This window comes from Cellulomonas sp. ACRRI, assembly GCF_022346185.1.
Lineage (GTDB): Bacteria > Actinomycetota > Actinomycetes > Actinomycetales > Cellulomonadaceae > Cellulomonas.
Map to the genome: position 1 here is coordinate 55,094 of NZ_JAKRMS010000002.1, position 55,610 is coordinate 110,703.

A 55,610-nucleotide genomic window follows, 5' to 3' on the forward strand; every position below is an offset into this window, starting at 1 on the left:
CCGGTCGCACTCCGCGAGGTGCCGCCGCTCCGCCGGGGTCGCGGGCTCGCCGACCGCGTGCAGGGCGAGGGCGTCAGACCCGAGGTGCGGCACCGTCCCTCACCTCCTCCAGCCGGTCGCGCAGCCGCAGCAGGCTACGTCGGATGTGGCTCTTCACGGTGCCGAGCGGCAGGTCGAGCCGCCGGGCGATCTCGTCGTGCGTGAGGTCCCCGTAGAAGGCGAGGGCCAGGATCGTGCGCTGGGGCTCGCCCAGCTGCTCGAGCTCGTCGACGACCGTCACCCGCTCGGCGACCGACGCGACGTCCGGGACCTCCGCCCGCTCCGCGCGCTGCGCGAGCGCGTGCAGGTCGCGGACGTCGCGGCTGCGCCGGGAGAGCGCGTCCGTGACCGCGTGGCGGGTGATGCCGGTGAGCCAGCCGCGCAGCGCCCCCCGGTCCGCGCGGTAGCCGGAGCGCCCGCGCCACGCCGAGACGAAGACCTGCTGGGTGACGTCCTCGGCGTCGGCCGCGGATCCCAGCGTGCGCAGGGCCAGCGTGTGCACGTAGGCCGCCCACCGGCGGTACGCCTCCGCGAGGGCGTGCTCGTCGCCGGCCTCGAAGGCGCGCGCGAGCGCCTCGTCGTCCCACTCGGGCGGTGGGCGCAGGTGCGCCACGGTCCTGGGCAGGGCGGTCCTCCTCGTCGGGCGGGGCGGCAGCCGTGGCGGCTGCGCCGCGATCTGCGGCGCGGTCATCCCGCGTCCGCGGGGGTGGCGGTGACCAGCACGTTGTCGCGGTAGTGCCGGGTGGCGCGGTCGAAGGTGCCGCCGCAGGTCACGAGCGCCAGCCGGGGCGGGCCGTCGCGGGTGAACACGTCGGGCCAGCGCGCCTCGCTCTTGGGGAACCGGGTCACCGCGTCCACGACGTACGCGCGCGTGCTGCCGTCGGCCAGCACGACCTGGACCTCGTCGCCGGGGACGACGTCGACGAGCCGGACGAACGGCCCGGTCCCGGCCGAGGCGACGGAGTCCACGTGGGCCGCGACCACGGTGGTGCCGGCGGCGTCGCCCGGGTCGGCCCCGAACCGGTACCACCCGCCGCGCTCCGCCAGCGGGGGGATCTCCATCTGCCCGTCCTCGGCCACCCCCACCGGATCCACCGGCACGTCGATCGACCGGGCGGGCACGACGACCCGCACCGGCGCGGTGCGGGTCTCCACCGGCGGCGGCGGGGTCGCCGGCACCACGGGGACCGCGGGCGGGGCCGGCGCGGCCGGGCCCGTGGTCGCCGGGGCCGAGGTCGGGGCGCCGTCCGGGGACGGCACGCCGGTCGGGGCCGGCGTGCAGGCCGCGAGGACGGCGACCAGGACGGCGAGCGGCCCGGCCACGCCGAGGGGGGCGCGACGTGGCCGGGGGTCGTGGTGCGTCACGGGGGGCTCCAGTGGTCCGGGGCGCGGCCGGCCTCTGCTCGACCGGCCGCGCCCCCGGGTCCAGGGGTCAGCGCCGCTGGGCGGCCGTCCGACGGGTGGTCAGAGCGACGGCACCGAGTGCGCCGACGAGCGCCGCCGCCGCGATCCACGGTGCCGGCGAGCCACCCTCGTCGGCCAGGCCGAGCTCGCCGGAGGGCACACCGCCCGGCGCCGAGTGCAGCCCGTCGATCGTCTGCACCGCCAGCTGCAGGTTGCCGGCCTCGAGGGAGCCCCAGGCGTACACGATCGTGTCCGCGCCCTCCGCGATCGTGAGGTCGGTCGGGCCGATCACCGGGTCGGTCGTCCCGGTCGCGGCGACGGCCGCCGAGACGGTGCCGGCCGGGACGGTCAGCGTCTGCTCGTCCGGGTTCGACAGGTTCGTGACCACGGCGCTGCCGTTGGCCAGCACGTCGACCGCCGGAGCAGCCGCGGTGTGCCGCACCGTCAGCCGGCCCTGCCCCGCCGGGACCTCCGACAGGTCGTTGGTGAAGAGGGTCGCCGTCGGGCTGCCGGCCGCGTCCAGGTGGGCGACGGCCGTGTAGCTCGCCCCGGCGTCCAGGGTGAGGTCGACCGGGCCGATGGCCGGCTGGCTCGCGTCGGCGGCGTCGGCCGCGGTGATCGCGACCGTGTGCGCGCCGGCGGGCAGGTCCAGCGGGCCCGCGAGGGTGCCGGGCGCGAAGTCGTCCAGCGTGCGCTGGCCGTCGACCCACACGTCGACGGTCAGGTCGGGCACACCGTGCAGCACGGACAGGGACGCGGTCCCGGACGTGGCGGCGGTGGCGGGCATCGCGGTCGCGAGGGCGACCAGGGCCGCGGCGGCGACGCCGGCCGACCCGATGACGAACGGACGGTGCTGCATGCGAACTCCTCTGTCCGGTCCCCCCGGAGGGGGCAGGTGCACTGACACCCCCACTACGACCTGGACAGGCCGCACGGATGCAGCGGCGCACAAGAAGTTCTCAGGCGTCCACCTCCCGGGTGAACCCGAGCACCGCCGCCGCGAGCTCCTCCGGCGCCTCGAGGGCGACGTGGTGCCCGACGCCGTCGAGCAGGACCGAGGCCACCCGACCCCGCACGACGTGCCCCAGGGTCGCGGCCGTGAACGGCCCCCCCGACCCGCCGACCGCCAGGGCGGGCACCGTGAGCGGGTGGGCCGCCGCCAGCTCCCGGAGCTCCTCGCCCTCCGTGAGCACCGACCGGTACAGGCCGGCGGCGCCGCGCCAGCCGCCGGGTCGAGCGTAGGTGCGGGCCAGCTCGTCGACGTCCTGCCCGGTGACGGCGCCGGGCACCGCGGTCATCGTCGGGAACGCCCAGGTGCCCAGGAGCTCGCGCTCCCGCCCGGCGAGCAGCAGCTCCGGGATCCCCGGGGCCGCGAGCGCGCCCAGGTGCCAGGACCCGCCGCGGGTCACGTCGGCGAACGCCTCGAGCCCGAACCCGGCGAGGCCCATCTCCACGGCGACGAGGCTCGCCACGTCCTCCGGGTGGCCCGTGGCCAGCCGCAGCACCGTGCCGCCCGCGACGTCCTGCCCCAGCAGGTGCACCGGCCCGAGGCCGAGGTGCGCGACGAGCGCGTGCAGGTCCTCGGCGGCGACCGCGCTGCCGAAGTCGTCTTCGGCGACCGCGGAGTCGCCGAAGCCCCGCAGGTCCACCGCGATCACCCGGTGCTCCGCCGCGAGCAGCGGGATGACCCGGTGGAACGCCCACCAGGACTCCGGGAAGCCGTGCACGAGCAGGACCGGCGACCCCCCGGCACCGGCGGTGACGTAGTGCAGCGTCGTGCCGTTGACGTCGGCGCGGTGGTGCCGGACCCCGGCGACGTCGGCGGGCGCGGTGGGTGCGGTGGGTGCGGTGGTGTCGGACATGGCGACCTCCTGGTTGACAACGTGGTTGTCAGACTGCAACTGCGCAACCCGGTTGTCAAGGTGCCGTCCCCGGCCTACGCTGGTGGCCGTGCCCCAACCGACACCCGGAGTCCGGCTCGCCCGGCTGCTGCTCGGGGCGTTCGAGGAGATGGTCGACGACGTCGTCGGGCACCTCGCGGCGCACGGGCACCCCGGCGTGACCGCGAACCTCGAGTTCGCGCTCGCCGCCGTCGCGGGGGGGGCGGACAGCGCCTCCGCCCTCGGCCGCGCCCTGGGGACCACCCGCCAGGCGGCGGCGAAGACGGTCGCGACGCTCGAGCAGCTCGGCTACGTCGAGCGGGCGGACGACCCGGACGACGCGCGGCTCAAGCGCCTGCGGGTGACCCCGCGCGGCGAGGAGATGTCCGCGATCGGCGCCGCGCGGTTCGACGCGCTGCGGGACCGGTGGGCCGCGCGGCTGGAGCCGGGGGCGGCCGAGGCCGCCGAGGTGGCGTTGGGGCTGCTCGTGCCCCCGCGGCCCGACCCGGGCACCCGCACGCCCTGACCGCCGCGGCGGTCCGGGCGCGGAACGGTCACGCGACCACCGCGCGGCGGCTGCAGGGGTCGTGCGTCGGCGTGAGGATGACGAGATGCACTCAACTTGAGAAATCCGAGCCGAAAGTGAGAATCGGCGCTCAGGCCGGGCGTGGAGCAACGGCGGGGCGTGGGTCCACCATGCACCGCCGCGCGCGGAGGTCGTATGACCAGGAGATGCCCGGAGGCGGTCAGTCGGCGGCTTCCTTCGTCGAGGTCCAGATCCAGCGCGTGACCGCTTCGCGCAGCGATGCACGCACGTCGGCGGGTTGGGCCGTGCCGTCCTCCACCGCTCGCCAGGTGCCGATGGCCGAGGTGCTCGAAGGCCAGCAGCACGCCCTGGACGACGCCGGCTGGACCGACTTCCAAGAGATGGGTTCACACCTCGTCGCTCGCGCCTACGAGGGAGATTTCGTCGGCCAGCGCATTCCTGACGATCTGCGACCCAAGCAGCGCCGAGGGTGGAGGGCGGTGTGGACCGCAGAGCTCGCTTTCGGACCGGTCCCGGTCGTGATCAGCCAACTGCACCTGATCGTGACGGCGGTCGCCGACATCGGTTCGCTGCTGCCCTGGTGAACGCGCATCGGTCGGTCCATTCGACGGGCTCGCCTCGAACGGTTCGGGGACAGCGCTACCTCATCAACCGATCGGCGTCGCTGCGGCCGAAGCTCCCTCGGCGCCAGGCGCGGTGTTCGCGATCCCGTACGGCACGAGCACGCTCGCGACAACGCTGCGTGCCGGCTCCAGGTGGGTCATCTGGTCGTCGAAGTAGATGTGCGGTCGCAAGACCGCTAGGACGTCGGCCTTGCGGACGTTGCCGAGGAAGAACGCGTCGTTGACCTGGACGTCCCACGACCTGAGCGTCTCCACCGCGCGCTCATGAGCCGGCGCCTGCCGGGCCGTCACCAAGGCGAGTCGGACTCGCGGCTTATAGCCGGCCGCCTGCTCGTGGCGGGCGAGCTCCGCCTTCTGGATCCGGCCGAGCGCGGGTGTGGCCTCGTCGCGCGACCCGCGGATTTCTCACGAAACGGTCTGAAATCTCACGCTCGGCCGATCGCCACAGAGCGCGCCCTCAGGCCCCCTCGGCCCGCCCCGCCCGCCAGTACCCCATGAACGCCACGGCCTTGCGGTCCACCCCGCACGTCCCGACGAGGTGCCGCCGCAGCGTCTTGATCGCCCCGGCCTCCCCCGCGAGCCACGCGTAGAGCGCGGCGGACTGGCGCAGGGGCTCGCCGGTCGCGTGGTCGACGGGGACCTCCCACAGGATGCCGTCGTCGATGTCGACGTCCTCGAGCTCCATGCCCTCGGGCAGCGGCGCGTCGTGCGGCATGAGCCGCTTGCACGCGGCCTGCACCGCGGGGACGAGGAGCGAGCCGTGCGCGGCGCCGTCGCGCGGCAGCCAGCGCACGGTCACGCCGGCCGGGGCGTCGACGGGGATCGCGTCGCCGGTGACCGGGACCTCGATCAGCGCCTCGCCGCGGGCGTCGCGGGGCAGCCGCTCGAGGATGCCGGCGATGGCGGGCGCCGCGGTCTCGTCGCCCGCGAGGAGCAGGCGGTCGGCGTGCGCCGGCGGGACGAAGTCGACGCCGCCCGACGGGCCCGCGTGCTCGCGGTTCGGGCCGAGGACGACCAGCGGGTCGCCGACCTGCGCGCAGCCGGCCCACGCGGACGCCGGGCCGGCGTCGCCGTGCAGGACCATGTCGACGTCGAGCTCGCGGACGTCGTTGCGGGCCGTCCGCGCCGTGTAGGTGCGGATCGGGTGCCGGAGCTCGTCCGGCAGGTCGCGCCACTGCAGGTACCAGGACTCGCCGGTCGGGACCGTGTCGTAGCCGCAGGGCAGCGGGAGCAGCAGCTTGATGCGCTGGTCGAAGCCGTTGTCGGCGAACTGGTCCAGGTCCTCACCGGTGAAGGTGAACCGGCGGAAGGAGGGGCTGAGGTCCACGATCCGCGACACCCGGACGTCGAAGAACCGGAACGGCGTGGTGACGGCCGGCGCGGCGGTGGACGCTGTCATGCCGCCACCGTAACCCGAAGGGAAGGCTTACCTCACCCCCTGTGTGACACATCCCACACGGTGGACGCGTCAGGCCGCCGACGTGCCGAACGCGAGGCCCAGCAGGTACGTCGCCGCGGCCGCCCCGAAGCCGATCGCCAGCTGCCGCAGCGCGCGCTTGGCGGGCGACGACCCCGACAGCACGCCGACGGTCGCACCGGTCCCGAGCAGCGCGACGCCGACCAGGCCGGAGGCCAGCGCCACGGCGCTCCAGCCCTCCATGCCGAGCAGGTACGGCAACACGGGCACGACCGCCCCGGCCGCGAAGAAGCAGAAGCTCGCGAGCGCGGCGCCGACGGCGCTGCCGACGGTCTCGTGCTCGTCCACCTGCTCGCCGGCGACCTCGCCCTCGTGCGGGGGCAGCGCCGCCGACGCCCCGCCGACGGCGGACAGGTCGGCGAGCACCGTGGCCGCGCGCGCCTGCGCCTCGTCGGCGCCCATCCCCCGGGCGCGGTAGACGAGGGCGAGCTCGTTCGCGTCGATGTCGAGGTGCGGCAGCGCGTCCCGGGCCTGCGCGCTGGGCCGCGACGCCTCGAGGAGCTCGCGCTGGGAGCGCACGGACACGTACTCGCCCGCGCCCATCGACAGCGCGCCGGCGAGCAGGCCCGCCAGACCGGTCAGCAGGACCGTCGACGTGGCGACACCGCTCGCGCCGATGCCGAGCACCAGCGCCAGGTTGCTGACCAGCCCGTCGTTGGCGCCGAACACCGCGGCGCGGAACGTGCCGGACATCCGGCTGCGCCCGCGCATCGCCAGGCTGCGGACGACCTCCTCGTGGATCCGCTCGTCGGCGGCCATCGTGGGCGTCGCGTCGACGTCGTCACCGTAGGCGGACCGCGCCTCGGCGCGCTGGGCGAGCGCCAGGACGAACACGCCGCCGAACCGCCGGGCGAGCGCGCCGAGCACGCGGGAGCGCACGTCGCCGGGCAGCGGCCGACCCACCCGGTCGCCGAGCAGGTCGAGCCAGTGCTGCTCGTGGCGCTTCTCGGCGTCGGCGAGCGCGAGCAGGATGGCGCGCTCCTCGCCCGTGCGCCGGGACGCGAGGTCGCGGTAGGCGGCGGCCTCGGCTCGCTCGTAGGCGAGGTAGCGCCGCCAGCGGCGGATCTGGCGGGCGGTGGGCGCGACGGCGGGGGCCCCGGGGGCCCGGTCGGTGGGTGGCACGGTGCTCCATGGTGGGCGCCCCACGGGCCCGAGTCACGCGATCCGCGCCGATTCGGGCGCCCGAATCGGGGCGTCCGCAGGGCCGTCGCGCGGCCGTGCGGGCGCCCCGTCCGCCGCTCAGTCCTCCCAGGGCGGGGTGTCGTCGAGCTTCGCGTAGTACTTCGCCAGGTGGCTCTTGACCCGGTCGACGTCCTTCGCGGGCAGGTCGACGCCACCGCGGGAGCCCTGCATCACGGCCGCGGCGGCGAACACGCCGCGCGGCACGGCGACGAGCTCCCCCCCGACCACGTCGGCGATCAGGAGCTTGTAGGCGGTGAAGTTCTGCTTCGCGTCGGCGTCGTACCAGACGTGCGCATCGCGGTACTTCTCGTTCGGCTCGTCCTGCGCGCCGGCCCACGCGCGGACGCGCTTCTCGGCGGCGGCACCGTCCCACTCGCGGTCGCGGTCGGCCAGGGGCAGGTCCCGGAACGCGGTGACGGCCATCGGCCGCACCTCCCTCTCAACTCGGCGGGTTCACAACCTCAAGGTTGCGCAAGGCGGTGGTTCAGGACGACGGGGCGGCGGCGCGCAGCTTGTCCAGCAGCGGGCCGGCGACCTCGTCGAGGAACCGCTGCTGCGCCTGGTCGCCGACCTGCACCAGGGCGATGTCGGTGAACCCGGCCTCCCAGTACGGCCGCACCCGCTCGACGATCGCGTCCAGGTCCGGCCCGCACGGGATCGTCTCGGCGACGTCGTCCGGCCGCACGAACTGGCTGGCGGCGTCGAACGCCTCCGTCGTCGGCAGGTCGGCGTTCACGTGCCAGCCGCCGGCGAACCAGCGGAACTGCTCGTGCGCGCGCTGCTTCGCCGCGGCCAGGTCAGGATCCCACGAGATCGGGATCTGGCCGATCTTGCGCGACGGGCGCGGCTCCTCGCCGCCGATCGCCTGCGCGGCCTGCGCGCGGGCCTCGTCCCAGGAGGCCAGCAGGTCCGCCTCCGGGTCCGTCGCGACCAGGTGGTCGGCCAGCGGGGCGAACCGCGACACGGACTGCGCGCCGGACACCGCGACGCCGATCTCGACCGGCGTGTCCGGGAGGTCCCAGAGCTGGGCGGAGTCGGTGCGGAAGTGCACGCCGTCGAAGGTGAGCCGGTCGCCGTCGAGCAGGGACCGGATGATCTCGACGGCCTCCTCGAGCATGTCGTGCCGCTCGCCGACCGCGGGCCACCGCTCGCCGACCACGTGCTCGTTGAGGTTCTCGCCGGCGCCGAGGCCCAGCGTGAACCGGCCGTCGGACAGCACGCCGAGGGTGGCGGCCTTCTGCGCGACCACGGCCGGGTGGTACCGGACGGTCGGGCAGGTCACGTACGTCATCAGCCCGACGCGGGACGTCACCTGGGAGACCGCGCCGAGCAACGCCCACGCGTACGGCGCGTGCCCCTGCTCGTCGACCCAGGGGAAGTAGTGGTCGGAGGAGACGAGGAAGTCGAAGCCGCGCTCCTCCGCGTCGGCCGCGTACCCCACGAGCTGCCTCGGACCGGACTGCTCGGTCATGAGGGTGTACCCGAATCGCGTCATGCGACCGAGCCTCACACCGACCGGCCGCCGCGGCATCCGGAGCGCTCCCCCGCGGCCATCACTCGCCGAGATAGGGCCTGCGCGCCGAGATAGGACCGTCGCGGGTCCTATCTCGGCGGGGCGGCCCTATCTCGGCGAGGAGAGCGGAGCGGCCGGCCGGGCGCGTCAGGCCTCGGCGAGCGCGGCGCGGAGGGCGTCGGCCAGCGGGGTGGTCGGGCGGCCGATCAGGCGGGACAGGTCGCCGGACGTCTCGGCCAGCAGGCCGTCGCGGGTGTTCTCCTCGAGGGCGAGGACGAAGCCGACCGTCCCCTCGTCCAGCCCGGCGGCGGCCAGGTCGGCGGCGCGCTGCTCGGGGGACACCGCGCGGTACGCCACCGGGCGGCCCAGCACCTCCGACGCGGCGGCGGCGAGCTCGTCGAAGCCCCACGCCTTGTCGCCGGACAGCTCGTACACGGCGTCGTCGTGGCCCGCGGTGCGCAGCACGACCGCGGCCGCGGCGGCGAAGTCGTCGCGCGGCGCGGAGGCCACCCGGCCGTCGCCGTACGAGCCGACGATCTCGCCGGTCCCGCGGGCCTGGAGCACGTCACCGAGGTAGTTCTCGGTGTACCAGCCGTTGCGCAGGATCGTGAAGGTCAGGCCGGAGGCGCGGAGGATCTCCTCGGTGGCCTTGTGCTCGGGCGCGAGCACCAGCGGCGAGGTGTCGGCCTTCGGCGCGGACGTGTAGACGAGGCGACCCACGCCGGCGGCCTTCGCCGCCTCGATGACGGCGCGGTGCTGGTCGACCCGCTGCCCGACCTCGCTGCCCGACACCAGGAGCACCGTCTCGGCACCCTCCAGCGCGGCGCTGATCGTCTCCGGCTGCCCGTAGTCCAGGGTCGCGACGCGCACGCCGCGCTCCACGAGGTCCGCGAGGGTCTCGGTGCGGCGGCCCGCGGCGACGATGCTGTCGGCCGGGACCCCGTCGGCGAGCAGGTGGGTGACGACGAGGCGGCCGAGGTGGCCGGTGGCTCCGGTGACGACGATCGACATGGTGAAACTCCTCCGGGTGGGACGTGGCCGGGCGCCTGACGCGTCCGGCACCAGCCCCAACGGCGCCCCGCCGTCCACCCTTCCCGGTCGCCGGTACCCACTTTCGAGTAAGGTACTGGCATGGCGGTAAGCATCGAGGACAAGGCCCCGACGGCTCCGGGATCCGTGCTGGGTGACCTGCTCACGGACGGCATGCTCGCGTCCGCGTGCCCGAGCCGCGTGGTCCTGGACCACGTGACCAGCAAGTGGGGCGTCCTGGTCCTGGTCGCGCTCTCGGAGCGGACGCTGCGCTGGGGGGAGCTGCGGCGGCTCGTCGAGGGCATCAGCGAGAAGATGCTCGCCTCCACGCTCCGCACCCTGGAGGCCGACGGCCTGGTGCTCCGCGAGGCCACGCCGTCCATCCCGCCCCGGGTCGACTACTCGCTCACGCCGCTCGGCCGCGAGCTCGCCGACCACCTCCTGCCGCTGATGGGCTGGATCGTGCGGCACGCGGACGCGATGCTCGCCCGCCCCTGAGCCGCCGTCCCCGGCCACCGGGCCCGGGGACGTCACAGCGGGGGCGCCTACGATGGCCCACCGCAACCCCCGCACCCGATCGAAGGACGAGCACGTGCGCCGAACGGCAGCCACCCTCCTCGCCGCCTCCCTGCTGCTGCTCGCCGCGTGCAGCGACGGGGGCTCGGACGACTCCGCCTCCCCCAGCACCTCCCCGTCGGCCACGGCCGCCGCGACGGCGTCCGCCGAGGACGTCGCCGCCCTCGAGGCCGTGACCCTGACGGCCGAGGCCGGCCAGGAGCCGACGTTCGACTTCGAGCAGCCGTTCACCGTCTCGGCCCCGGTCGCGCGGGTCGTCACCCCCGGCAGCGGCGCCGCCGTCGCCGAGGGCGACCTGGTGACCGTCGACATCGCCGCCGTGAGCGGCGAGGACGGCAGCACCCTCGGCGGCACCTACGGCGCCGAGCCGCAGCAGTACCTCGCGACCAGCGACAACCTGCCCCCGGTGCTGCTCGACGAGCTCGTCGGCCAGCAGGTCGGCGCCCGCATCCTGTTCGCGAACCCGGCGTCGGACGCCACGTCGCTGCTCGCCGTCGAGGTCGTCTCCACGGAGGCCGTCCCCGACCGCGCCGAGGGCACCGCGGTGACCCCGCTGCCCGAGGGCCTGCCGACCGTCACCCTGGCCGAGGACGGCACCCCGTCCATCGAGCCGCTCGAGACCGACCCGCCGACCGAGCTGGTCGTGCAGCCGCTGATCCAGGGCGCCGGCGCCCCGGTCGAGGCCGGCCAGACCCTCACCGTGCAGTACAGCGGCTGGCTGTGGGACGGCACCCCGTTCGACTCGTCCTGGGAGCGGGGCTCGGCCACGACCTTCCCGCTGAGCAACGTCATCCAGGGCTGGCAGCAGGGCCTGGTGGGCCAGACCGTCGGCAGCCAGGTGCTGCTGGTCATCCCGCCGGCGCTCGGCTACGGCGACCAGGAGTCGGGCAGCATCCCCGCCAACTCGACGCTGATCTTCGTGGTGGACATCCTCGCCGCGTCCTGACGCCCGCCCGCGGGGCACGCAGCACAGGGACCTCGGTCGCACCAGCGGCCGAGGTCCCTGTCTTTCCCGCGACCCACGTGGTTAGCCTGGCCGTCCCGGCACCGATCCCGAAGGACGTGCGATGGACGCGGCAACGAGGCCGACGGTCCGCAACGTGGCCCTCGTCGGCCACGCCGGATCCGGCAAGACGACGCTCGCCGAGGCCCTGCTGCTGCGCGCGGGGGCCGTCCCCCGCGCCGGGCGGGTCGAGGACGGCTCGACGGTCTGCGACCACGAGCCCGAGGAGGTGGCGCGCGGCTCCTCCGTGGCGCTCGGGGTGGCCGACCTCGACTGGACGTGCAGCCAGGGCAGCGCGCACCGGATCACCCTCCTGGACGCCCCGGGGTCGCCCGACTTCGCCGGGGCGGTGGACGCGGCGCTCGCGGTCGCGGACCTCGCGGTGGTGGTGGTGAGCGCCGTCGACGGGGTCCAGTCCGGGACGGAGGCGGCGTGGCGGCGGTGCGACGAGGCGGGGACACCCCGCCTCGTCGTCGTCTCCCAGGAGGACCGCGCCCGCGCCGACTTCCACCGGGTGCTGGACCAGGTGCGCGACCTGGCCGCGCGCACCGGCCACGACCCCGCCGCGGTGCTGCCGCTGGAGCTGCCGCTCGGCGAGGAGCAGGCGCTGCACGGCGTCGCCGACGTGCTGTCCGACCGGGGCCTCGACTACGGCGCGGACGGCCGGCACCGGGACTGCGACCTGCCCGCCGACGTGGCGGACGAGGAGCACCGGCTGCACGGCGAGGTGACGGAGGAGATCGTCGCGCACGACGACGACCAGCTGGAGCAGTACCTGTCCGGGGAGGAGCCCGGCCCGGCGGACCTCGAGCGGACCCTGGCCCGCGAGGTCGCGTCCGGCGGTGCGGTGCCCCTGCTGGTCGCGTCCGCGGCCACCGGCGTCGGGATCGACCGGCTCGCGGACCTGGTGTGCGAGATCGGCCCCGCCCCGACCGACCGGCCGGCCCGGCTGCGGGTCGGGGGCGGGGGGCCCGAGGACGGCGCGGAGACCGACCTGCCCGCCGACCCGGACGCCGAGACGGTGCTGCACGTGTTCCGGACGGTCGCCGACCCGTTCGTCGGGCAGGTGTCCGTGTTCAAGGTGCTGTCCGGCACCGTGCGGTCCGGCGACCGGCTGGTGACCGCGACCGGTGCCGAGGAGCGGCTGCACGGCCTGTTCCGGCTGCGCGGCCGCGAGCACCTGCCGGTCGACGCGGTCGCCGCGGGCGGGATCGCGGCCGTCGCCAAGCTCGGCTCCGCCCCGACGGGCAGCCTGCTCGCGTCGCGGGCGCAGCCCGTCCGGCCGGCCGGCCTGCCCCCGCGGCGGCCGGTGCTCGGCGTCGCGCTCGTCCCGGTGAGCCAGGCCGACGACGACAAGCTGTCCGGCGCGCTCACCCGGCTCGCGGCGGAGGACCCCACCCTGGTGGTCGAGCGCACCGCGCACCAGGCCGTCCTGCGCGGGCTCGGGGACGCCCACCTCGCCGTGGCGGTCGAGCGGCTGGCGCGGGTGTTCGGCGTCCACGTGACCACCGAGCCCGTGCGGATCGCCTACCGCGAGACGCTGGCCCGGTCCGCGGAGGCCGAGGGCCGGCTGAAGAAGCAGTCCGGCGGCCACGGGCAGTTCGCGGTGGTGCAGCTGCGGCTCAGCCCGCTGCCGCCCGGGTCGGGGTTCGCCTTCGTGGACTCGGTGGTCGGCGGCGCGGTGCCCCGGTCGTACCTGCCCGCCGTCGAGCGGGGCGCGGCCGAGGCGCTGGCCGCCGGCGGGCCGCTCAGGCACCCGGTGGTCGACGTGCAGGTCGAGGTCTACGACGGCAAGGCGCACGCCGTCGACTCCTCCGACATGGCGTTCCGCACCGCGGCCGCGGCGGGCGTCCGGGCGGCGCTCGCCGCGGCCGGCACCGTGCTGCTGGAGCCGACGGTGCGGGTCACGGTCGTCGTGCCGCCCGAGGCGCAGGGCGACGTGCTCGGCGACCTGTCGGGGCGGCGCGGCCGGATCAGCGCGAGCAGCACGACCGACGACGGCCGGGTCCGGATCGAGGCGGTCGTCCCCGAGGCCGAGGTGGTCCGGTACGCGCTCGACCTGCGGGCGCTCACCGGCGGGCGGGGCGAGGTGCTGCTGGAACCCGGGGACTACGACGTGCGGCCGGGGCACCTCGCGCCGGTGTGAGGCCCGGCCCGGGGCGGCGGGGCGTCAGCCCGCCGCCGCCTCCGGCACCGGCAGCCCCGACCCGAGCCGCCCCGCGTAGACGTCGATCTTCCTCTCGATCGCCGCGAGGTGGTCCTGGACCTCCGCCAGCTGCGCCCGCACCGCGTCGCGGTGCGCCTGGAGCAGCGCCATCCGCTCCGGCTCGGTGCCCTCGCCCTGCCGGACCAGGTCCGCGTACTCCCGGATCTCCCGGATCGGCATGCCGGTCGCCCGGAGCCGGGTCAGCAGGTGGATCCAGCCGAGGTCGCGCTCGGTGTACCGGCGGTGCCCGGACGAGGCCCGCTCCACGGCGTCCAGCAGCAGCCCGTCGCGCTCGTAGTACCGGAGCGTGTGCGGGGTCAGCCCGGTCGCCGCGGCGGCCTCGGCGATGGTGAGGGTGCGGCTCTCCTCGGTCACGCCCCTCAGCATGCGCCGCTCACCGCCCGATGGTCGACATGTCGGGGTACCGGTCGCCGACGACGGCCTGCGGCGGCACGGCGTCCGCGAGCGCCGCGAGGTCCTCGGCGGTGAGCCGGACGTCGGCGGCCGCGACGTTCTGCTCCAGGTAGCGGACCCGGCGGGTGCCGGGGATCGGCACCACGTCCTCGCCCTGGGCGAGCACCCACGCGAGCGCCAGCTGGGCCGCGGTGACGCCCCGCTCGGCCGCGAGCGCCTGGACCCGCTCCACCAGCGCCCGGTTGGCGTCGAACGCCTCGCCGGCGAACCGGGGGTTGGCGCGCCGGAAGTCGTCGGGCGCGAGGTCGCCGGGCGCCGCGATCGCCCCGGTGAGCATCCCGCGGCCGAGCGGCGAGTACGGCACCAGGCCGATGCCGAGCTCGCGCAGGGTCGGCAGCACCTCGGCCTCGACGTCCCGCGTCCACAGGGAGTACTCGGTCTGCACGGCGGTGATCGGGTGCACGGCGTGCGCCCGGCGGATCGTCGCCGGCCCCGCCTCCGACAGCCCGATGTGCCGCACCTTGCCCGCCTGGACGGCCTCGGCGAGCGCCCCCACCGTGTCTTCGACGGGCACCTTCGGGTCCATCCGGTGCATGTAGTACAGGTCCACGTGGTCGACGCCGAGCCGCTGCAGGCTGGCGTCCAGGCCGGCGCGCACGTACTCCGGCCGGCCGTCCACGCCGCGGCTCGTCACGGCCGGGTCGGGGTCGCGGACGATGCCGAACTTCGTGGCGAGCACGACCTCGTCCCGGCGCCCGGCGATCGCGCGGCCGACCAGGCGCTCGTTGGTGTGCGGGCCGTAGATGTCGGCGGTGTCCAGCAGGGTGACGCCGAGGTCCAGGGCGCGGTGGATCGTCGCGACCGACTCGCGCTCCTGGTCGGAGCCGGGCGCCGAGGTCGCCCCGTAGAACTCGGACATGCCCATGCAGCCGAGCCCGAGGGCGGAGACGGTGAGGGCGGTGCCGTGCGCGGCGCTGCCGAGGGTGCGGGTGGTGAGGCTCATGGGTGAGGACGCTCCTCCTTGGAGCGCGCTCGAAGTCAAGGCGTCGCGCTGCGGGTCGCGCCGGGCGGTCGTAGCGTCGGGTGGACACCCCACCCTCGAGGAGGACGCGTGAAGCTCCGTCACCTGCCGCTGCGCCTGGGCGCCGGCGCCTACATCCTGAACTCCGGCCTCGACAAGCTCGGCGCCGACGAGGAGACCGCGAAGGGCCTGCACGGCACCGCGGCCGGCGCGTACCCGTTCCTGTCCGGCGTGGACCCGAAGACGTTCACGACGGCGCTGGCCGCCACCGAGGTCGGGCTCGGGGCGGCGCTGCTGGTGCCCGTGCTGCCGCGCGTCGCCGTCGCCACCGGGTTCACCGCGTTCTCCGCGGCGCTCGTCGGCATGTACCTGCGCACCCCCGCGCTGCACCGCGGCGAGGGCGACCCGCGTCCGAACCCCGACGGGGTGGGCGTCGCCAAGGACGTCGTCATGCTCGGTGCCGCGGCGTCGTACCTGATCGACACCCTGACGTCGTCGGCGAAGAAGGCCGGCGTGAAGGCGGCGACGAAGGCGCGGAAGGCCGTCCACCACTAAGAGACGTCGGCGCGGCCGGGAGGCGGAGGCGGCGCGGGCCCTAGGCTCGGTGCCGCCCGCGTCCGCCGCCGTCCGAAGGAGCGCCATGCGCCAGCCGACCCGCTGGGAGCAGATCGGCCAGCAGAACCCCGACCGGTCCACCAGGTACGTCGAGCGGTTCCGCACGATGGCCGCCGAGGGCGCCGACCTGGCCGGCGAGGCGCGGATGGTCGACGCGATGGTGCCCCGCGGGTCCCGCGTGCTCGACGCCGGCTGCGGCCCGGGCCGGGTCGGCGGCGGGCTCGCGCGCCGCGGGCACACGGTCGTCGGCGTCGACGTCGACCCGGTGCTCGTCGAGGCCGCGCGCGCCGACCACCCCGCGGGCGACTGGCACGTCGGCGACCTCGCCGAGCTCGACCTGCCCGCCGCGGGCGTCGCCGAGCCGTTCGACGTCGCGGTGATGGCCGGCAACGTGCTGACGTTCGTCGCGCCCGGCACCGAGGCGGAGGTGCTGCGCCGGATCCGCGCGCACCTCGCGCCCGGGGGCCGGCTGGTCGTCGGGTTCGGCGCGGGCCGCGGGTACGCGTTCGACGCGCTCGACCTCGACGCCCGGGAGGCGGGGTTCGGCGTGCAGCACCGGTTCGCGACCTGGGACCTGCGGCCGTTCGGGCCGGACGCGGACTTCCTGGTGGCGGTCCTCGGCTGAGCACGTCGGGGTGGTCGGCGCGCGGGCGTCGTGCCACCCTCGACGGCATGGCCCGGTTCTTCGACGTCCACCCGCACGACCCCCAGGCCCGGTCGATCGGCCAGGTCGTGCAGCTGCTGCGCGACGACGCGCTGATCGCCTACCCCACCGACTCCGGGTACGCGCTCGGCTGCCGGATGGAGAGCCACACCGGCGCCGACCGGATCCGCGCGATCCGGCACCTGACCGACAAGCACCACTTCACCCTGATGTGCACCGACTTCGCGCAGCTCGGCCAGCTGGTGCGGCTGGACAACGCGCCGTTCCGGGCCATCAAGGCCGCGACGCCGGGGCCGTACACGTTCATCCTCCCGGCCACCAAGGAGGTGCCGCGGCGGCTCGCGCACCCCAAGAAGAAGACCGTGGGCGTGCGCATCCCCGACTCCCCCGTGGTGCAGGCGATCCTGCGCGAGCTCGGCGAGCCGCTGCTCTCCTCGACGCTCATCCTGCCGGGCGACACCGAGCCGCAGACCGACGGCTGGACGGTGAAGGAGGAGCTCGACCACGTGGTCGACGCGGTGATCGAGGCCGGCGAGGTGTCCGCGGAGCCCACGACCGTCGTCGACTGGTCGGAGGGCTACCCCGAGGTGGTCCGCGAGGGTGCGGGCGACCCCGACCGGTTCGCCTGACGGTGCCGTGCCGAATGTCAGACACGCGTAGTACGTTGAGGGCGTGGAGACGGTCACCAAGCGCGAGCTGAACCAGCACACCGCCGCCGTCCTGGCGCGCGCCGGTGACGGCGTCGAGATCGTCGTCACCGAGCGCGGGCGGCCCCGGTGGCGCGTGTCGGGCTACTCCGCACCGTCCGGCGGCCTGGACCGGCTGCAGCGCGAGGGCCGGTACACGCCGCCGAGCACCGACGCGCTCCCGTGGCCCGCGGACGGCGCCGGCGCGCCGCTGACGAGCGGCCGCCTCGACGACCTCCTCGACGAGTCGCGCGGCGACCACTGACGATGACGACGTACTACCTCGACTCGTCGGTCGCCCTGCGCGCCGTGCTGGCGGTCCCCGAGCGTCCGGACGTCCTGGCGTGGATCGACGCGCACGCCGGTCGGCTCGTGTCCTCGCGCCTGCTCCGCACGGAGGTCGTCCGCGTCCTGCGTCGCGAGCAGCTGCCCGTGTCGAGCGCGAGCCCCCTGCTGTCCCGCGTGGGGCTCATCTCGTTGTCGGACGAGGTCGCGTCCGTGGCCGAGTCCATCGAGCGGCACGTGAAGACGCTCGACGCCCTGCACCTCGCCACCGCCCTGGTGATCGGCGACCCCGTGGTCGTCGCGACGCACGACGCGGGGATGGCGGCGGTGGCAGCGCACCTCGGGCTCGACGTCGAGGACCCGGTGCTGTGACTGTCCCCGACCTGCCCGCCCCGCCCGACCTGCCCGCCCCGCCCGACGATCCCGGGTTCCCCGCCGCGACCGCGCCCGGCGCGCGCGACCTCGCCGAGCTCGACGGCGCCGTGGTCGAGTGCCGCGCCTGCCCGCGGCTCGTCGCCTGGCGCGAGCACGTCGCGACCGTGAAGCGCGCCGCCTACCGCGACCAGGAGTACTGGGCCCGCCCGGCGCCCGGCTTCGGCGACCCCGACGCCGCGGTCCTCGTCGTCGGCCTCGCCCCCGCCGCGCACGGCGCCAACCGCACGGGCCGGATGTTCACGGGTGACCGGTCGGGCGACTTCCTGTTCGCCGCCATGCACCGCGTGGGGATGGCGTCGCAGCCGACGTCCGTGCACGCCGGCGACGGGCTCACGCTCACGGGCGTGCGGATCACGGCCCCGGTGCACTGCGCACCGCCGGACAACAAGCCGCTGCCCGAGGAGCGGCGCCGCTGCGGGCCGTGGCTGGCGCGGGAGCTGGAGATCGTGCGCCCGCGGGTCGCCCTGGTGCTCGGGGCGTTCGGCTGGGACGCGCTGCTCCGCACGCTCGGCGAGCAGGGCTGGGCGGTCCCCCGCCCGCGCCCGCGGTTCGGCCACGGCGCCGAGGTCGTCCTGGACCGCCCGGGCACCGGCGAGCGCCTGACCCTGCTGGGCTGCTTCCACGTCAGCCAGCAGAACACCTTCACCGGCCGCCTGACCGAGGACATGCTCGACGCGGTCCTGCTCCGCGCCCGCGCCCTCGCCGCCTGACGCCGAGGTCGAGGGTTCCGCGGCGCCGGCCGGTCCGAGACCCTCGACCTCGACGGAGACGCTCGACCTCGGCGGACCGGGGTCAGGCCAGCGTGCGGCCGCCCGTGACGCCGATGCGCTCGCCGGTGATGTAGCTGCTCTCCTGGCTCGCGAAGAACACGTACGCCGGGGCGAGCTCCGCCGGCTGGCCGGCGCGGCCCAGCGGGGTGTCCGCGCCGAACTCCTTCACCTTCTCCGCCGGCATCGTCGCGGGGATCAGCGGGGTCCAGATCGGCCCGGGCGCCACGGCGTTGACCCGGATGCCCTGCTCGGCGACCTGCTGCGCCAGCGCCTTCGTGAAGTTGAGGATGCCGGCCTTGGTGGTCGCGTAGTCGATGAGCTGCGGGCTGGGCTCGTAGGCCTGGACCGACGTCGTGTTGATGACGCTCGAGCCGGGACGCAGGTGCGGGAGCGCGGCCTTGGTGATCCAGAACATCGCGTACAGGTTCGTCTTGAACGTGCGGTCCAGCTGCTCGGTCGTGAGGTCGAGCAGGCCGTTCTCCTGGGACATCTGGAACGCCGCGTTGTTGACGAGCACGTCCAGCCCGCCCAGCTCGGACACGGTGCGCTCGACGATCTCGGAGCAGAACGCCTCGTCGCGGATGTCGCCCGGCAGCGTGAGCGCGCGGCGGCCGGCGTCCTCGATCAGCCGCACCGTCTCCTGCGCGTCCTCCTCCTCGTCCGGGAGGTAGGAGATCGCGACGTCCGCGCCCTCGCGGGCGAACGCCAGGGCGACGGCGCGGCCGATGCCGGAGTCGCCGCCGGTGATCAGGGCGCGCTTGCCCTCGAGCCGGCCGGAGCCGACGTACGACTCCTCGCCGTGGTCCGGCTGCTGCTGCATGTCGTCCGTGAGACCGGGGTGCGGGATGTTCTGCGCCGGCTGCTCCGGCTCGGGGTGCTGGGTCTGCGGGTCCTGGGGCGTCGTCTGGTCGCTCATGCTCATCCATCGTCCGCGCCGCACGCCCGCGCGCCACCGGAGCGGGTGAACCGTCGGCGTGTCGCGCCCCGGCGCGTCGCCCCGAGTTGCCGCGCCGGGCCGCGTCCCCCCACAGTGGCCGTCGGCCACCCGCGCTCCGACCCGGACGTCCACGTCGCGCGCACGACCGCCGCACAGCCTCCCCTCAGGGGAGGTCCTAGGGTGGCGGTCCGGACCTGAGGAGGAACGTGAGCGAAGCCGACGAGCAGTACGTCGAGATCTGGGGCGACCGCGTGTCGATGGGCGACCTCGTCCTCGCGCTCGCGGTGACCGCCGCGGCGACCGTCGCGGCCGTCGTGATCGGGCGCGCGCTCGGGTCGTCCGAGTTCTTCTGGGGCCTCGGCGGCGCCGTGGTCGGGTTCGGCGCGTCGGTCGCGCTGGTCACGCCGAAGCGGGACGTACGGATCGTCGCCGACGACGACGCCGAGGCGGGGCCGCCACCGGCCTGACGCCGGCTCCTCCGCGCCAGCCGCCACGACGCGCCCATCCGGACGGGCGCCCCGCACCGAAAGACCTTTGTGGACCTCTCCCTGCTGCTGCCGATGGTCGCCGCCGCGCTCGCGGCCGTCGCGCTGTACACGCTGATCGGGTTCATCCCGGGCACCGACGAGACGTCGGTGCTGCTGCCCGTGACGCTCGCCCTCGTGCTCGCGGGCGCCGACCCGCAGGTGGTGCTGGCGTTCTTCATCGCCGCCGTGGTCACGCTCAACCTGACCAACTCCATCCCCACGGCGCTGGTCGGCCTGCCCGGCGGCGTGCTGTCCGCCCCGATGATCGACCACGCGCTGCTGCTCAAGCGGGAGGGCCGGGCGGCGGAGACGATCCGGAAGATGGCGGCCGGCTCGGTGGTCGGCACGCTGATCTCGGTGCCGCTGGCCCTGCTCATCGCGCGCGCCATCACCCCGTTCGCGGACCAGCTCCGGGAGTACGGGTCGCTGCTGTTCGTCGGCGGAGCCGTGGTCCTGGCGCTGATCGGGAAGAACAAGCTGCTCTCGCTGCTGGCGATCATCCCGCTCGGTCTGCTGTTCCAGGGCGTGCAGGCGCTGTACCGGCAGACCGGCGTGCTGCCCGAGGACGGCACGATCACGGTGTCGTTCTTCCTGTCGATCACCGCCGGCCCGCTGCTGCTCAGCCTGGCGACGCTGCTCAACCCGACGCTGCGCGGCGCGCTCCCCCGGGCGGGCCGCACGCCGGTCGTCATCACGCGCTCGGAGCTGGCGGGCGCGTCGCTCAGCCCGCGCCGCCTGCTGACCCGCGCCGAGCTCGGCGCCTCGGCCACGGTCTCCGCCGCGTCCACGCCGCTGTTCTTCCTGAGCCCGGTCGCGCTGACGCTGCTCATGGGCGAGGCGTCCGGGGCCCGCGCCCAGCAGCCCGTCGAGCGGTCGTCCCGGGCGATCACCTCGATGGCCGCGCTGGCGCACTCGACGTACCTGGCGGGCGTGATCATCCCGCTGCTGGCGGTGGGGCTGCCGCTGTCCCCGGTCGCCGTCGGCCCCGCGAACGCGCTGTTCAACGCGCCGCCGGTGCTGACGCTCGACGACAACCTGCACCACATGCTGTCGACGTCGCAGTTCGTGGTCGCGGTCGTGGTCGGCGGGGCCCTCGCCCTGGTGCTGTCCTACGTGCTGGCGGTCCGGTACTCGTTCCGGCTCACCGCGCTGGTCACCCGCCACGTGCCGCACGAGGCGGTGCTGGCGCTGTTCGTCGTGTTCGTCCTGCTCCTCGCCTACCTGGACGCAGGGCTCGTCAACGTCTTCGCCGTGCTGCTGGTCGGGCTGACCTGCGGCACGCTGAACCGGTTGGGCGTCAACTTCGGGGTGCAGTTCATGTCGCTGTACGCGGCCCCGTGGTTCGTGGCGCACCTGATGTGAGGAGTCGGACCATCTCCAGCTCGAACCCGCGCAGCACCGGCCCGGGCGCCCCGCGCGCCACCGGGACGGGTCACACCCGCGCGAAGGCGATCCTGGTCGGGGAGCACGCCGTCGTGTACGGCGAGCCCGCGATCGCGCTGCCGCTCGCCAGCCTGCCGATGCGGGCCGTCGCCCGGCGCGAGGAGGGCCCGCTGGCACTCGAGTCCGTCCTGTACTCGGGCGCGCTGTCCGACGCCCCCGAGCAGCTCGCCGCGCCGGTCGCCGCCGTGGAGGCGACGCTCGACCACCTCGGCCTGCCGCACCGCGACATCGTGCTGTCCACCGAGTCCACGATCCCCGCCGCGCGCGGCCTCGGGTCCAGCGCCGCCACCGCCGGCGCGCTCGCGCTGGCGCTGGCCGACCTCGCCGGGCGAACCCTGACCGCGCAGGAGCACTTCGACCTGGTCCAGGTCGGCGAGCGGGTGGCGCACGGCAACCCCAGCGGCCTGGACGCCCGCACCACCGCCTCCACGGAGCCGGTGTGGTTCCAGGCCGGCGAGATCCGGCCGCTCGACCTCGCGCTCCGCGCGCACCTCGTCGTCGCCGACACGGGCGTGCACGGGCGGACCCGGGTCGCGGTCGCCGACGTGCGGTCGTTCCGGGACCGGCACCCGGCCCGCGGGGCGGAGCTGATCGCGGAGCTCGGCGCCATCACCCGCGACGTCGTCGACGACCTGGCCCTCGACCGCCCCGCGGAGCTCGGCGCCCGGATGACCCGCGCGCACGGCGCCCTCGCGGAGCTCGGCGTCTCCTCCCCCGAGCTGGACCGCCTGGTCGGCGCGGCCCTCGCGGCCGGCGCCCTCGGCGCCAAGCTCACCGGCGGTGGCCAGGGCGGATGCATGCTGGCGCTCGCGGCCGACGCGGCGTCCGCTGGTACGATCGCCGCTGCCCTGCGCCGCGCAGGCGCGGCGCGCACCTGGCTGCACCGGACCGACGCGCGGCGTCCCGCCGCTCCCTCCGCCCAGGTGTCCCTCGGATGACGAACTCCGCGACCGCCGTCGCGCACGCGAACATCGCCCTCGCCAAGTACTGGGGCAAGCGCGACGAGGCCCTGGCGCTCCCCGCGACCTCCAGCCTGTCGCTGACGCTCGACGCGTTCCACGCCACGACCACGGTGACCCTCGACCCGGGGGCCGCCGAGGACGCCGGCACGCTGGACGGCCGGCCGATGTCCGAGGGCGAGGTGACCCGGGTCCGGCGGTTCCTCGACCTGGTGCGCTCGCTCGCCGGGTCGTCCGTGCACGCCGCGGTCACCTCGGTGTCGACCGTGCCGACCGGCGCGGGCCTGGCCTCGTCGGCGAGCGGGTTCGCCGCGCTCGCCGGTGCCGCGGCGGCCGCCTACGGGCTCGACCTCGACCCCCGCGCGCTGTCCCGCCTCGCGCGCCGCGGGTCCGGCTCGGCGGCGCGCTCGGTGTTCGGCGGCCTGGTGGTCTGGCACGCGGGCACCGACGACGCCACGTCGTTCGCCGAGCCGGTGCCTGGTGGCGAGGCCGGCGGCGCGCTCGACCCGGCGATGGCCGTCGTCGTGCTGGACGCCGGCCCCAAGGCGATCTCGTCCCGCGAGGCGATGCGCCGCACCGTCGAGACCTCCCCGTACTTCCCGGCGTGGACGCAGGCCACCGAGGCCGACGTGGCGCTGATGCTGGACGCCGTCGCCGCCGGCGACCTGCCTACGCTCGGCGCTCTGGCGGAGTCCAACGCCCTGCGGATGCACGCGACGATGCTCGGCGCGCGACCGCCGGTCCGGTACTGGACCGCGCACACCGTCGGGGTGCTGGACCAGGTGCAGGCGCTGCGCGCCGACGGCCTGCCGTGCTGGGCGACCATCGACGCCGGCCCGAACGTCAAGGTGCTGTGCGCGGGCCGCGACCTGCCCGCCGTCGCCGCGGCCCTGTCCGAGGGCGGCACCCGCCGCGTCGTGACCGCACGCCCCGGCCCGGACCTGCGGGTCGCCGCGGGGGGTGCCGCGTGACCGCGCCCGCCGCCGGGACCTCCGTGCCCGCCGAGGCCCCGATCGAGGTCAGCGCCCCCGGCAAGCTGTTCGTCGCCGGCGAGTACGCCGTGGTCGAGGCCGGGTACCCCGCGGTGCTCGTCGCCGTCGACCGGCACGTCACCGTGCGCCTCGCGCGCGCCGAGGGCGCCGGCTCCATCGCGTCCGACCAGTACGGCCGGCTCCCGGTGGTGTGGCGGCGCGACGGCGGCCGCGTGGTGCTCGACCACGACAGCCGCCCGTTCGACTACGTGCTCGCCGCGATCGACGTGGTGGAGCGGTTCGCCGCGGAGCAGGGCCGGTCGCTCGGCTTCTACGACATCACGATCACCTCCGAGCTCGACGACCAGTCGGGCCGGAAGTTCGGGCTCGGCTCGTCGGCCGCCGTCACCGCGGCGACCGTGCGGGCGCTGGACCGGTTCTACGACCTCGACCTGCCCACCGAGCGGCTGCTGCGCCTGGCGCTCCTCGCCACCGTCGCGGTGAACCCGATGGGCTCGGGCGGCGACGTCGCCGCGAGCCTGTACGGCGGGTGGATCCGGTACGCGGCGCTCGACCGCGACTGGCTGCGGACGGCGCAGGCCGCCGCCGAGGCCTCGGGCGCCCTGCGGCCGCTGTCGGCCCTCCTCGACGCCGACTGGCCCGGCCTGTCCGTGCGCCGGCTGCCGACCCCGCGGACCATGCGGCTGGTGGTCGGGTGGACCGGAGTCCCGGCGTCGACCACCCGCCTGGTCGAGCGGATGCAGTCCCGCAAGGGCGCGGCCGAGGCGCACTACCCCGACTTCCTCGCCGCCTCCCGGGAGTGCGTGGACGCGCTGGCGGACGCCATCGAGCGCGACGACGCCCCGGCGGCGAAGGCGCAGATCCACCGCGCGCGCGGCCTGCTCACCTCGCTCGCGCGCGCCGCCGGCGTCGACATCGAGACCCCCGCGCTGCGCACGCTGTGCGAGACCGCCGAGGGCGTCGGCGCGGCGGCCAAGTCCTCGGGCGCGGGGGGCGGCGACTGCGGCATCGTGCTGGTGGACGCCGACACGGACCTCGAGCCGATGCTCCGGGACTGGGCGCTGTCCGACGTGCGGCACCTGTCCCTGCGGGTCCAGCAGCCGTGCGACGCCGAGGACACCCCGTGACCCCCGACGACGCCCACCTGTCCGGCCAGGACCAGCCGACCGCCGACCCCGCGGCCGCCGCCGGGGCGACGCCCGCCGAGCAGGACGCGCGCCGCAAGGACGACCACGTGCGCCTGGCCGTCGCCCAGCACGCGGAGCCGGGGCCGAGCGACTTCGACCACGTCCGCCCGATGAACCACCCGCTCCGGGCCGGCGACCGCGCGCAGGTGTCGCTGCGCACCGCCGGCCGGGTGCTCGACTGGCCGGTGCCGCTGTACATCAACGGCATGACCGGGGGCACCGCGCACACCGGGACGATCAACCGGGCCCTGGCGATCGCCGCCCGGGAGACGGGGGTCCCGATCGCCTCCGGCTCGACAGGCATCCTGCACCGCGAGCCCGCCGCGATCCCGTCGTTCCGGGTGCTGCGCGACCTCAACCCCGACGGCTTCGTGCTGGCGAACGTCAACGCCAACCTCACGCCCGCCCAGGCCCGGCGCTCGGTGGAGATCCTGGGGGCCGACGGCCTGCAGGTGCACGTGAACCCGGCGCAGGAGATCGTCATGCCCGAGGGCGACCGCGACTTCACGCGCTGGGCCGAGAACATCGCCGCGATCGTCGACGGCGTGGACGTCCCCGTCGTCGTCAAGGAGGTCGGCGCCGGCATGAGCCGCGGCACCGTCGAGCGCCTGCGTGACCTCGGCGTCGCGGCCGTCGACGTCTCCGGGCGCGGCGGCACCGACTTCACCGCCATCGAGTCCGCCCGGCGCACCGACGGCGGCATGGACTACCTCGCGGCGTGGGGGCAGTCGGCGGTCGAGGGCCTGCTGGACGCGTCGTCGGTCGAGGGCGTGGACCTCCTGGCGTCCGGCGGCGTCCGGCACCCCCTCGACGTCGTGCGCGCGCTCGCGCTCGGCGCCACGGCCGTCGGCGTCGCCGGCGGCTTCCTGCGCACCCTGCTGACCGACGGCGAGGCGGCCCTCGTCGCCCGCATCGAGACCTGGCTGACCCAGGTCGGGGACATCATGACGCTGCTCGGCGCGCGCACCGTCGCCGACCTGCGCCGGACCGACCTGCTGCTCACGGGCCCGGTGCGCGAGTTCTGCGACCTGCGCGGCGTCGACGCCCGCGCGTACGCCCGCCGCAGCGGCCTCTGACGGCGGACGGCCCGCGGTCCCGCGGGTCCGTCCGCGGCGTGATCGGGCGGCGCGGACGTCCGTGCTGGGCGCGCGTGCACCGCGTGGCCCGGCGGCACCGGCGGTAACCCGAGCGTGCGTCCACCGCGTCACGTGGCCGCATGAGGGGTGCCGTCCCGACGGGTCGACGGCTCGCGGCGAGGGCGCGAGGTGGCGGGACCTCCGTCCTCGAGGAATACCCCCAGGGGGTATAGCGTTGGGGGCTGTGACGGGGCGCGCTCGCGCACCGCACGGAAGGGAGCGCGACGTGCACGGCTACAGCGGCGACAAGGACGACTACCTCAAGCGCCTCAAGCGCATCGAGGGGCAGGTGCGCGGGATCGCGCGCATGGTCGACGAGGACGTCTACTGCATCGACGTCCTGACCCAGGTCGCCGCCGTGACCAAGGCGCTGCAGGCCGTGAGCATCGGCCTGGTCGAGGACCACCTGGGCCACTGCGTCGTCGACGCCGCCCGGCAGTCCGAGGAGGCCGGCGCCGAGAAGGTGCGCGAGGCCTCGGAGGCCATCGCCCGCCTCGTCCGCTCCTGAACCCCGCACCCGAGAGGAACACCACCGTGAGCCAGACCACCACGTTCTCCGTCGACGGCATGACCTGCGGCAACTGCGTCCGCCACGTCACCGAGGAGCTCACCGCCCTGCCGGGGGTCACCGACGTGCGGGTCGACCTGGTCGCCGGCGGGTCGTCGCCCGTCACCGTCACCTCGGACGCGCCGCTCGCCGACGAGGCGATCGCCGCCGCCGTCGACGAGGCCGGCTACGCCGTCACGCCGCGGAAGTCGCTGCTGTGACAGCCGACGACCCGCGCACCGCCGACCTGCCCGTGGCGCCGGTCGGGACCGTCGACCTGGCCGTCGAGGGCATGACCTGCGCGTCGTGCGTCGCGCGCGTCGAGAAGCGGCTCAACCGCGTGCCCGGCGCCCGGGCGACGGTGAACCTCGCGCTCGAGAGCGCGCACGTCGAGGTGGCGCCGACCGAGGACGGCAGCACGCCGGACGTGGACGCGCTGGTCGCCGCGGTGCGCGCCGCCGGGTACGACGCGACGGTCACCGGCCGGCGCGACCTCGCCGCGCCCGCCACCGCCGACGGACCCGCCACGGCGGTGGCGGCCGACGCCCCCGCCGCGCCGCAGCACCACGCGCCGCAGCACGCCGGCCACGACATGGCCGGCATGGACCCGACCGAGCACGCGCTGTCCGGCCACAGCATGGCCCCCGGCCACGACATGGACCCCGACGAGGACACCTCGGCCCCGACCGACGCGCGCGGCACCGACCTGCGCCGCCGGCTGCGGGTCGCCGCCGTCCTGACCGTCCCCGTCCTGCTGCTGTCGATGGTGCCCGCGTGGCAGTTCCGCGGCTGGCAGTGGCTCGTCGCCGTCCTCGCGCTCCCGGTCGCCACCTGGGCGGCGTGGCCGTTCCACCGCGCGGCGGTCCGCGCGGCCCGGCACGGGGCCTCGACGATGGACACCCTGGTGTCGATCGGCATCGTCGCGGCGACCGGCTGGTCGCTGTGGGCGCTGCTGCTCGGCGGCGCGGGCACGCTCGGCATGACGATGACGCCGACGCTGTGGCCCGCGGCGGACGACGGCATGGGCACGCACATGCCCGAGCTGTACTTCGAGGTCGCCGCCGTCGTCACGACGTTCCTGCTCGCCGGCCGGTACGCCGAGCACCGCTCGCGCCGCCGGGCCGGGGACGCGCTGCGGTCCCTGCTGGACCTCGGCGCGAAGGACGTCGCGCTCCTCGTGACCGGCCCGGACGGCCGGCGCACCGAGCAGCGCGTCCCGGTGGCCCGCCTCGGGGTGGGCGACGAGTTCGCGGTGCGCCCGGGCGAGAAGGTCGCCACGGACGGCGTCGTCGTCTCCGGCACCAGCGCCGTCGACACCAGCCTGCTCACCGGCGAGCCGGTGCCCGTCGACGTCGGGCCGGGCGACGAGGTCACCGGGGCCACGATCAACACCGGCGGTCACCTGGTCGTCCGCGCGACCCGCGTCGGCGAGGACACCCGGCTGGCGCAGATCGGCCGGCTCGTGGCGGCCGCGCAGACCGGCAAGGCGCCGGTGCAGCGGCTCGCCGACCGGATCTCGGCCGTGTTCGTCCCGGTCGTGCTCGTGCTGGCGGCCGGCACCCTGGCGGTCTGGCTGCTGTCGGGCGCCTCCGCGCAGGCGGCGTTCACCGCCGCGGTCGCGGTGCTGATCATCGCCTGCCCCTGCGCCCTCGGGCTCGCCACGCCCACGGCCCTGCTGGTCGGGACCGGGCGCGGCGCCCAGCTCGGCGTGCTCATCAAGGGCCCGGAGATCCTCGAGCAGACCCGCACCGTCGACACCGTCGTGCTCGACAAGACCGGCACGGTCACCGAGGGGCGCATGGCGCTCGTCGGGGTGCTGGCGGCCGGGGACGGGCCGGACGCCGGGGACCCCGGCGCGGGCGCGGCCGAGGACGCCGCGGACGGCGCGGGTCCGGCCCGCACCGACGCCCAGCGCGAGGTGCTCCGGTTCGCCGGTGCCGTCGAGGCGCTGGCGGAGCACCCGATCGCCCGCGCGGTCGCCGAGGCCGCGGCCGGGCTCGCCCCGGAGGCGGCGGGCACCGGCGGGGACGGCGTCGGGATCGGCACGGACCAGGTGCACGAGTTCCGGGCCGAGGCCGGGCGGGGCGTCAGCGGCGTGGTCCGCGCGGCGCACGCCGGCGTCGGGCTGTGCCGGCGGGTGCTCGTGGGCCGGCCCGCGTGGCTCGCCGAGCAGGGCGTGCCCGCCGACGCCGACCTCGGGGCGCGGTTCGCCGCCGCCGAGGCCGACGGGGCCACCGCCGTGCTGGTCGCCTGGGACGGCGCCGCGCGCGGCGTGCTCGTGCTGCGCGACCCGGTCAAGGACGGCTCGCGGAGCGCGGTGGCGGACCTGCGGGCCCTCGGCCTGCGTCCGGTCCTGCTGACCGGCGACAACGCGGGCGCCGCCCGGGCGGTGGCCCGGGCCGTCGGGATCGCCGAGGCCGACGTGGTGGCCGAGGTGCTGCCCGCCGACAAGGTGGACGTCGTCCGGCGGCTGCAGGGCGAGGGCCGGCGGGTCGCGATGGTCGGCGACGGCGTGAACGACGCCGCGGCGCTCGCCACCGCGGACCTCGGGCTCGCGATGGGCACCGGCACGGACGTCGCGATCGAGGCGGCCGACGTGACGCTCGTCCGCGGCGACCTCCGCTCGGCGCCGCAGGCGGTGCGGCTGGCACGCCGCACGCTGCGGGTCATCAAGCAGAACCTGTTCTGGGCGTTCGCCTACAACGTCGCGGCCATCCCGCTGGCGGCGCTCGGCCTGCTCAACCCGATGATCGCGGGCGCGGCGATGGCGTTCTCCTCGGTGCTGGTGGTGGCGAACTCGCTCCGCCTGCGCCGGTTCGCCTGACGCGTCCACCCACCCACGCCCCGGGGCGTCCGCACGGACGTCCCGGGGCGTGGCGCGCCGAGGCGCTACGGTCAGCACCGACCCCCCGCCCCTTGGAGGAGCCGTGCCCGCGTCCCGTCCCGTCCTCGAGATCGCCGTCCAGGACCTGGCGGGCTACCGCGTGGCGGCCGACGCCGGTGCGGCGCGCACCGAGGTGTGCGCCGCGCTCGCCGCGACGGGCGGGCTGACCCCCGGCGCCGGCCTGCTCGCCGCCCTCGTGGCCGAGCGCGACGCGCGGTCCGCGGCCGGGGACGCGGCCCCCGGGGTGCACGTCCTGGTGCGCCCGCGGCCGGGGTCGTTCGTCTACGACGCGGACGAGCTCGACGTGCAGGTCCGCGAGGTGCGCGCCGCCGTCGGCCTGGGCGTCGACGGCGTGGTGGTCGGGCCGCTCACCGCGGGCGGACGGGTCGACGACCGCGCGCTGGCCGCCCTGGTCCGCGCCGCGGACGGCCGCGAGGTGACGTTCCACCGGGCCGTCGACTCCGTGGCGGACCCGCTCGCGGTCCTGGACGCGCTGGCCGGCGCCGGGGTCACCCGCGTGCTGTCCTCGGGCGGCGAGGCCCGCAGCATCGACGGCGTGCGCCGGCTCGCCGCGATGGTCGAGCACACCGCCGGCGCCGTCCAGGTGATGGCCGGCGGCGGCGTGCGGCCGGTCGACATCGGCGCGCTCATCGCGGCCGGCGTGGACGCCGTGCACCTGTCCGCGAGCCGCGCGGTCGACGGGGACGGCGGCCCGGGCGGCGGCGGCTCCGGCGGCGGCTGGACGGTCACGGACCCCGACGTCGTGGCCCAGGCGGCCGCGGCGCTCGCGCGCGCCTGACGGCTGGGGCGAGGCGCGACCCGCCGGGCGCGCGGCGGGCACGCGCGGGATCGGCCGGCACAGCCGGGGTCCAGGCGACGCCCAGACGCGCGCCCTACGCTGCAGGACGTGACCGCCCTCGACCCGAGCGCCCCCGGCGCCCCGCCCGTCTCGGAGCGCGCCCGGCGCCGCCGCCTCACGGCCGAGGTCTGGATCGTCCTCGGCCTGTCCCTCGGCCAGTCCGCCGTGTACGCGCTGGTCACCATCGCCGCGCGCCTCACCGCGGGCACCCCGCTGGCGTCGCAGAGCGCCACGCTGAACGCCAGCCGGTCCCCCCGGCCCTACCTGGACCTGACGTACCAGCTGCTGTCGATCGGGTTCGCGCTGGTCCCGGTCGCGCTCGCCCTGTACCTGCTCTCGGCGAACGGGCGCAGCGCCACCCGCCGGATCGGCCTGGACGGCTCCCGCCCCGGCCGCGACCTGGGTGTCGGGTTCGGGCTCGCCGCGCTCATCGGGCTGCCCGGCCTCGCGCTGTACGTCGTCGGGCGCGCGGTGGGGATCACCGTCGAGGTGCAGGCGTCCGCGCTGGACGCCACGTGGTGGGCGGTCCCGGTGCTGATCCTCTCGGCGCTGCAGAACGCGCTGCTGGAGGAGGTGATCGTCGTGGGCTACCTGATGGAGCGGCTGCGGGAGCTGCGGTGGCGGACCCCGGCGATCCTGGTCACCTCGGCGGTCCTGCGCGGCTCGTACCACCTGTACCAGGGCATCGGCCCGTTCCTGGGCAACGTCGTCATGGGCCTGGTGTTCGCCGAGTACTACCGGCGCCGACGGCGGACCATGCCGCTCGTCGTCGCGCACACCGTGCTCGACGTCGTGGCGTTCGTCGGCTACGCCCTGCTGCCGGTGGCGTGGCGCGAGGCGCTCGGCATCCGCTGACGCCGGCGCACCTCAGGCCGCGCTCGACCGCGCGGCGCGCCCGTCCGCCGCGAGCTGGCGGCTGAGCGAGCGGGTCGCGAACCCCGACACGAGCATCACCACGCCCGCCACGAACGCGAACAGCCCGTACACGGTGAGGATGACGTCGACCGTGCCCTGGGGCTTGATCGCCAGCAGCAGCCCGAACAGGAACGAGATCAGCCCGAAGACGAGCGTCCCGGACCACGCCAGGTCCCGCGCCCGGTACTGCGCGACGGCGACGATCACGGCGGTGACGCCGAGCACCAGCACCCACAGCGCCAGCAGGTAGAACAGCGCCAGCGCGGTCACGTCCGGCCACAGCATGATGAGCGCGCCGAACCCGATGCTGACCAGGCCCTCGGCGATGAGCCAGCCGAACCCGGGCCGGCCGCGCGCGAGCAGCGCCTGCAGCAGCACCACGGCGCCGTCGACGACCGCGAACACGCCGAACACCCACACGAGCGCGACGAGCGTCCCCAGCGGCTCGACCAGCAGCAGCAGGCCCAGCACGATCATCAGCACGCCGCGGAGCACCGGCAGCCACCAGACCGACCGCAGCACCGCCGCGACCCTGCCCTGCACGTCCTGAGCCACGCGTACCTCCGGGTGCTCCGTGGGGCGGCCCGCCGACCGGCCGGCGGCGTCCCCGCCGGTCACGCTAGCCCCCGGGGGTCATCCTCGCGACGGAGACGCCGCCCGGACGCCGTCATCCTCCGGGACGGAATCGGTGCGTAGGGCGTGCAGGAGCCCCCTGGGGGGAGCGTCGCTGCCTAGACTCGCCACCATGCCCGACGCCTCGACCAGCGCGCCCGCGGCGCCCGGCCGACCCGACGAGCCCGCCGCGGGCGAGCGCAGCCGGCCCCCGCGCGACGGGCTCGGCCGGCCCCAGGTGCTGGACACCCCCGCGGTGCGGGTGCACCACCCGAGCGACCTGCTCGGCGTCGTGCTCAGCCTGGTCGGCGCGGTCGCCGTCATGGCGCTGGCGACCTACGCGCACAACACCACGTCGGGCGTCGCGGAGGACGTGCAGGGGTTCGCCTCGCTGCTCCGCCAGATCCTCGTGGTGCCGGTCGCGCTGCTCGAGACCGTCGTCACCTACCTCGTGCCCGTCGCCGTCCTCGCGGAGCTGGCGGTGCGCCGGCTCGGCCGGCAGATGATCGAGGCCTCGATCGCCGCGATCGTCGCCGTCCTCGCGTCGGCGGGCGTGGCGTGGCTGATCGAGCACCTGGGGTCGGACCAGCTGGTCGCCGGGCTGTCCGTCCGGCTGAACGGCGTGCTCACGCTGTCGATCCCCGAGTACATCGCCCTGATCGCCGGCCTGCTGACCGCGACCGGCCCGCGCACCCGCCGGCGCACCGTGTCCTGGTCGTGGAACCTCGTGTGGGTCGCGGTGGGCGTCATGGTGATCACGGCGGGGGCGTCCCTGCCGGGCGTCGCGATCGCTCTGCTCATCGGGCGCGCCGCGGGGCTCGCCGTCCGGTACGTGTCGGGCGTGCGGTCCGACCGGGCCTACGGGGCGAGCCTGGTCGCGGGCGTGCGCCGCGCGGGCTGGCAGCCACGGGTCCTGGTGCGGGTCCCCGACGAGGACGAGGACCCGTCCGACGACGCGCAGCCCCCCGGCCCGGACGGGACGCCGGGTGCCGCCGTGCAGGCCAGCGCCGGTGCGAGGGCCGCGGTCCGGTACGCCGACCACCGCGCCTACGGGATGGTCACCGAGGACGGCCAGGAGCTCGACGTGCTCGTGCTCGACGGCGACCGGCAGGTGATCGGCTTCCTCAGCCGGCTGTGGCGGTCCCTGCGGCTGCGCGGGCTGGACGGCCGGTCCGTCGTGTCGCTGCGCCAGGCCGCGGAGCGCGCCGCCCTGCTCTCGTACACCGCCTCCGCCGCCGGGGTCCGCACGCCCGCGCTGCGCGGCATCGCCGAGGCCGACTCCTCGATGCTCCTGGTCCAGGACCCGGTGCCGGCCGCCACCTCGCTCGCGGAGCTCGAGCCCGAGGCGATCACCGACGACGTGCTGCGCGCGATCTGGGGGCAGCTGGGCACCGCCCACGAGGCCGGCCTCGCCCACCGCGCGCTGACCAGCGACGTGATCCTGGTCGCCGACGGACCCGACGACCCGACGGTGTGGCTCGTGGGGTGGGACCAGGGCGACGTCGCCTCGTCCGAGCTGGCGCAGCGCATGGACCGGACCCAGATGGTCGCGCTGCTCGCGCTCCGCGTCGGCCCGGCCCGCGCCCTGGAGTCGGCCGTGGCGGTGCTCCCCGAGGGCGACATCGCCGCGATCGGCCCGCTGTTGCAGACCATCACCCTCCCGCGCCGCACCCGCGAGGAGCTGCGCGCGCACAAGGAGGTGCTGGCCGAGCTGCGGTCCGCGCTGGTGGCCCGGCTGCCGGAGGCCGACGTCGAACCCGTGCAGCTCGTCCGGTTCGGCGCGCGCGCCGTGCTGACCATCCTCCTGACCACGGCCGCCGTCATCATCCTCCTGACGTCGATCAACCTGCAGACCATCCTCGACGCGCTGGCGACCACGGACTGGCGGCTGAGCGTCCTGGCGTTCCTGCTCGGCATGGCGACGCTGTTCGGGGCGGCGCTGTCCCTGGTGGCGTTCTCCCCGGTGAAGCTGTCGCTGTGGCGGGCGTCGGTGGCGCAGTCGGCGTCGACGTTCGTGGCCCTGGCCGCGCCGGCGGGCATCGGGCCCGCCGCGATCAACCTCCGGCTGCTGACCCGGCGGGGCACCTCGGCGTCGCTCGCGACGGCGACGGTCGCCCTCGTCCAGGTGTCGCACTTCGTCGTGACGCTGCCGATGCTGCTGGTGCTGTCGGTGGCGTCGGGCACGAACCAGCTGGAGCGGTTCACCGTGTCGCCCACGGTCGTCGTCGTCATCGGCGTGCTCGCGGCCGTGGTCGGCGCCGCGCTGCTGGTGCCGAAGGTGCGGCAGTGGGTGGCCGCCAAGACGTTGCCGACGCTGCAGCAGACCTGGCCGCGCCTCATCGAGGTCGTCGGCCAGCCGTTCCGGCTCGGGGTCGGGCTCGCGGGCAACCTCATCACGACGTTCGGCTACATCCTCGCGTTCGAGGTGTGCCTGCTGGCGTTCGGCCAGCACCTGTCGCTGGTGCAGGTGGCGATCGTCTACCTGGCAGGCAACACGGCGGGGTCCATCGCCCCGACCCCCGGGGGCATCGGTACCACCGAGATCGCCCTGGCGGGCGCGCTGACGGTGGTCGGCGTGAACCCGGGCGTCGCGACCTCGGTCGCGGTGCTGTTCCGCGTGCTCACCTACTGGCTGCGGATCCCGGTCGGCTGGGCCGCCATGCGCTACATGCAGCGCGTCGGCGAGCTCTGACGCCGGGCCCGGGCGTCAGGAGGCGGACGTGCACTCGCGCTGCGCGGGCACGAGGTCCGCGTGCGCGGCGAGGGTCGCCGCGATGCGGGACCAGGAGGACAGGCGCGTCGCCGCGCGCCCGGTCACGTCGGAGCGGAGGTCGGAGCCTCGCTGCTCGGCCGGCTCGTAGAAGCCGCGCTGTTCCATGGCAGATCCTTCGTTCGGCAGCCCGGCTGACCTGCGGGGGTCCCGTGGCTTTGCGTCCCCTCCTCGCGGAGGGTTTGCCCTTGTCGCTGACACGGCGACTGTAGGCCCGCCACCCGGACGAGCGGAAGGGGGCGGACGGCACGCGCCAGCCCAGAACGCGCATTTCACCCACTCGGGCCAAAGCGGACAAAACACTCGGAGGGCGCGTCCCCGCCGCGCCGACGCGTGCATTCCGGTGAATGCGCAGGTCAGCCCGTCTCTCAGGCCGCGGGGACCGCCACGGCGCGCAGGAACGACTCCAGCAGCGGTCCCGAGGTCGTCGACCCGAAGTCGCCGGTCTCGACGAACACCGCCACCGCCAGGTCACCCTGCGCCGCGATCATCCACGCGTGGTTCTGCAGGTCGTCCCCGGACCCGTACTGGGCGGTGCCGGACTTCGCGATCACCTCGGGGCCCGGCACGTCCTGCAGGAAGTCGCCGCCGCCCTCGGTGACGACGGCCCGCATCATCGACCGCAGGGCCGCCGACTCCTCGGCGGTCAGCGGCTGCGCGGGCGCGGGCGCCGCGGTCGCCGTCTCACCGGCTCCCCCGAGCAGCAGGCGCGGCGTGACCCGCGCGCCCGCGGCCACAGACGCCGCGACCGTCGCCATGCCGAGCGGGGTCGCCTGGACCCGCGCCTGGCCGATCATCGACGCGGCGTGGTCGGTGCCGCCGGTCGCCTCCGCCGGGACCTCGCCGAGGGTGGCGGCGAACCCGAGGTCGGCGTCCGGGACCAGGCCGAGCGACGCCGCCGCGGCCGCCAGCGCCTCCTGCGGGGCGGTGCCCGCCGCCGTGAGGAACGCGGTGTTGCACGACTCGGCCACCGCCGTCCGCAGCGTGATGTCGCCGAGCGCGTCGGACGGGTACCCCGGGTAGTTCTGGAACGACCGGCCGTCGACGGTCGCGGTCGGCGGGCACGTCACGGTGCTGTCCGGGGTCAGCCCGGCGCGCAGCAGCGCGAGCGAGGTCGCGACCTTGAACGTCGACCCGGGCGCGTACAGGCCCAGGGTGGCGGTCGACATGCCGCCGCCACCCGGGCCGCTCGCCGCGGCGAGCACGTCGCCGGTGGACGGGCGGATCGCGACGATCGCGCTGGCGCTGCCCGCGACCGTGGCGACGAGGTCCTCCGCGGCCTGCTGCACCCGCGGGTCGAGCGTCGTGCGCAGGGGCTCCCCGACCACGGGTTCGGTGTGGAACAGCTCCCGCTCCTGCGCGCCGGCGCTCGCCACGACCGTCAGGCCGGGCTCGCCGCGCAGCTGCTCGTCGAACTGCGCCTGCAGTCCGCTCAGGCCCGCGAGGTCGCCCGCGACCACCGCGCCGCCGGACTCCTCGACGATCTCGGCCGTCGCCTGCCCGACGGTGCCCAGCACGGGGCGGGCGAACGCGCGGGTGGGCGCCAGCGGCAGCGCCGTCTCGAGCATGTTGACCCCGGGGACCACCGACAAGGCCCCGCGGTCGTAGGCCGGGTCGTCCGCCCGGACGACGATCGCCTCGACGAACGCCTTCTCCCCCGCCGCGGCGACCTGCGCCGCGTAGGCCTCGGGGTCGAGCCCGAGCATCGTCGCGAGCTGCCGCGCCGCGGCGTCCGCGTCCGCCGCCGGGACGCGGGTCTTGTCGATGCCGATCCGGAACACGGGCCGGGACTCCACGAGCACCGCGTCCCCGGCGCCCAGCACGTCCGCCCGCTCCGCCTGCACCCGGTGCACCTGCAGGGTCTCGCCGGCCGCCAGGTCGGGCGCGAGCAGCATCGGCGACCAGCGGGCCCGCCACTGGTCGTCCACCTTCGCGAGGTTCGCGTGCGTGGCGTAGGTCCAGGCGGTCCCGCCGCCGCCGACGTCCCAGGTGAAGGTGAGCTCGACGGACGCGGCCGCGTCGTCGTCCGTCGCGGCCACGACGTCGCCGGCGACCACCTCGGGCTGCCAGGGGTCCAGGCCCGCGTAGGCCGCGGTGCGCGCCTCGCCCGCCTCGGCCGCGGTGGCGCCGTCCAGCGGGACGTCCGCGAAGTCGCCGGACGCGATCGCCTCCGCGAGCGCGTCCGCGGCCCGCTGCCGGTCGTCGGTCCCCCCGGAGCACGCGCCCAGCACGGCGACGAGGGCGAGCACCGCACCGGCCGCCACCCCCCGGCGCACGACGCCCCGACCCGCTGCGACCCGAACCGCCCTCACACGCCTCACCCCGTCGTCCCCGCTGCCTCCCGGGGCCACGCGCCGCCGGCACGGTCAGCCTAGGGATCGGCGGCCCCCGGGACGGGCGGTTCCGGGCACGGACTCCGCGGACGTGCTGTGCGCGTCCTGTGCGCGCGGGAGCCGGGGTCCGCCTGCGGTTGACGATCGCCGGCGCCGCCCCTGGAATGGTGCGATGTCGCCTCCTGACCAGCCCTGCAGTCCCGTGCGGCGAGCCCGCACCACCTCGCGCGCAGGCCGCACCCGCCGCGCGGACCGCGCGGGGGCTCGCCGCTGATGGACGCCGAGACCTGGGGCAACATCGGCCTCGTCCTGCTCTTCATCCTGATCGGCGGGGTGTTCGCCGGCACCGAGATCGCGCTCGTCTCGCTCCGGGAGAGCCAGATCAACCGCCTGGAGCGGCAGAGCGCCCGCGGCGCCCGGGTCGCCTCCGTGGCCCGGGACCCGAACCGGTTCCTCGCCGCCGTGCAGATCGGCGTCACCGTCGCCGGGTTCTTCTCCGCCGCGTACGGCGCCTCCACCATCGCGCCCGACTTCGCGCCCGTCATCGAGGCGCTCGGGGCGTCCCCGGGCCTGGCGAGCACGATCGCGCTGGTCGCCCTGACGCTCGTGATCGCGTACCTGTCGCTGGTGCTGGGCGAGCTCGTGCCCAAACGCATCGCCCTGCAGCAGTCGGCCCGGGTCGCGGTGGCGGTCGCGCCGCCGCTCGACCGGTTCGCCACGCTGATGCGCCCGGTGATCTGGCTGCTGTCGGCGTCGACCAACCTGCTCGTCCGGCTGTTCGGCGGGGACCCGCACGCCACCAGCGAGGAGATGTCCGAGGCCGAGCTCCGCGACCTGGTCATCGCGCACCAGGGCCTGCCCGAGGACGAGCGGCGCATCCTCGGCGACGTGTTCGCCGCCACCGACCGCTCGGTGGCCGAGGTCATGCGCCCGCGACCCGAGGTGCACTTCCTCGAGGCCGACCTGACGCTCGCCGACGCGCTGCACCGGGTGCGGGACCAGCCGTGGTCGCGGTACCCCGTCATCGGCGAGGACTTCGACGACGTGCTGGGCTTCCTGCACATCCGGGAGCTGCTCGACGCGCCCGACCGCACGGGGGTCCGGGTCCGGGACGTCATGCGGGAGATCGTCGTGCTGCCGGGGACCAACAAGCTGTTGCCGTCGCTGTCGTCCATGCGGCGCGAGGGCGTGCACATCGCGGTCGTCGTGGACGAGTACGGCGGCACCGACGGCATCGTCACGCTCGAGGACCTGGTCGAGGAGCTGGTCGGGGACATCCGCGACGAGTACGACATGCCCGGGTCCTCCGGCGCGGAGGCCCGCGAGAGCGCGCCGGGCTCCTACGACGCGGGCATCACCATCGAGGAGTTCACCGAGCTCACCGGGATCCCGCTGGCCGACGGGCCGTACGAGACCGTCGCGGGGTTCGTGATCGCGCAGCTCGGGCGGCTCGGCGCCGTCGGCGACGCGGTGGAGGTCGACGGACGCCGGGTCGAGGTGACGGCGGTCGACGGCCGGCGCATCGCGCGCGTGCGGGTCGTGCCGCCCCCGCAGGAGCCGGCGGACCCGGCCTGACGCACGGGCGCCGGCGCTCGGGATGCGCGCGCGGGCGCCCTGCCCCACCCTGGACCCCAGCCGGCGCGGACCGGGCCGGGGCGGGAGGGAGCGAGCGTGGGACACCGACCGCACCGCCTCGTCCTCGACCCGGAGCCGAGCTCCGTCGCGACCGGCCGGCGGTGGGCCGCGCGGGAGGCCGCGGAGGCCCACGCCACCACGGAGGAGGCCCGCACGGTCGAGCTGCTGACCAGCGAGATCCTGACCAACGCGGTCGTGCACACGCGCGCGCACCGGCACATCGCCCTCACCGCGGACTGCCACGACGGCTGCGTGCGGGTCGAGGTCACCGACCCGGACCCGACGCTGCCCCTGGTCAAGCCCGGGAACGCGCGCCGGCTCGGCGGCCACGGCATGCGGCTGGTGGACGCGCTCGCCACGGCCTGGGGGATCGACCTGCACCCGGGGCGGGGCAAGACGGTGTGGTTCGAGACCCGCACGGGCGAGCACGGGCTGACCGCCTGACGAGACCGCCCGCTGCGGGCGATGCCGCGCGCCGCGGTGCGCCGCCACGATGGCGGCATGGAGGCGCACCCGGAACCGCCCGGCGGACCACCGCGCGCGACGCACCCGCCGGCCCGGGCGCGGTTGCGCACCGTCCTGCGCACGGTCGGCAGCTCGGCGCTGCTGGTCGTCCTGTACCTCGGCCGCCCGCTCGACCGGCCGACGCCCGCGACCCTCGTGCTGCTCCTGTCGGGGCTGGTGCTGCTCGTCCTGCTGCTCGGCTGGCAGGTGCGCAGCGTCGTCGGCTCGCCGTACCCCGTGCTGCGCGCGATCGAGGCGTTCGTGACGGCGACGGTGCTGTTCGTGGTGCTGTTCGCCGCCGGGTACGCGTCGCTGTCCGACGCGGCGCCCGGCGCGTTCACCGAGCCGGTCGACCGCCTGGACGCGCTCTACTTCACGATGACGGTGCTCGCCACGGTGGGGTTCGGCGACATCACGCCGGTCACCGGGCCTGCCCGGATCGTGGTGACGCTGCAGATGGTGTGCGGGTTCGCGTTCGCGGCGCTGGTGGGGCGCGAGTTCCTGGCCGCGGTGCGGCGGGCGCAGGACGGGCGCGACGCCGACGACGACAGCCCCGCGCCCGGGTCGCCCGACCCGCGGGCCTGAGCGCCCCGGCCGGACCGGCGGGGGCGGCCGGACCGGCGGCTCCCGGCCCTCAGGCCGGCGCCCGGTGCGCGCCCGAGCCGTCCGCCCCGGCCGCGGTGCTCGCCCGCCCCAGCGCGTGGTCCTTGAGCGCGGCGAACTCCGCGGGGGTGATCGCGCCCGCGTCGAGCAGCTCCTTCGCCTGGGCGATCTGCTGCCCCGGCGACCCGGCACCGGCGACCTCGCGGATGTACGCGTCACCGGCCCGGCGGGCCGAGACGGCCGCCTCCGCGCTGCGCTCCGCCATGCCCCGCCCCCGCGCGATCAGGTAGACCAGCGCGGCCACGAAGGGAAGCACCAGCAGGAAGACCAGCTACACCGCCTTCCACCAGCCGCTGAGGTCCCGGTCCCGGAACAGGTCCGTGATGATCGCGAACAGGGCGAACAGGTAGGCGATGAAGACGAACGCCCACACGAACCACCAGATGATGTCCCAGAAGTCGGTCCAGAACTCCACCGCCACCACGCTCCTCACGTACCCGGCACGCGCCCCGGGTGCGCCCGCCCGCGGTCCCGACGCTAGGACCGCGGGCCGCGCGCGGGACCACCCGGCCGGGATGAGCGCGCCCCGGCGGGCCGCCCAGGAATGCGCGCCCCCGTCGGCCGGTTTGCACCGGTATGAGAGCTGTCGTGTACGAGGAGTTCGGCGGGGCCGACGTGCTCCGGGTCGAGGACCGGCCGGAGCCGCACATCGGTGCGGACGCCGTGGTCGTCAAGGTCGCCGCCGCGTCCCTGAACCCGGTCGACTACAAGATCCGCGAGGGGTACCTGCGCGGCCTGATGGACGTGCACTTCCCCGCGATCCCGGCGTGGGACGTGTCCGGGACCGTCGTGAAGGCCGGGCTGGACACCCCCGAGCTGCAGGTCGGCGACGAGGTGCTGGCGTACGCCCGCAAGGACGTGGTGCAGGACGGCACCCTCGCCGAGTACGTCGCCGTGCCGGTGCGGACCGCCGCGAAGAAGCCGGCCGGGCTGTCCTTCGAGCAGGCCGCGGCCCTGCCGCTCGCCGGGCTGACCGCGCTGCAGAGCATCCGCCGCGCGGGGCTGACCGAGGGCCAGACGGTCCTCGTGCACGCCGCGGCCGGCGGCGTGGGCTCGATCGCGGTGCAGCTGGCCGTGCACGCCGGCGCGCGCGTCGTCGGCACCGCGTCGCCGGGGAACCACGACTACCTGCGCTCGCTCGGCGCCGAGCCGGTCGCGTACGGCGACGGGCTGGTCGAGGCCGCGCGGGCCGCGGCGCCGGACGGGTTCGACGTGGTGCTCGACTACGTCGGCGGCCAGGCGATCGAGACGGCCACCGCGCTGCTGCGTCCCGGTGGCACGATCGCGTCGATCACCGACGCCCGGGCGCGCGACGAGCTCGGCGGCCAGTACGTGTGGGTCCGGCCGGACAGCGCCGACCTGGCACACCTCGCGGACCTCGCGGCCCGCGGGGTCGTCACGGTCGAGATCGCGGCGACCTACCCGCTCGAGCAGGCCGCCGAGGCGTACCGCGCCCTGGAGACGGGCCACACCCGCGGCAAGATCGTCGTCACCGTCTGACCACGCGCCGGGCGCGGTGGCAGCGGCCGCCGCGCCCGGCACGGGTGACCGCAGGCGTGCGGCGACCGCGCCCGGCCGTCAGAGCGCCCGGGCGGCCAGGAGGTCGCGGGTGACCGGGTGGCCCGGGGCCCCGAAGACCTCCGGCACCGGACCCTGCTCGACCACGCGTCCGCCGCTCATCACGAGCACCCGGTCGCACACCCGGCGGATCACGCCGAGGTCGTGCGAGACCAGCACCATCGCCACCCCCGTGTCCCGGCGCAGCTCCACGAGCAGGTCGAGGACCGCCGCCTGCACCTGCACGTCGAGCGCCGACACCGGCTCGTCCAGCAGCAGCACCCGCGGCTCGGACGCCAGCGCCCGGGCGATGGCCACCCGCTGGCGCTGCCCCCCGGACAGGGTGCGCGGGCGCCGGTCGAGGACCTCGGCGGGCAGGTGCACCCGCGCGAGCAGGGCGGCCGCCGCGGCGTCCCGCCCGGCCCGGGCCGGCGGGTGCGGCCCGGTGGCCAGCGCGGCGCGCAGCACCGCCCGCACCGTCAGCCGCGGGTCGACGGTCCCCAGCGGGTCCTGCGGCACCAGCCGGACCCCCGGGCGCAGCGCGCGCCGGTCCCGCTCGGGCAGCGCCGACCACGGCCGGCCGTCGAGCAGCACCTCGCCGGCGTCCGGCGCGTCGGCGGCCAGCAGCAGCCGGGCCAGGGTCGTCTTCCCCGAGCCCGACTCCCCCACCAGCCCGACGGCCTCGCCGGCGCGCACCGCGACGTCCACGCCGTCGACCGCCGTCACGGACCCGCCGCCGGGCAGCGGGAACGCCCGGCGCAGCCCGCGGCCCTCCAGCACCGGGCCGCCCGGCTCCGGCACCGCGCCGGGACCGTCACCGAGCCGGGCCGCGGCGACGAGCTCGCGCGTGTAGTCGTGCCGGGGCCCGGCGAGCACAGCCGCCGTCGTCCCCTCCTCGACCACGCGGCCGTCGCGCAGCACCACGACCCGGTCCGCGACCCGCGCCACGGCGCCGAGGTCGTGCGTGACCAGGACGACCGCGGTCCCGGCGTCCCGCAGGTCGCCGAGCAGGGCGAGCACCCGGGCCGCGACCGTGGCGTCCAGGGCCGTCGTCGGTTCATCGGCGACCAGCAGCGGCGGCCGCGCGACGACCGCCGACGCGATCAGGGCCCGCTGCCGCATCCCGCCGGACAGCTCGCCGGGGCGCTGCCGCGCGCGCACGGCGGGGTCGGGCAGCCCGGCCTCCTCCAGCGCCGCGAGCACCCGCTCGGCGCGCTCGACCCGGGACGCCCGGGCGGCGGTCGGCGCCGGGTCCCCACCCGATCGTCCCGCCGCCCCCCGATCGACCGGCCGGCGGTGCGCCGATCCGGTGGGGAACGGGAACCCGGGCCGCCGGCCGGCGCCCGGGCGGCGCACCGCGAGCGCCTCGCCGACCTCGGCGCCGACGGTGCGCAGCGGGTCCAGGGAGCCCAGGGCGTCCTGGAGCACCAGGCCGACGTCCCGGCCGCGGGCCGCGCGCCAGTCCCGCGCCGAGAACCGCAGGGCGTCCCGGCCGAGCAGCGCGAACCGGTCCGCGCGCACGTCGGCGCGCGCCCCCTCGCCCGCCAGGCCGACGAGCGTGCGCGCCAGCACCGACTTGCCCGCCCCGGAGCCGCCGACGACCGCGACGCACTCGCCCGCGGCCACCCGCAGGTCGACGCCGTGCAGCACCTCCGCGCCGCGGGGGAAGGCGACCCGCAGGCCGGCGAGGTCGAGCACCGGGGCGCCGTCGGCGACCGGCGCCGTCACGACGCCACCGCCCCGACCCGCCGGCCCAGCACCGTCAGGGCCGCCGCGGTCACGGTAATCGCCAGCCCCGGGAAGACCGTCAGCCACCACGCCGTGTCGATGTACACCCGCCCGGCGTTCAGCATCGCGCCCCACTCCGGCGAGGGCGGCAGGGTCCCCAGCCCGAGGAAGCTCAGCGCGCACACCCACACCACCGCCTGCCCGATCCCGAGGGTCGCGACCGACACCAGCGGCCACAGCGTGTTGGGCACCACGTGCCGGAACAGCACCCTCGGCGACCCGTGGCCCTCCAGCCGCGCCGCCTCCACGTACCCGCTGGTCGCCACGGACCGGACGCGGGCGCGCAGCATCCGGGCGTACCCGGGAGCGGTCGCCGCCCCGACGGCCAGCACCGACGCCTCCACGCCCGCGCCGAGGACCGCCACCAGCAGCAGCGCGAGCACCAGGGTCGGCAGGGCGAACAGCACCTCGAGCACCCGGCCGATCGCGGCGTCGAGCCAGCGCGGACCGAGCCCCGCCGCGAAGCCCAGCACGAGCCCCGCGCCCACGCCGATCGCCGTCGCCGCCGCGCCGATGCCGAGCGACGCGGCCGCCCCGTGCACCACCCGGGTGTAGACGTCGCGCCCGGACTCGTCGGTGCCGAACCAGTGCCCCGGCTCCGGCGGGGTGAACGCCGCGCGCGCGTCGATCGCGTTCGGGTCGCCCGGGGCCAGCACGTCGGGCCGCAGCACCGCGACGGCCATCCACAGCACCGCGAGCGCCGCGAGGACACCCGGCACGCCGAGTCCCCGGACCACCCGGCCGGCCCCCGCCGCGACGCGAGCGGCCGCGCGACCCGGGCGGCCCCGGCGCCCCGCACCCGCGCCGCCCGCGCCGCCCGCGCCCCCGCCGGCCGCGTCCCGGCGCTCCGCCACGGCCGTCACCCCAGCACCGCCGGTTCCCCCGCGCGGGCGGCCGGCGCCGCCCCGCCCACGAGCGTCGGCACCTCGGCCGCCCCGCGCAGCCGCGGGTCCAGCAACCGCTCTGCGACGTCGACCAGCAGCATCACCACCACGTACGCCAGCGCCACGACCACGACGGCCCCGACGACGACCGGCACGTCGCGCTGCATGGTCGCGTCGAGCAGCAGCCGCCCGAGCCCCGGCCGGCCGAACAGGGTCTCGACCACGACGGCGCCGCTGAGCAGCGACCCGAACGCCCAGCCCGACAGCGACACCGCGGGCAGCACGCCGTGCCGCAGCGTGTGCCGCCAGAGCACCCCGACCGGCGAGGCCCCGCGGGCCCGCGCGCTGGTCGCGAACGGCGCCGCGGCGGCCTCCTCCAGCGAGTCGCGCATCACCTGCCCGAGGAACCCGGCGACCGGGACCGCGAGCGTCACCGTCGGCAGCACCAGCCCCACCGGGTCGGTGCCGCTGCTGGTGGCCGGGAACCAGCCGAGCGTCGAGGAGAACACCACGATCAGCACCGCCCCGAGCCAGAAGTGCGGCAGCACGGCCGCGACGACCTCGGCACCGCGCAGCACCGCCGCGCAGGCCCGGCCGACCGGCCCCGTCGCCCGCACCGCCAGCGTCGCCACCGCGAGCGCCAGCACCCACGCGAGGACGAGCGCCAGCACCGCGAGCAGCATCGTCCCGGGCAGCTGCTCGGCGAGCAGGTCGGCCACCGGCACCCGGCGCGCGTACGAGTCGCCGAGGTCGAACGTCGCGACCCGCCACAGCTGCACGAGGTACTGCACGACGAGCGGCTGGTCGAGCCCGTACTGCGCCCGCGCCGCGGCCACCGCCTCCGGCCCGGCCTGCGACCCCGGTCCGCCGAGGATCGCCTCGGTGGGGTCGCCGCCCGCCGCGCGCAGCGCGAAGAACACGACGGTCGCGACCACCCAGGCCACGAGCGCCGCCGCGCCGACGCGCGCCAGCAGCCACCGCAGCCACGGGCGGCCGACCGCCCGGCCGGCAGCGGCGACGACGCGCACGGCGGTCAGGACCCCAGGCGGGCGTCGAGGAACGTCGGCGTGGACACGGTGTCCAGCGTCCGCATCCCGGTGACGCCGCGGGTGAGGAAGTGGTTCTGCTGGTCGTAGAGCGGGAGGATGTAGTACCCCTCCAGCACGATCTGCTGCGCCTGCCGGTAGAGGTCCGCCCGCTCGGCGTCGTCGGCGGTCGCCGACGCGCGGTCGAGCAGGTCGTCCAGCGCGGGGTCCTTCACCTGGGCGTGGTTGGCGAAGTAGCCGCTCGGGGCCGGGACCGTGCCGTCGGAGTGGTAGAGGATCCGCAGGACGTCGGGGCCGACCTTCGTGTACGGGGCGGACACGGCCTCGTACTCGTTCGCGCCGAGCGCGGCGTACCAGGCGGACAGGTCGGACGGGGTCAGCACGACCTCGAAGCCCACGGCCTTCGCGTTCGCCTGGATCTGCTCGAACAGCGACTGCTCCGCGGCCACCGACTGGTTGGTGCTCACCGGGAACCGCACGGTGAGGCGCTGCCCGTCCTTGGTGCGGTAGCCCTCGTCGTCGGTGCCGGTCCAGCCGGCCTCGTCCAGCAGCTCCTCGGCGCGGTCGGCGTCGGTGGTGAACAGGTCCTCGTCGCCGTACGCGGTCGGCTCGACGCTCGACAGCGGCGAGTACGACCGGGTCGCGGTGCCGGCGAACAGCGTCTCGATGCCCGGGTCCGGGTCGGCCGCGCGCACGAAGGCCTCGCGCACCCGCACGTCGTCGAACGGCGGCTGCGCGCTGTTCAGCTCGATGCGGTTGGACGACCCGGGCCGCGGGGCGTCGACGTGCGTGATGTCGCCGCCGGCGTCGGCCTGCGCGATCGCGTCGGGCTGCGGGTTGTCGATCACCTGGACCTCGCCGGAGCGCAGCGCGGCGTACCGGGTGGCCGCGTCCGGGATAAACCGCCAGACGATCTCGTCCAGGTACGCCGGGCCGTCGTGCTCCGCCTGCGGGTCGAGCGGCACGTACTCGTCGTTGCGCACCAGGGTCACCTGCTGCTGCGGCACCCACTCGTCCACGACGAACGGGCCGGTGCCGACGGGGGCCGCGCAGTTCTCGTCCGTGCCGCGCTCGATGCCGGCCGGCGACTCCATGGCCGTCCACTGCTGGCTCAGGGACTCCAGCAGCGCGGAGTCCGGCTCGGTCAGGTGGAACCGGGCGTGCGTCGCGTCCACGACCTCGACGGACTCGACCTTCTGCACCGCGAGGTAGCCCGTCGACGAGCCCGTGTCCGGGTCCTGCAGGTGCTCGATGTTCGCCTTGACCGCCGCGGCGTCGAACGGGGTGCCGTCCGTGAACGTCACGTCGTCGACGAGGGTGAAGTCCCAGGTCAGCAGGTCGTCGCTGACGGTCCACTCGCTCGCGAGCCACGGCAGGATCGTGCCGTCCGCGTCCCGGCCGACGAGCGGCTCCAGGTACTGGGTGCTGATCAGCGCCTGCGGGTAGTTGCCGCCGACGTGCGGGTCGAGGCAGGTGGGCTCGGCGTCGCCGGTCGCGTAGACCAGCGTGCCGCCGTCGCGCGGGGACGCGGCGTCGTCGGCGTCGCCGCCGGAGCCGGTGCACGCCGCCAGGGCGAGGGCGGCGAGGGCGGCGAGCGCGGCGCCGGTGCGGGCGCGGGTCGGACGGAGGGCGTGGGGCACGGGTCCACCTCGGGCGTCGGGGTCCGGCCGCGGCTCGTCCGCCGACCGGTTGTTGCACTGCGTCCAACAATAGGCGCAGGCGCGGCGCGCATCCCGCGCCCGCCGCTGTGATCCCGGTCCCACGCCCCGCCTAGCATGGGCGCGTGCCCGCCCCCGCCCCGCGCCGCTCCGGACGCCCGCACGCCTCGTCGCGGGCGATGCTGGAGGAGGCGGCGGGCGAGCTGTTCCTGGAGCGCGGGTACGCGACCACGTCGATCGCCGACATCACACAGCGCGCGGGCGTCTCGCGGAGCACGTTCTTCAACTACTTCACGGCGAAGTCGGACCTGCTGTGGGCGGCCTTCGACGAGCGGGTCGAGGCGCTGCAGGCCGCCCTCGCGACCGCGCCGGCGGACGCGACCCCGGGTGCCGCGGTCGAGGTGGCCCTGCGCGACCTCGCCGCCCGGCTCCCGGCCGACCACGTCGCCCTCGCCTTCACCCAGGCCGACACGATGGGCCTGGGCGACGACCTCCGGCTGGCGGCCGCGCGCCGCACCGCGGACCTCGGCGCCACCATCGCGGCGTACGCCGCGGGCCGCGGGGTCGACCCGCTGCACGCCCGGGTCGCGGGCGCCGCCTGGGCCGGGGCACTCGTCGCGGCGGTCGAGGCCTGGGCGCTCGCCGGGGCCGGGCGGACGCGGCTGCCGGACCTGCTCGACCACGCGCTCGCGCCGGTGCGGGGGGCGCTGCACTGACCTGCCCGGGGGACGGTCCAGGGCGTTCGGGACATCTCCGGCGCACTCCGGACTCCCCCTGTGGATGACACCGGCGACCCGGGCCGCGCGGCGCCTAGCGTCCCACGCATGACCAGCCACCCCGCCCCCGGGCGCTCCCACCGACGCCCCGACGAGGGGGTGGCGGAACCGCGATGAACAAGATAACTTGGTTGCACGGCGACGTGCCGCTGATCCTCGGCAGCGCACACCGCCACCGGGTACCCGAGGAGGACGTCCGTCACGCCCTCGACCACTCGGTCGCCAGCCTCGACGTGGGCGAGGGCATGACCATGGTGATCGGCGCCGACCGCACCGGCGCGCTGATCGAGGTCGGCGTCGTGGCGATGTACGGCGGCTGGTGCGTGGTCCACGCCATGCGTCCCGCGCGCCCGAAGTTCCTGAGGAGATGACCACCGTGCCCCGATCGCTCGACGAGATCATCGCGAGCGCCGACGCGCTCGCCGACCGGTTCGAGGCCTACGAGCCGGCCGACGCGGACCGGGACTCCGTCGACCCGACGACGGCCCTCTGGCTGGCGGCGTCCCGGCGTGCCGCCGCCGAGCGGGACCTGGCGGCGGCGGTGGTGGAGGCCCGGCGCGCGGGCGTCCCGTGGAAGGTGGTGGGCGAGCTGGTCGGCACGTCCGGCGAGGCCGCGAGGCAGCGGTACGGGCGGCACGCGGCGCGCTGACGGCATCACCGGCCGTTCACCTGCCCGCCGGGTGCCGCAGCCCGCGCGTGTGGCCCCGCCTCACCCGGTGTTCCTAGGATCGACCCCATGAGCGACACCGGACTGCGGCAGGCCCAGGACAAGATGGCGGCGGCCGGGGTGGCCCCGACCGCGATCGACGTCTTCACCCACTACTACCGGGAGCTCGAGGCGGGGGCCACCGGCCTCATCCCCGAGGGCACCATCGACCCCCTGCTCGACCCGCCGCAGCTCGCGGACGTCGACATCGACCCCGAGGCGGCGCGCGAGGCGTTCGCGAAGACCGCGATCATCAAGCTCAACGGGGGCCTCGGCACCTCGATGGGCATGGACAAGGCCAAGTCCCTGCTCCCGGTGCGCGACGGGAAGTCGTTCCTCGACCTCATCGTCGAGCAGGTGCAGCACGCCCGGTCCGCGACCGGCGCCCGGCTCCCGCTCATCCTCATGAACTCGTTCCGCACCCAGGACGACTCGCTCGCCGCGCTGGCGAAGCACGAGGGCCTGGCCGTCGACGGCCTGCCGCTCGACTTCCTGCAGAACCAGGAGCCGAAGCTCCGGACGGACGACCTCACCCCGGTGACCTGGGAGGCCGACCCGACGCTCGAGTGGTGCCCGCCCGGCCACGGCGACCTGTACACGGCGCTGCTGGCCTCCGGCGTGCTGCGGCAGCTGCTCGACGCGGGCTTCCGGTACGCCTCGGTGTCGAACTCCGACAACCTGGGCGCGGCGCCGGACCCGACCATCGCCGGCTGGTTCGCCGCCTCGGGCGCGCCGTACGCCGCCGAGCTGTGCCGCCGCACCGCGGCCGACCGCAAGGGCGGCCACCTGGCCGTCCGGAAGTCCGACGGCCGGCTGATCCTGCGCGACACCGCGCAGACGCCCGCGGACGAGATGGACTACTTCACCGACGAGCACCGGCACCCGTACTTCCACACGAACAACCTGTGGTTCGACCTGGAGCAGATCGCCGCGGCGCTGGAGGCCCGCGGCGCGGTGCTCGGCCTGCCGCTGATCCGCAACGTCAAGACCGTCGACCCGACCGACTCCTCCTCCCCGGAGGTGTTCCAGATCGAGACGGCGATGGGCGCGGCGATCGAGGTGTTCGAGGGCGCGACGGCGATCGCCGTGGGCCGCGAGCGGTTCCTGCCGGTCAAGACGACGAACGACCTGCTGCTCATCCGGTCCGACGCGTACGACCTCGGCGAGGACTCGACGCTGCGGCTCGCGGTCGGGAAGGCCCCGCTGGTCGACCTCGACCCCGCGGTCTACAAGACCGTCGGGAAGTTCGAGGAGCGGTTCCCCGCCGCCCCGTCCCTGCGCGGCGCGTCGTCGTTCACCGTCCACGGCGACTGGACCTTCGAGCCGGGTGTCGTCGCGACCGGGGACGCCCTGGTCGACGCCGACGGGGCGCCGGGCACCGTCGCCGCCGGGACGACGATCGGCGGCTGACGCCCGCACCGGTCCGGTGCCGGCGGGTCAGCCCCGCCGGCGCCGGACCGCCAGCAGCAGCGCCCCGCCGGCCGCGAGCAGGAGCGCCGCGACGCCGGCGAGCGCCAGGCCCTCCGTGCCGGTCACGCCGAGCGCCGCGCGGGCCGCGGTGCCGGAGGGGCCGGACCCGGCGGAGCCCCCGCCGCCCGGCCCGCCGGGGACGGCGCCGGTCCCGCCCGGCGTGCCCGGCGCGCCCGGGGTCGTGCCGCCGTCCGGTGCCGCGACGCGCAGCGTCACCGCATCGGTCGCCACGGTGCCGGCGACGTTCGCGACCACGAGCCGCAGCATCAGGCCGTCGTCCGCCGCCACGGGCGTGTAGGTCAGCGTGTGCCGCACGGTCCCGGAGGTCGGGGCCGCCGCGAGCCGCAGCCCGGGCCCCGTCCAGGCCGCCGCGCCGACGACGACCTGGGTGGCGCGCGCCCCGTCGGGCACGGCACCCCAGGTGCGGCCGCCGTCGCGCGACGCCTGCCACTGCGCGGTGCCCGCGTCCGCGTCGACCACCCAGGCCACCTCCACCGGCTGCCCCGCCGTGGCGCGCAGGGCGCCGTCCGGGCCGACGCCGTCCGGCGCGTCGACGACCACCGGGGCGGCGACGACCGTGACAGTCGCGGGGGCGCTGGTGGCGGTGGCGGGCCCGGCGACGAGCGTCGCGGTCGCGACCGCCCGCACCCGGGTCCCGTCGGCCGGCGCGGGCAGCACCAGCACCGGCCCGGCGGCGCCCGGGACCGCGGTCCAGGCCACCCCGTCGGGGGAGGTCTCCCACGCGAGCGCGGGCGCGGGGTCGCCGGTCGCGGTCACCTCGAACCGCGCCGTGCCGCCGGCGGGCACGGTGACGTCCGCCGGGTCGGAGACCGCGGGCGGGGTGAGGACGCGCAGGGTCGCGGCCGCGCTCGGCACGTCCGCGACGGCGGCGTTGCTCGCGAGCGCCCGGTAGGCCGAGCCGTCCGCCGCGGCGGTCGCGGGCACGACCAGCGTGCCGCCCGTCGCGCCGGCGAGGTCGACCCAGCCGCCGCCCGGCGCGCGGACCTGCCAGCGCAGCGTCGGGGCGGGCGACCCGGCCGCGGAGGCGGTGAAGGTCGCGTCGGTGCCGGGGTCGGCGGTGACGTCGGCGGGCTCGGTGGTGAAGGTCGGCGGCGTCCGGACCGTGAGGGTCGCGGGCGCGGTGGCGACCTGCCCGCCGGCGCCGGTCGCCAGGGCGCGGACCAGGAGGCCGTCGTCGGCACCGGCGGCCGGGCGCTCGTAGACCGGGCCGGTCGCACCGGCCACGTCGGACCAGCCGGTCCCGTCCGTGCTGGTCTGCCAGGTGACCGTCGGGGCGGGCTCGCCGGCGGCCGCCACCTCGAACCGCGCGGTCCCGCCCGCGAGCACCGTGACGTCCGCCGGGCTCGTCACCTCGGGGCCCCACAGGACGGTGAGGGTGGCGGGCGCCGACGTCGCCGTCCCCGCGAGGCTCGACGCGACGGCCCGGTACCGCGCGCCCTGGTCCGCGCGGTCGGCGGTCACCTCGAGCGTCCCGGCGGTGGCGCCGGGCACGTCCGTCCAGCCCGCGGCACCGGGGGCGAGCACCTGCCAGCGGACGTCCGGCGCGGGCGTGCCGGTCGCGACGGCGGCGAACGCGGCGACCTTTCCTTCCGCGACGGACCGGTCCGCCGGACCGGTGGTGAACGCCGGGGCGTCGTGCCGGGTCAGCGTCGCGGGCTCGCTCGCGACCTCGCCCGCCGCTCCGGTCAGCACGGCGCGGACCCGCAGACCCGCCTCTCCGCTGCCGACGACCCGGTCGTAGGTCGTGCCGGTCGCGCCGGCGACGTCGGCCCAGGGGCCGGTGGCCGCCGGAGCGGTCTGCCAGCGCACCGCGGGCGGCGGCGAGCCCGCGACGCCGACGGTGAACCGGACGGTGGCTCCCGGGAGCCCGCCCGCGTCCGCCGGCTGCGCGGTGAGCTCCGGCCCCCAGGTGACCGTGAGCGTCGCCGGGGCGCTCGTCACGGTCCCGGCCGCGTTGCCCGCGACGACCCGGTACCGGGTGCCGTCGGCGGCGCGGGCGGCGTCCACCGCGAGCTGCGCCGCGGTCGCGCCGGGCACGTCCGCCCAGGTCGCGGACCCGGCCGGCGCGCTCTGCCAGCGCAGCGCCGGCGCGGGCGACCCGGTCGCGGTGGTCGAGAAGGTGGCCTGCGTGCCCTCGAGCGCGGTGGCGTCCGCGGGAGCGGTGACGGTGGGCGGGACCGGCTGCTCCAGCACCGCCGCGGCGGTCGCGGCGTCCACGGTCGCCCGGACGGTCAGGGTCGCGCCGGGTCCGCGGGCGAACCGGGCCGCCGCTGTGCCGCCCGCCCCGAGGACCGCGTCGGCAGTGGCGGAGGCGGCGTCGGCGGCCGGCTCGAACGTCCAGGCGACGGCGCGCCCGGTCAGCGCGGCCAGCAGCGCGGGCGGGGCGGCGGAGCCGTCCGCGAGCGCCACGCGGGCAGTCGTCGTCGTGGCGTCGCCGGTGACGGGTCGCGCGGGATCCGCGTCGAGGGCGAGCACGGCGCGGGGCGCCGTCGTGGTGACGCCGACGGCCCCGCAGGCCGCGTCGGTCCCGCCGGGCGCGCAGCCCCACCAGCTCGAGACGGCGGCGACCGGCCCGACGACCGACGCGGCGCGCGTGGTCCCGGTGACGCCGTCGGTGTTGCCGACCAGCACCGACGCCGCGACCGAGCCGGAGGCCAGCCACAGCGCGCCGCCGTCGCCCGCGCCGCCGGAGCCGTTGACCGTGTTGCCCTCCACCCGGGTCCCGGAGACCGCGGTCGTGCCGGTGGCGAGCACGGCCGAGCCGCGGGCGGCCGCCGCGGACCCGGAGGTCACGGTGTTGGCGGTGAAGGTCGACCGCTCGACCGTCAGGCCGGCACCGGCGACGTACAGGGCCCCGCCGCCGAGCACGCCGGACCCGGCGCCGCCGGTCACCGCGTTGCCGTCGAAGGTCGAGCCCGTCACGACGACGGTGTCCCCGGCCGCGACGCCGAGCATCGCGAGCGCGCCGCCCGGCGCCCCGTACGCGGTGTTGCCCCGGAAGGTGCAGTCCTCGACCCGCAGCGACCCGCCGGACATCTGCACCGCACCACCGGGTGCCGCGGCGTCCTCGACCCCGGTGCTGCTCGCGGTGCCGGAGACCACGCAGTCCCGCAGGGTGAGGGCGTCCGGCCGGCCGGGGACGCCCGAGCCCGCGAGCACCGCCCCGCCGCCGCCGACCTCCGCGGCGTCGGCCGCGTCCGGCACGCCCCGCCGGATCTCGACGCGCTCGACGGTGACGTCCACCCCGCCGACCAGCCCCGGGTCCAGGTCGAGGACCCGGCGCCCCGCACCGTCGACCGACCACGTGCCGTCCGAGGTGAGCAGGAGCGTCGCGGGCGCCGCCGGTGCGTACGTCAGCGGCCCCGCGGCCAGCGTGATCGCCGTGCCGCCGGGCACGGTCACCACCGCGTCGTCCTCGCGGGCGGCCCGGCAGAGGGCCTCGCGCAGCGTGGTCCCGGCCGCACCGTCGTCGCAGCCCGCCGTCAGCGCCGCGTCGGCGGCCGTGGTGACCGTGATCTCGACGGCCTCGGCGGCCACCGCCGCGGGCGCGCCGAGGGTCGCCCCGGCGGGTGCCACGGTGCCGGCGGACGCGGTCACGGCGGCCAGCGCGAGCGCGGCGAGGGCACGCCGGAGCGCGGGACGAGGGGGGTGCACGCCGGAAGACTAGGTGTTTCACCCGGGCGGCGGACCCGTCGTCCGGGTGAACCTCGTAGGCTCACCCCCGCCCGATCGTCCCCGCAAGGTCCAGGAGTCCCGTGCTCACGCGTCGCACCGTGCTAGTGGCCGGCACCGCGGTCGCCGGCGTCGCCGCCGCCGGCGGGGCGGTGCTCGTGGCGCGGCGACCGACGCTGCCGCTGACCCTCGCCGCGCTGCGGCCGCTCGTCGGCGACGCGTTCGAGGTCGACGGGCGCACCGTGACGCTGGCCTCCGTGACCGGGCGGGACGGCGGGCGCGCCACGGAGGCGTCGTTCGCGCTGCGGTTCACGGGCGCCGGCGACCTGCCCGGCGCGACGCGCACGTTCGCCCACGCGGACGGCGACCTGGTGCTGCACGCGGAGCCGGTCGGCGCCGAGCGCAGCACGCTCGAGGCCGTCGTGGCCCGGACGGCCTGAGGCGGGGGACGGACGTGGAGCCCTACCTCGGGGAGATCCGGCTCTTCGCCGGCACCTACGCGCCCGCGGGGTGGGCCGCCTGCGACGGACAGCTGCTGCGGATCACCGAGAACGAGGCGCTGTTCTCCCTGATCGGCACCCGCTACGGCGGCGACGGCGTCACGACCTTCGGGCTGCCGGACCTCCGCGGGCGGTGGGCCGTCGGGCGCCGCGGCGCGAACCTCGGCGAGACCGGCGGCGCGGACGCCGTCGCGCTGACGAGCAGCCACCTGCCCCAGCACACGCACGCCGTGCAGGGCGCGGTCGCGACGGCCACGAGCACGTCGCCGTCCGGCGCCGTCTGGGCCGCGAGCCTCGCGCCGGCGTACGCGCCCGGCGACCCCGGCACCGACGGCCAGCTCCTGGCCGGCGACGCGCTCGGCTCCGCCGGCGGGGGCCTCCCGCACGAGAACCTCCCGCCGTACCTCGGGATGATGCACATCATCGCGCTGACCGGCGTCTACCCGCCTCGCGACTGAGAGCTGGACATGGACCCGTACCTCGGCGAGCTGCGCCTGTTCGCGACCGACTACGTGCCCCGGGGCTGGCTGCCCTGCGAGGGGCAGACGCTGACGATCGCGCAGAACGCCGCGCTGTACTCGATCCTGGGCGTCCAGTTCGGCGGCGACGGCCGGACGACGTTCCAGCTGCCCGACCTGCGGGACCGCTCGGTCGTCGCCCCCGGCCCCGACGTGCAGGTCGGCGCGGTCGGGGGCTCGCGCACCGTCTCGCTGACGACCGCGCAGATGCCGGCGCACTCGCACCAGGCGCAGGGCTCCACGGCGCCCGCGGACCGCGCCGAGCCCGGTGGCGCCCGCTGGGCCACGACCGCCGAGCCGCAGTACGGCACCGCGCGGCAGGTCGTGCTCGCCCCCGGCACCGTCGACCCCGCCGGCGGGTCCCAGCCGCACGAGAACACACCGCCGTACCTGGCGCTCTCCTGGGCGATCGCGGTCCAGGGCGTGTTCCCGAGCCGGGACGACGGATCGGCGACGACCGTCCCGGCCTACACGGGCGAGGTGCGGCTGTTCGCCGGGAGCTTCGTGCCGGCCGGCTGGGCGGCGTGCGTCGGTCAGCTGCTGCCGATCGCGCAGAACACCCCGCTGTTCGCGCTCCTCGGGACGAACTACGGGGGCGACGGGCGGTCGACGTTCGGCCTGCCCGACCTCCGCGACCGCACACCGGTGCACGTCGGCACCTCCGCGCCCGGCCGCCGGGACATCGGGGTGGGCCAGCAGGGCGGGGCCGCCGAGGTCACGCTGACCACCGCCGAGCTGCCGCCGCACACCCACGGCGTCCGCGGCACCGGCGCGCGCGGCAGCACCGGCAACCCCTCCGGGGCGTCCTGGGCGGTCGCCCAGCAGGGTCGTGCGCGGCGCGACCTCTACACGACGTCCGGGCCCGGCGTGGCGATGGGCGGCGTCGTCGTCGCCGGCGGCTCGCAGCCGCACGCCAACCGCTCGCCGTACGTCGGCGTCACGGCGATCATCGCCCTCAGCGGGGACTGGCCGCAGCGCCCCTGAGCGCGGACGCCCCGGCACCTGCGTGCCCGGCGGACCCCGGGCGCGGCCGTCCGCACGGCCCGCGCCCGGCCTCGCCGCGCGCCGTCGGCCCAGGCCTCGGGCGCGCAGTTGACATCCCGACCACCCGGTCGTAATTTCTCCCGTACCTACCGCGCGGTAGGTAGTGGTGGCGCCGACGACGAAGGCACCACGACGTCTCAACGTGGAGCCGTCCGACTCCCATGGCCGAAGAAGGTTCACATGGACGCGCAGGCAACGGTCGCCGCCGAGGGCACGCCCTCGACCCGCGACGACATCGCACCCGACACCGGTCTGGCGTTCACGCGGGCCCGCACGCTGCGGTTCGGGATCGGGTTCTTCGTCTTCGGCCTGCTGTGGATCGTCGGTCTGCAGATCGTGGCCGCCGTGCTGCTCCCGCAGCGGCTCCGCGACATCGGCGTCGCCTCGCCGGAGACGCTGCTCGGCTCGATCAGCGCCATCACCGCGGTGGTCTCCCTGGTGTCGAACCTCGTGTTCGGCAACCTGTCCGACCGGACCCGCGGCCGGTTCGGCCGGCGGGCGCCGTGGATCCTCGGCGGCGGCGTCCTCGGCGGCGTCTCGCTGTTCGCCATCGGCGTGCTGACCAGCTCCGCGGGGATCACGCTCGTCTACTGCCTGTGCATGGTCGGCCTCAACATGATGCTGGCGCCGGCGGTGGCGGTCCTGGCCGACCGCGTCCCGGGCAGGCTCCGCGGCACCATGTCCGCGTTCTACGGCGG

At 76.4% G+C, this 55,610-nt stretch carries 59 protein-coding genes and 1 riboswitch (2 of these 60 running past the window's edge); of the genes, 35 read left to right on the top strand and 24 right to left on the bottom strand.

The genetic code is table 11. From position 1 onward, the window contains the following. The 5 genes from MHY85_RS01020 to MHY85_RS01040 form a co-directional block, all read right to left on the bottom strand. Window positions 1-93: the 5' end (the start) of an anti-sigma factor gene (locus tag MHY85_RS01020; protein ID WP_239192114.1), read on the bottom strand. The gene continues 651 nt to the left of window position 1, outside the view; only the first 93 of its 744 coding nucleotides appear in the window; its start codon is at window positions 91-93; its stop codon lies off the left edge, out of view. Further along, the gene (locus MHY85_RS01025; protein WP_239192117.1) at window positions 74-730 is read right to left on the bottom strand and encodes a sigma-70 family RNA polymerase sigma factor; all 657 of its coding nucleotides are present in this window, start codon (window positions 728-730) and stop codon (window positions 74-76) included. Before MHY85_RS01025 ends, MHY85_RS01020 begins: the two co-directional genes overlap by 20 nt. After that, the gene (locus MHY85_RS01030; protein WP_239192119.1) at window positions 727-1,404 is read right to left on the bottom strand and encodes a class F sortase; all 678 of its coding nucleotides are present in this window, start codon (window positions 1,402-1,404) and stop codon (window positions 727-729) included. Before MHY85_RS01030 ends, MHY85_RS01025 begins: the two co-directional genes overlap by 4 nt. A 67-nt stretch (window positions 1,405-1,471) precedes the next feature. Next, entirely contained in the window at window positions 1,472-2,302 is an 831-nt protein-coding gene (locus MHY85_RS01035) for a DUF4397 domain-containing protein (protein ID WP_239192122.1), read from the bottom strand. 100 nt (window positions 2,303-2,402) lie between these two features. After that, the gene (locus tag MHY85_RS01040; RefSeq protein WP_239192124.1) at window positions 2,403-3,305 is read right to left on the bottom strand and encodes an alpha/beta fold hydrolase; all 903 of its coding nucleotides are present in this window, start codon (window positions 3,303-3,305) and stop codon (window positions 2,403-2,405) included. A gap of 88 nt (window positions 3,306-3,393) precedes the next feature. Between MHY85_RS01040 and MHY85_RS01045 the strand changes: the two genes are divergently transcribed. Next, on the top strand, window positions 3,394-3,849 hold the full coding sequence (locus MHY85_RS01045) for a MarR family winged helix-turn-helix transcriptional regulator (protein ID WP_239192127.1): 456 nt from the start codon (window positions 3,394-3,396) through the stop codon (window positions 3,847-3,849). 206 nt (window positions 3,850-4,055) lie between these two features. Continuing rightward, a complete protein-coding gene (locus tag MHY85_RS01050; RefSeq protein ID WP_239192130.1) occupies window positions 4,056-4,454 on the top strand; it encodes a hypothetical protein in 399 nt (132 codons plus the stop codon). A 63-nt stretch (window positions 4,455-4,517) separates the two neighbouring features. Here the strand turns inward: MHY85_RS01050 and MHY85_RS01055 are convergent, their stop codons facing one another. The 6 genes from MHY85_RS01055 to MHY85_RS01080 form a co-directional block, all read right to left on the bottom strand. Beyond that, a complete protein-coding gene (locus MHY85_RS01055) occupies window positions 4,518-4,895 on the bottom strand; it encodes a 5'-nucleotidase (protein ID WP_308191294.1) in 378 nt (125 codons plus the stop codon). 55 nt (window positions 4,896-4,950) lie between these two features. Further along, on the bottom strand, window positions 4,951-5,892 hold the full coding sequence (locus MHY85_RS01060) for a siderophore-interacting protein (RefSeq protein ID WP_239192133.1): 942 nt from the start codon (window positions 5,890-5,892) through the stop codon (window positions 4,951-4,953). 69 nt (window positions 5,893-5,961) lie between these two features. Beyond that, window positions 5,962-7,092: a VIT1/CCC1 family protein gene (locus MHY85_RS01065; protein ID WP_239192136.1), complete on the bottom strand. Its 1,131-nt coding sequence runs from the start codon at window positions 7,090-7,092 to the stop codon at window positions 5,962-5,964. A gap of 117 nt (window positions 7,093-7,209) precedes the next feature. Continuing rightward, window positions 7,210-7,575 carry a hypothetical protein gene (locus MHY85_RS01070; RefSeq protein WP_239192139.1) on the bottom strand — a complete coding sequence of 122 codons (366 nt, stop codon included), beginning with the start codon at window positions 7,573-7,575 and terminating at the stop codon, window positions 7,210-7,212. A 61-nt stretch (window positions 7,576-7,636) separates the two neighbouring features. Continuing rightward, window positions 7,637-8,647, bottom strand: coding sequence for a TIGR03557 family F420-dependent LLM class oxidoreductase (locus MHY85_RS01075; RefSeq protein ID WP_239192142.1), 1,011 nt, complete (start codon window positions 8,645-8,647; stop codon window positions 7,637-7,639). Between the two features lie 165 nt (window positions 8,648-8,812). Further along, a complete protein-coding gene (locus MHY85_RS01080; RefSeq protein ID WP_239192145.1) occupies window positions 8,813-9,676 on the bottom strand; it encodes an SDR family oxidoreductase in 864 nt (287 codons plus the stop codon). A gap of 120 nt (window positions 9,677-9,796) precedes the next feature. Between MHY85_RS01080 and MHY85_RS01085 the strand changes: the two genes are divergently transcribed. The 3 genes from MHY85_RS01085 (at window position 9,797) to MHY85_RS01095 (ending at window position 13,419) form a co-directional block, all read left to right on the top strand. Next, entirely contained in the window at window positions 9,797-10,192 is a 396-nt protein-coding gene (locus MHY85_RS01085) for a winged helix-turn-helix transcriptional regulator (protein WP_374232578.1), read from the top strand. A 94-nt stretch (window positions 10,193-10,286) separates the two neighbouring features. Beyond that, entirely contained in the window at window positions 10,287-11,216 is a 930-nt protein-coding gene (locus tag MHY85_RS01090; RefSeq protein WP_239192148.1) for an FKBP-type peptidyl-prolyl cis-trans isomerase, read from the top strand. Between the two features lie 121 nt (window positions 11,217-11,337). Then, window positions 11,338-13,419, top strand: a complete 2,082-nt coding sequence (locus MHY85_RS01095) for an elongation factor G (RefSeq protein ID WP_239192150.1) — start codon at window positions 11,338-11,340, stop codon at window positions 13,417-13,419. Between the two features lie 24 nt (window positions 13,420-13,443). On the opposite strand, the gene MHY85_RS01100 is transcribed toward MHY85_RS01095, so the two are convergent. Together MHY85_RS01100 and MHY85_RS01105 are read right to left on the bottom strand one after the other, a co-directional pair. Then, window positions 13,444-13,854: a MerR family transcriptional regulator gene (locus MHY85_RS01100; protein ID WP_239192152.1), complete on the bottom strand. Its 411-nt coding sequence runs from the start codon at window positions 13,852-13,854 to the stop codon at window positions 13,444-13,446. 19 nt (window positions 13,855-13,873) lie between these two features. Further along, window positions 13,874-14,896, bottom strand: a complete 1,023-nt coding sequence (locus MHY85_RS01105; protein ID WP_239192154.1) for an aldo/keto reductase — start codon at window positions 14,894-14,896, stop codon at window positions 13,874-13,876. A gap of 108 nt (window positions 14,897-15,004) precedes the next feature. Here MHY85_RS01105 and MHY85_RS01110 point away from each other — a divergent pair, with 108 nt between their 5' ends. The 6 genes from MHY85_RS01110 to MHY85_RS01135 all read left to right on the top strand — a co-directional run bounded on the left by MHY85_RS01110 (window position 15,005) and on the right by MHY85_RS01135 (window position 18,309). Continuing rightward, entirely contained in the window at window positions 15,005-15,469 is a 465-nt protein-coding gene (locus MHY85_RS01110; RefSeq protein ID WP_239192156.1) for a DoxX family membrane protein, read from the top strand. 85 nt (window positions 15,470-15,554) lie between these two features. After that, window positions 15,555-16,154 carry a bifunctional 2-polyprenyl-6-hydroxyphenol methylase/3-demethylubiquinol 3-O-methyltransferase UbiG gene (locus MHY85_RS01115; protein ID WP_239192158.1) on the top strand — a complete coding sequence of 200 codons (600 nt, stop codon included), beginning with the start codon at window positions 15,555-15,557 and terminating at the stop codon, window positions 16,152-16,154. A gap of 47 nt (window positions 16,155-16,201) precedes the next feature. Beyond that, window positions 16,202-16,822 carry an L-threonylcarbamoyladenylate synthase gene (locus tag MHY85_RS01120; protein ID WP_239192159.1) on the top strand — a complete coding sequence of 207 codons (621 nt, stop codon included), beginning with the start codon at window positions 16,202-16,204 and terminating at the stop codon, window positions 16,820-16,822. A 43-nt stretch (window positions 16,823-16,865) separates the two neighbouring features. Then, on the top strand, window positions 16,866-17,144 hold the full coding sequence (locus MHY85_RS01125) for a type II toxin-antitoxin system Phd/YefM family antitoxin (protein WP_239192160.1): 279 nt from the start codon (window positions 16,866-16,868) through the stop codon (window positions 17,142-17,144). Between the two features lie 2 nt (window positions 17,145-17,146). Then, window positions 17,147-17,536 carry a type II toxin-antitoxin system VapC family toxin gene (locus tag MHY85_RS01130; RefSeq protein ID WP_239192161.1) on the top strand — a complete coding sequence of 130 codons (390 nt, stop codon included), beginning with the start codon at window positions 17,147-17,149 and terminating at the stop codon, window positions 17,534-17,536. After that, window positions 17,533-18,309, top strand: coding sequence for a uracil-DNA glycosylase (locus tag MHY85_RS01135; protein WP_374232586.1), 777 nt, complete (start codon window positions 17,533-17,535; stop codon window positions 18,307-18,309). The genes MHY85_RS01130 and MHY85_RS01135 overlap by 4 nt, the downstream gene beginning before the upstream one ends. A gap of 82 nt (window positions 18,310-18,391) precedes the next feature. Here the strand turns inward: MHY85_RS01135 and MHY85_RS01140 are convergent, their stop codons facing one another. Further along, window positions 18,392-19,285 carry an SDR family oxidoreductase gene (locus MHY85_RS01140; RefSeq protein WP_239192162.1) on the bottom strand — a complete coding sequence of 298 codons (894 nt, stop codon included), beginning with the start codon at window positions 19,283-19,285 and terminating at the stop codon, window positions 18,392-18,394. A gap of 227 nt (window positions 19,286-19,512) precedes the next feature. Between MHY85_RS01140 and MHY85_RS01145 the strand changes: the two genes are divergently transcribed. From MHY85_RS01145 to MHY85_RS01195, 11 genes are all read left to right on the top strand, one after another. Next, entirely contained in the window at window positions 19,513-19,773 is a 261-nt protein-coding gene (locus tag MHY85_RS01145; RefSeq protein ID WP_239192164.1) for a hypothetical protein, read from the top strand. A 69-nt stretch (window positions 19,774-19,842) separates the two neighbouring features. Then, the gene (locus MHY85_RS01150) at window positions 19,843-21,195 is read left to right on the top strand and encodes a tripartite tricarboxylate transporter permease (RefSeq protein ID WP_239192166.1); all 1,353 of its coding nucleotides are present in this window, start codon (window positions 19,843-19,845) and stop codon (window positions 21,193-21,195) included. Next, entirely contained in the window at window positions 21,192-22,214 is a 1,023-nt protein-coding gene (mvk, locus tag MHY85_RS01155) for a mevalonate kinase (protein WP_239192168.1), read from the top strand. Before MHY85_RS01150 ends, mvk begins: the two co-directional genes overlap by 4 nt. Beyond that, a complete protein-coding gene (gene mvaD, locus MHY85_RS01160; protein WP_239192171.1) occupies window positions 22,211-23,206 on the top strand; it encodes a diphosphomevalonate decarboxylase in 996 nt (331 codons plus the stop codon). Before mvk ends, mvaD begins: the two co-directional genes overlap by 4 nt. Next, window positions 23,203-24,354, top strand: a complete 1,152-nt coding sequence (locus MHY85_RS01165) for a phosphomevalonate kinase (protein ID WP_239192174.1) — start codon at window positions 23,203-23,205, stop codon at window positions 24,352-24,354. The genes mvaD and MHY85_RS01165 overlap by 4 nt, the downstream gene beginning before the upstream one ends. Beyond that, entirely contained in the window at window positions 24,351-25,490 is a 1,140-nt protein-coding gene (fni, locus tag MHY85_RS01170; protein ID WP_239192177.1) for a type 2 isopentenyl-diphosphate Delta-isomerase, read from the top strand. The genes MHY85_RS01165 and fni overlap by 4 nt, the downstream gene beginning before the upstream one ends. Window positions 25,491-25,776: 286 nt before the next feature. Beyond that, window positions 25,777-26,058 carry a metal-sensitive transcriptional regulator gene (locus tag MHY85_RS01175; RefSeq protein WP_147794991.1) on the top strand — a complete coding sequence of 94 codons (282 nt, stop codon included), beginning with the start codon at window positions 25,777-25,779 and terminating at the stop codon, window positions 26,056-26,058. Between the two features lie 26 nt (window positions 26,059-26,084). Further along, window positions 26,085-26,318, top strand: coding sequence for a heavy-metal-associated domain-containing protein (locus MHY85_RS01180; protein WP_308191290.1), 234 nt, complete (start codon window positions 26,085-26,087; stop codon window positions 26,316-26,318). A 71-nt stretch (window positions 26,319-26,389) separates the two neighbouring features. Continuing rightward, window positions 26,390-28,921, top strand: coding sequence for a heavy metal translocating P-type ATPase (locus MHY85_RS01185; protein WP_239192320.1), 2,532 nt, complete (start codon window positions 26,390-26,392; stop codon window positions 28,919-28,921). Between the two features lie 103 nt (window positions 28,922-29,024). Beyond that, window positions 29,025-29,780: a copper homeostasis protein CutC gene (locus tag MHY85_RS01190; protein WP_239192196.1), complete on the top strand. Its 756-nt coding sequence runs from the start codon at window positions 29,025-29,027 to the stop codon at window positions 29,778-29,780. A 108-nt stretch (window positions 29,781-29,888) separates the two neighbouring features. Then, entirely contained in the window at window positions 29,889-30,695 is an 807-nt protein-coding gene (locus tag MHY85_RS01195; RefSeq protein WP_239192199.1) for a CPBP family intramembrane glutamic endopeptidase, read from the top strand. Between the two features lie 12 nt (window positions 30,696-30,707). On the opposite strand, the gene MHY85_RS01200 is transcribed toward MHY85_RS01195, so the two are convergent. After that, complete coding sequence (locus MHY85_RS01200) at window positions 30,708-31,310, bottom strand: HdeD family acid-resistance protein (protein WP_239192202.1); 603 nt, start codon at window positions 31,308-31,310, stop codon at window positions 30,708-30,710. Window positions 31,311-31,500: 190 nt separating this feature from the next. On the opposite strand from MHY85_RS01200, the gene MHY85_RS01205 reads away from it, so the two are divergent. Next, window positions 31,501-34,059: a flippase-like domain-containing protein gene (locus tag MHY85_RS01205; protein WP_239192204.1), complete on the top strand. Its 2,559-nt coding sequence runs from the start codon at window positions 31,501-31,503 to the stop codon at window positions 34,057-34,059. A 15-nt stretch (window positions 34,060-34,074) separates the two neighbouring features. On the opposite strand, the gene MHY85_RS01210 is transcribed toward MHY85_RS01205, so the two are convergent. Then, a complete protein-coding gene (locus MHY85_RS01210; protein WP_239192206.1) occupies window positions 34,075-34,245 on the bottom strand; it encodes a hypothetical protein in 171 nt (56 codons plus the stop codon). Window positions 34,246-34,258: 13 nt separating this feature from the next. Next, a riboswitch (cyclic di-GMP riboswitch) is annotated at window positions 34,259-34,334 on the bottom strand. Window positions 34,335-34,505: 171 nt separating this feature from the next. Beyond that, on the bottom strand, window positions 34,506-36,413 hold the full coding sequence (locus MHY85_RS01215; RefSeq protein WP_239192208.1) for a penicillin-binding transpeptidase domain-containing protein: 1,908 nt from the start codon (window positions 36,411-36,413) through the stop codon (window positions 34,506-34,508). Window positions 36,414-36,743: 330 nt separating this feature from the next. Between MHY85_RS01215 and MHY85_RS01220 the strand changes: the two genes are divergently transcribed. The 3 genes from MHY85_RS01220 (at window position 36,744) to MHY85_RS01230 (ending at window position 39,194) form a co-directional block, all read left to right on the top strand. Then, a complete protein-coding gene (locus tag MHY85_RS01220) occupies window positions 36,744-38,045 on the top strand; it encodes a hemolysin family protein (RefSeq protein WP_239192210.1) in 1,302 nt (433 codons plus the stop codon). Window positions 38,046-38,141: 96 nt separating this feature from the next. Beyond that, window positions 38,142-38,549, top strand: coding sequence for an ATP-binding protein (locus tag MHY85_RS01225; RefSeq protein WP_239192212.1), 408 nt, complete (start codon window positions 38,142-38,144; stop codon window positions 38,547-38,549). A gap of 57 nt (window positions 38,550-38,606) precedes the next feature. Beyond that, entirely contained in the window at window positions 38,607-39,194 is a 588-nt protein-coding gene (locus tag MHY85_RS01230) for a potassium channel family protein (protein ID WP_239192214.1), read from the top strand. A gap of 49 nt (window positions 39,195-39,243) precedes the next feature. Here the strand turns inward: MHY85_RS01230 and MHY85_RS01235 are convergent, their stop codons facing one another. After that, complete coding sequence (locus MHY85_RS01235) at window positions 39,244-39,516, bottom strand: SHOCT domain-containing protein (RefSeq protein WP_308191292.1); 273 nt, start codon at window positions 39,514-39,516, stop codon at window positions 39,244-39,246. A gap of 27 nt (window positions 39,517-39,543) precedes the next feature. Beyond that, a complete protein-coding gene (locus tag MHY85_RS21705; RefSeq protein ID WP_308191293.1) occupies window positions 39,544-39,687 on the bottom strand; it encodes a hypothetical protein in 144 nt (47 codons plus the stop codon). 161 nt (window positions 39,688-39,848) lie between these two features. Between MHY85_RS21705 and MHY85_RS01240 the strand changes: the two genes are divergently transcribed. After that, window positions 39,849-40,772 carry an NADP-dependent oxidoreductase gene (locus MHY85_RS01240; protein WP_239192216.1) on the top strand — a complete coding sequence of 308 codons (924 nt, stop codon included), beginning with the start codon at window positions 39,849-39,851 and terminating at the stop codon, window positions 40,770-40,772. 78 nt (window positions 40,773-40,850) lie between these two features. On the opposite strand, the gene MHY85_RS01245 is transcribed toward MHY85_RS01240, so the two are convergent. The 4 genes from MHY85_RS01245 to MHY85_RS01260 all read right to left on the bottom strand — a co-directional run bounded on the left by MHY85_RS01245 (window position 40,851) and on the right by MHY85_RS01260 (window position 46,187). Beyond that, entirely contained in the window at window positions 40,851-42,557 is a 1,707-nt protein-coding gene (locus MHY85_RS01245) for an ABC transporter ATP-binding protein (RefSeq protein WP_239192219.1), read from the bottom strand. Then, window positions 42,554-43,336 carry an ABC transporter permease gene (locus MHY85_RS01250; RefSeq protein WP_239192222.1) on the bottom strand — a complete coding sequence of 261 codons (783 nt, stop codon included), beginning with the start codon at window positions 43,334-43,336 and terminating at the stop codon, window positions 42,554-42,556. Before MHY85_RS01250 ends, MHY85_RS01245 begins: the two co-directional genes overlap by 4 nt. Window positions 43,337-43,476: 140 nt before the next feature. After that, window positions 43,477-44,529, bottom strand: coding sequence for an ABC transporter permease (locus tag MHY85_RS01255; RefSeq protein WP_239192225.1), 1,053 nt, complete (start codon window positions 44,527-44,529; stop codon window positions 43,477-43,479). A 5-nt stretch (window positions 44,530-44,534) separates the two neighbouring features. Continuing rightward, complete coding sequence (locus MHY85_RS01260) at window positions 44,535-46,187, bottom strand: ABC transporter substrate-binding protein (protein WP_239192228.1); 1,653 nt, start codon at window positions 46,185-46,187, stop codon at window positions 44,535-44,537. Between the two features lie 143 nt (window positions 46,188-46,330). Between MHY85_RS01260 and MHY85_RS01265 the strand changes: the two genes are divergently transcribed. The 4 genes from MHY85_RS01265 (at window position 46,331) to MHY85_RS01280 (ending at window position 49,097) form a co-directional block, all read left to right on the top strand. After that, on the top strand, window positions 46,331-46,921 hold the full coding sequence (locus MHY85_RS01265; RefSeq protein ID WP_239192230.1) for a TetR/AcrR family transcriptional regulator: 591 nt from the start codon (window positions 46,331-46,333) through the stop codon (window positions 46,919-46,921). A gap of 173 nt (window positions 46,922-47,094) precedes the next feature. Next, on the top strand, window positions 47,095-47,352 hold the full coding sequence (locus tag MHY85_RS01270; RefSeq protein WP_239192232.1) for a hypothetical protein: 258 nt from the start codon (window positions 47,095-47,097) through the stop codon (window positions 47,350-47,352). Next, window positions 47,349-47,630, top strand: a complete 282-nt coding sequence (locus tag MHY85_RS01275) for a hypothetical protein (protein WP_239192234.1) — start codon at window positions 47,349-47,351, stop codon at window positions 47,628-47,630. Before MHY85_RS01270 ends, MHY85_RS01275 begins: the two co-directional genes overlap by 4 nt. 87 nt (window positions 47,631-47,717) lie before the next feature. Then, window positions 47,718-49,097 carry a UTP--glucose-1-phosphate uridylyltransferase gene (locus MHY85_RS01280; RefSeq protein ID WP_239192236.1) on the top strand — a complete coding sequence of 460 codons (1,380 nt, stop codon included), beginning with the start codon at window positions 47,718-47,720 and terminating at the stop codon, window positions 49,095-49,097. A gap of 27 nt (window positions 49,098-49,124) precedes the next feature. Here MHY85_RS01280 and MHY85_RS01285 read toward each other — a convergent pair whose 3' ends face one another. Next, window positions 49,125-52,832, bottom strand: coding sequence for a hypothetical protein (locus MHY85_RS01285; RefSeq protein WP_239192238.1), 3,708 nt, complete (start codon window positions 52,830-52,832; stop codon window positions 49,125-49,127). A gap of 101 nt (window positions 52,833-52,933) precedes the next feature. Between MHY85_RS01285 and MHY85_RS01290 the strand changes: the two genes are divergently transcribed. The 4 genes from MHY85_RS01290 to MHY85_RS01305 form a co-directional block, all read left to right on the top strand. Then, window positions 52,934-53,290 (top strand): hypothetical protein, encoded by a 357-nt coding sequence (locus tag MHY85_RS01290; RefSeq protein ID WP_158376121.1) that lies wholly within the window; start codon window positions 52,934-52,936, stop codon window positions 53,288-53,290. A gap of 14 nt (window positions 53,291-53,304) precedes the next feature. Further along, window positions 53,305-53,808, top strand: coding sequence for a phage tail protein (locus MHY85_RS01295; RefSeq protein ID WP_239192253.1), 504 nt, complete (start codon window positions 53,305-53,307; stop codon window positions 53,806-53,808). A gap of 9 nt (window positions 53,809-53,817) precedes the next feature. Further along, window positions 53,818-54,852, top strand: a complete 1,035-nt coding sequence (locus MHY85_RS01300; protein ID WP_239192256.1) for a phage tail protein — start codon at window positions 53,818-53,820, stop codon at window positions 54,850-54,852. Window positions 54,853-55,092: 240 nt separating this feature from the next. Then, window positions 55,093-55,610, top strand: partial view of an MFS transporter gene (locus MHY85_RS01305; RefSeq protein ID WP_239192259.1) — the start only. It continues 778 nt past the right edge of the window; only the first 518 of its 1,296 coding nucleotides appear in the window; it begins with the start codon at window positions 55,093-55,095; its stop codon lies beyond the right edge, outside the window.

What these genes read in the sequence shown, in the direction of transcription:
- MHY85_RS01210 (WP_239192206.1), bottom strand. Translation starts at nt 34,245, where the DNA reads ATGGAACAGCGCGGCTTCTACGAGCCGGCCGAGCAGCGAGGCTCCGAC.
- MHY85_RS01085 (WP_374232578.1), top strand. Translation starts at nt 9,797, where the DNA reads ATGGCGGTAAGCATCGAGGACAAGGCCCCGACGGCTCCGGGATCCGTG.
- MHY85_RS01240 (WP_239192216.1), top strand. Translation starts at nt 39,849, where the DNA reads ATGAGAGCTGTCGTGTACGAGGAGTTCGGCGGGGCCGACGTGCTCCGG.
- mvaD (WP_239192171.1), top strand. Translation starts at nt 22,211, where the DNA reads ATGACGAACTCCGCGACCGCCGTCGCGCACGCGAACATCGCCCTCGCC.
- MHY85_RS01095 (WP_239192150.1), top strand. Translation starts at nt 11,338, where the DNA reads ATGGACGCGGCAACGAGGCCGACGGTCCGCAACGTGGCCCTCGTCGGC.
- MHY85_RS01130 (WP_239192161.1), top strand. Translation starts at nt 17,147, where the DNA reads ATGACGACGTACTACCTCGACTCGTCGGTCGCCCTGCGCGCCGTGCTG.
- MHY85_RS01060 (WP_239192133.1), bottom strand. Translation starts at nt 5,892, where the DNA reads ATGACAGCGTCCACCGCCGCGCCGGCCGTCACCACGCCGTTCCGGTTC.
- MHY85_RS01230 (WP_239192214.1), top strand. Translation starts at nt 38,607, where the DNA reads ATGGAGGCGCACCCGGAACCGCCCGGCGGACCACCGCGCGCGACGCAC.
- MHY85_RS01035 (WP_239192122.1), bottom strand. Translation starts at nt 2,302, where the DNA reads ATGCAGCACCGTCCGTTCGTCATCGGGTCGGCCGGCGTCGCCGCCGCG.
- MHY85_RS01025 (WP_239192117.1), bottom strand. Translation starts at nt 730, where the DNA reads ATGACCGCGCCGCAGATCGCGGCGCAGCCGCCACGGCTGCCGCCCCGC.
- MHY85_RS01280 (WP_239192236.1), top strand. Translation starts at nt 47,718, where the DNA reads ATGAGCGACACCGGACTGCGGCAGGCCCAGGACAAGATGGCGGCGGCC.
- MHY85_RS01050 (WP_239192130.1), top strand. Translation starts at nt 4,056, where the DNA reads ATGCCCGGAGGCGGTCAGTCGGCGGCTTCCTTCGTCGAGGTCCAGATC.
- MHY85_RS01140 (WP_239192162.1), bottom strand. Translation starts at nt 19,285, where the DNA reads ATGAGCGACCAGACGACGCCCCAGGACCCGCAGACCCAGCACCCCGAG.
- MHY85_RS01075 (WP_239192142.1), bottom strand. Translation starts at nt 8,647, where the DNA reads ATGACGCGATTCGGGTACACCCTCATGACCGAGCAGTCCGGTCCGAGG.
- MHY85_RS01185 (WP_239192320.1), top strand. Translation starts at nt 26,390, where the DNA reads ATGACCTGCGCGTCGTGCGTCGCGCGCGTCGAGAAGCGGCTCAACCGC.
- MHY85_RS01270 (WP_239192232.1), top strand. Translation starts at nt 47,095, where the DNA reads ATGAACAAGATAACTTGGTTGCACGGCGACGTGCCGCTGATCCTCGGC.
- MHY85_RS01040 (WP_239192124.1), bottom strand. Translation starts at nt 3,305, where the DNA reads ATGTCCGACACCACCGCACCCACCGCACCCACCGCGCCCGCCGACGTC.
- MHY85_RS01275 (WP_239192234.1), top strand. Translation starts at nt 47,349, where the DNA reads ATGACCACCGTGCCCCGATCGCTCGACGAGATCATCGCGAGCGCCGAC.
- MHY85_RS01220 (WP_239192210.1), top strand. Translation starts at nt 36,744, where the DNA reads ATGGACGCCGAGACCTGGGGCAACATCGGCCTCGTCCTGCTCTTCATC.
- MHY85_RS01105 (WP_239192154.1), bottom strand. Translation starts at nt 14,896, where the DNA reads ATGAGCCTCACCACCCGCACCCTCGGCAGCGCCGCGCACGGCACCGCC.
- MHY85_RS01120 (WP_239192159.1), top strand. Translation starts at nt 16,202, where the DNA reads ATGGCCCGGTTCTTCGACGTCCACCCGCACGACCCCCAGGCCCGGTCG.
- MHY85_RS01115 (WP_239192158.1), top strand. Translation starts at nt 15,555, where the DNA reads ATGCGCCAGCCGACCCGCTGGGAGCAGATCGGCCAGCAGAACCCCGAC.
- MHY85_RS01080 (WP_239192145.1), bottom strand. Translation starts at nt 9,676, where the DNA reads ATGTCGATCGTCGTCACCGGAGCCACCGGCCACCTCGGCCGCCTCGTC.
- MHY85_RS01205 (WP_239192204.1), top strand. Translation starts at nt 31,501, where the DNA reads ATGCCCGACGCCTCGACCAGCGCGCCCGCGGCGCCCGGCCGACCCGAC.
- MHY85_RS01070 (WP_239192139.1), bottom strand. Translation starts at nt 7,575, where the DNA reads ATGGCCGTCACCGCGTTCCGGGACCTGCCCCTGGCCGACCGCGACCGC.
- MHY85_RS01300 (WP_239192256.1), top strand. Translation starts at nt 53,818, where the DNA reads ATGGACCCGTACCTCGGCGAGCTGCGCCTGTTCGCGACCGACTACGTG.